The following is a 55,969-nucleotide window of genomic DNA, read 5'->3' as shown; positions in this document are numbered from 1 at the left end:
GGACCACCGTCGCGCTGCTGCTGACCGGCCCGGTGTACGGCCTGAGTGCCCGCGCGGCCGGCCTGCTCGCCCTCGTGAACGCGGTGACGATGCTGTGCACCCCCGTCGCGGGACGGCTGGTGGACCGGCGCGGCCCGGATCCGGTCAACCTCGTGTGCTTCCTGATCGTCCTGGCCTCGTCGGCGGCGCTGGCCTGCGGCGCCCGGGGCGGCGCGGCCGGCCTGGCGGCCCTGGTCGCGGGCACGCTGCTGCTGGACGTCGGGATGCAGTCGGGCATGGTCGCCAACCAGGTGCGGTTCTACGCCCTGCGCGCCGAGGTCCGCAGCCGGCTGACCACCGCGTACATGACGTGCGCGTATCTCGGCGGCAGCGCGGGCTCGTGGCTGGGCACGCGCGCGTACGCCGGCTCCGGCTGGCCGGGGGTGTGCGCGCTGACGGCCGTGCTGACCGGCGCGGCGCTGGTCCGCCACCTCGCCCTCCGGCGCGGGCACGGGCGGGCGGTGAGCGGCACCGGTCCCCGCCGAAGGACACCGAGCCGCCGGTAGGCGCCCCGGCCACGGCGACCCGGACGGTGACCCGGCCGCGGCGACCCGGCCACGGTGACCCGGCCGCGGCGACCCGGCCACGGCGGGGTGGCCGTTGCGGGGCGGCCGTTGCGGGGCGGCTGTGACGGGCCCGGGGCGGGTGCCACGGGGACGTCCGTGGTGATCGCCGCGATGGCCGCCGGGGCCGGTGCCGGGCTGGTGATCGCCGCGATGGCCGCCGGGGCCGGTGCCGGGCTTTCGCCGGTGCCCGCTAGGGTCGGTGCGACAACCGACGGCTGGGACGCGGGGGGCGCGGAGCGGGTATGCAGGAGACACACGAGCGGGTCGAGGAGGCGGGGGCGGAAGCGGTGGCCGCCGCGCCCGCCGATGACGCGCCGGGGCGGGAGCGGGCGCGGTCGTGGCTGCTGGTGGCGCTGGCGGCGGTGGTCCTGCTCGACCTGGCGCTGTTCGTGGGCCGGGGATGGCTGGAGGAACCGGCCGTGCGGGCGTGGCGGACGGTGTGCCTGGCCGTCACCGTGCAGGCGATGCCGTTCCTGCTGCTGGGCACGGCCCTGTCCGGAGCGATCAACGCGTTCGTGCCGACCCGGGTGTTCCAGCGGCTGCTGCCGAGGCGGGCGGTGCTCGCGGTGCCGGTCGCGGGGGTCGCCGGGGTGGTGCTGCCGGGATGCGAGTGCGCGTCGGTGCCGGTCGCGAACAGCCTGATCGCCCGGGGCGTCACCCCGGCCGCCGCGTTCGCGTTCCTGCTGTCGGCGCCCGCCGTCAACCCGGTCGTGCTCACCGCCACGGCCGTCGCCTTCCCCGGCAGCCCGGCGATGGTGGCCGCCCGGCTGCTGGCCTCGCTCGCCACCGCGGCCGTCATGGGCTGGCTGTGGCTGTGGCTCGGGCGCCCGCAGTGGCTGCGGCCGGCCGTACGGCACACCGGGCACCGGCCCGGGCACAGCCGCCTGCGGGAGTTCCGGGACGGCTTCCAGCACGACTTCCTGCACGCCGGGGGCTTCCTGGTGGTGGGCGCCATGGCGGCGGCCACCTTCAACGTGGCCGTGCCGCAGAGCGTGCTGGAGACGTTCTCCGGCTCGCCGTGGCTGTCGGTGCTCTTCCTCGCCGCGCTGGCCGTCGTGCTCGCGGTGTGCTCGGAGGCCGACGCGTTCGTCGCGGCCTCGCTGTCCGGTTTCTCGCCCGTGGCGCGGCTGGCGTTCCTGGTCGTGGGACCCATGGTCGACGTGAAGCTGATCGCGCTGCAGGCGGGCACCTTCGGCCGGGCCTTCGCGGTACGGTTCAGCGCGGCGACGGCGGTCGTGGCGGTGGTGTGCAGCGTGCTGATCGGAGGGGTGCTGCTGTGAGACGACCGGCGCAGGCGATCCTGCTCCTCCTGGCCGGCCTCGGGCTGCTGCACGCCTCCCTGTGGACGGACCTGTGCCTGCGGTACGTCAAGGAGGGGATGCGGCCGCTGCTCGTCGCCTCCGGCGCGCTGCTGCTCCTGCTGGGCGCGGCGGAGGCGTGGTCGTCGTTTCGCCGGCGGACGCCGGAGGGGCGCGACGGCCAGGACCACGGGGACGAGCACGGGCACGAGCACGGACATGACCACGGGCACGAGCACGGACATGACCACGGGCACGGACATGATCATGCGGGGGTGCCCCGGGTGGCGTGGCTGCTGTTGCTGCCCGTGCTGAGCCTGCTGCTGTACGCCCCGCCGGCCCTCGGCTCCTACACCGCCTCCCGCGCCGCGCCCGAGACCGTCTCGCGGCAGGAGCACTTCGATCCGCTGCCTTCGACCTCGCCGCTGCCCCTCACCCTCACCGACTTCACCCGCCGCGTGCAGCAGGACCGCGGGCAGGCCATCAGGGGCCGCACCGTGCGGATGACCGGCTTCGTCACGCCCGTCCGGCGGGGCGGCGGGGCCGGCTGGTACCTGACCCGCATCGTCATCTCCTGCTGCGCGGCCGACGCCCGGTCCGTCCGGGTGCGCGTGTACGGTGCCGCGGCCCCGCCCGCCGACACCTGGGTGACCGTCACCGGCACCTGGCATCCCGGCGGGCGGCTGGGCACGTCCTCCGCGCCGGTCGCGGTCGACGCGCACAGCGTGGTGAAGGCGCCGCGCCCGGTGAACGCGTACACGGACGCGCTGCCCCTGCCGACGACGAGGTGACCGCGGGCGGCGAACCGGGCCCGGCGCAGGCAGGCGCCCGTCGCGACGGCCAGGGCGGCCGTGCCGTAGGCCCACGCCCGGCGGCGATGCAGGCGATGCACTGGTCGGTGGCCCGGATCGTGCTCCGCAACGGCCTGGCCGACGTCGCCGACATCACCGGCGAGCACGTCGCCGAGGCCGCCGTGGACAACACCGATCGCACATACGCACCCCTGGTGCTGCCCCAAAGTCACGTGACCGCCTTTCAGGCCGAGGCCGGCGCCTATTCCTCGCCCCCTCAGTGGCCGTCTTCAACGAGCAGGTAAACGACGTACTCGCCCGTCTGAACGACAAAGGCTGGAGACCTGGCAACGAGGCCGCGAGTCGACTGTCTTTCCTGGAGTTCCTCGTAATCGGCCGGATCGCAGCCCGCAACCCGGCCGATTACGCCCCTTGTGGATTCAGATGAACACGGACACCACTTTGGCGATGGCCGTTCCGGCCGCCACGAGCTTGACTATGTCATCGAGGAATACAGAAAAGTCTGCATTGACTCGAGCTTCCCAGTGGTAGTTCCAATGGGTCCACAAGGCGGGCCACCCCTCGGCCAGAGCCGGCAGGATTTCCGACTTGCCCCAGTCGTCGTCCCGGGATCCGGGTTCGAATGTACCGTGAACTCGGCCGGTGTGGGCGAAGGTGTACACGACGGCCGGGACATTCGAATCCCGCACGGCCCACACGAAAGATGTGTCGTAGCTGATGGCTCCGGACACATGGAAATGCCCACTGCAGTTGTAGGCTCCGTTGGAGTACAGCACGAGATTCGAGTATCCGCCCACCGCGACACCGGAAGGGAAACCGAAGTAGCCTGTGTCCCAAGGACCAAGCTGCTGGGCGGCGGCTGTCTCCACCGGGTAGGTCGCAGGCGTCTGCACGGCATCTGCGAAACGGTTCGCGAGACTTGGGCGGCCGTCCGCGAAGGACTCCGGGCTTTCGACGCTGAGGCCCACCGCAGCACGGGTATGCGTGGCGGCTTCGTAGTCTTCGAGCATCTTCGCCACTCTGGTCGTCTCCGTTGAGCTCAGCCCTGGCATCTGAGCCGCAGCGCGAGCATTCTTGGCGGCTTCGTGGTCTTCGAGCGTCTTCGCCGCTCTGGTGGTCTCCGTTGAACTCTCGACTGACATCTGAGCCTCCTCCCTCCTTCGACTCTCACTCTCTATCACTCTCCATCAAAACGCTTCCGATAGATCAAGTAAACCCCGGGATTTAGTGGAATCATGAATCAACCCTCTTGCCTACTGCAACTTCGTTGCGTTTGACGGAGACACCAGAAGGCAAAATGTTGAACGAGACAACGTAACCCTTGAGGGCCGACGATCGGCGAAGACAGTCGATCAAGCTCAGGAGTCCCATTGCGGGAAAAGTCTGTCATCACTCGGACGTTCGAGGCCGCCGGGGGTGTACACCAATCCCACACGACGGGAAACCGGCACAGGTGATCGTGTTGCAGGCGTCATACATGTGTGGGTCACTGGCGTAGAAAGCAACCAAACACCCCTTGCGGGAAGCTTGCGGGAAGGATTTGACATGGTTGACTCTTCTACGGTGCAGGGCTCCGCAGTCGCCGTGTGGTCGGAATTCTGCGCCGTCGCCCCCAGTCCGGAGCTGCGCGGCAGAATGCTGCAGGAACTGGAGCGGCTCCGCACCGCATCGGACCTGACGCAGGCCTTCCAGCCTGGTGGCACCCCCCGCTTGCCCGGTCTCGACGACGGCACCATCATCCCGGCCTCCGAGTACCCGCCGGGCACCCCGCACGAGGCCATCCGTACTGCGGCCGCCGCCCGCGCCCCGCTGACCGGCACGGTCCGGGTCGCCGTCGTCCTGGCGGACTTCCCGGACAAGCCGATGACCGCGGACAAGGAACACTTCGAGAAGCTGTTCTTCTCCCTCGGCGAGCTCCCGCACGGCAGCGTCCGGGATTACTACCGCGAAGTGACGCACGGTCTGGTGGACATCGTCGGCGAGGTCATCGGCCCGGTCCGGCTGCCGCAGAAGCTCTCCTGGTACGCCAACGGCAACTTCGGCATCGGCCGCCCGACGGGGAAGCCGCGCGCGCAGATCATGGCCCGGGACGCCGCCGTCAGCGCCGACCCGCTCATCAACTACGCGCCGTACGACAACGACGGCAACGGCTTTGTCGACGCCTTCATCGTTCTGCACTCCGGCCCGGGGGGCGAAGCCACCGGCAACCCGGAAGACATCTGGTCGCACAAGTGGGTCCTGCCGAACGCGTACAACGCCGACGGCGCCCGGATCTACGGTTACCTCACGGTTCCCGAGGACGCCAAGATCGGTGTCTGTGCCCACGAGCTGGGGCACCTGCTGTTCGGCTTCCCCGACCTGTACGACGTCGACGGATCGTCGGAAGGGGTCGGCGACTGGTGCCTGATGGGCGGCGGTTCATGGGGCGGCGACGGTGACATCCCGACGCATCCGTCGGCGTGGTGCAAGATCCAGCAGGGCTGGGCCAAGCCCATCAACGTCACGAGCGACGGGATGCTGTCCATCCCCGACGTCAAGAGCAGCTTCGAGGTGCATCGGCTGTGGACGGACGGCCTGCCGGGGAACGAGTACTTCCTGGTGGAGAACCGCCAGCAGACCGGGTACGACAGCTCCTTGCCCGGCCCGGGCCTGCTGATCTGGCACATCGACGAGGGCCAGTCGGACAACACGAACGAGAACCACTACATGGTGGGCCTGGTCCAGGCGGACAACCAGCGCGACCTGGAAGGGGCGGTGAACCGTGGTGACGACGGCGACGTCTACCCCGGGAGCACCGGCAACAGCTCGTTCAGCCCCTCGAGCAAACCCAGCTCCCAGTCGTACGCCGGGGCTGCGACCGGTGTCTCCCTCACGGACATCTCGGCGCCCGGCGCCACGATGACCGCCACGGTGTCGGTCTCGGCGGCCGGTGCCGTGCGCGCGCCTGCCGCTGCCGCTGCCGTGGCCAGGCGCGAGGCGGAGGACGTACCCGGGCTGGTCAAGATGATCCACGATCTCCAGGACCGGCTCGCCACTCTGGAGCAGGCCGTGGCGCCCTGGGCCGGCGCCGAGGCGTTCCTTGAACAGAGCCTGCGGTCCGAGCTCAGAGGTGCGGCGGGCGGCTCGCTGCCTCTGGCCAAGGCAGGCGACGCGCACGGCATGCCCCGGTACGAAGGCCCGTCCCGCCGATGACCGCCGGCCATGGTGCAGGCAGTCGACAACCGCACTGATCTGACCACGCGGCTGGTCAGGGCAGAACCCCATCCGCGGCTCGCGGGCTGGGACCAGGCGGAAGTGGACGTACTCGACGCCGAGCCGGTGGCCGGCTACGCCGACCTGCTGTCGAGGAACGTCGGGCAGCGCCTGCTGCTCGCCGTGCCCAGCGGGCTCCTGGCGGAGGCGGTGCCCGGGTCCACCATCCGTGCGAGGGCCAGACTGGCCGCCTCTGGTGAGGCGATGGCCGAGAAGAGGCCCGCTCCGGGCACCTTCACCGTCGAACCGCCGAGGTGAGCCGGATGGGCGAACGAGGGGGCCGACCCTTGGGCCGGCCCCCTCACTCCTGCGGCGTCGCCGGGTCACCAGTGCGCGGCGGCGGCCGGCACCTTCCGCAGCGCGGTCCATGACAGGCCCGAGCAGGTGTCACTGGCCGCGATGCTCGCCGGGACGCCGCTGGTGTCCTGGGCGATGCTGCTGTCCGACCACGACCTGTGGGTCGTCCTGTGGGTCGTCACGATGTGTGCTCCGGTGTACTCCATGGCGGCGGTCGTCTCGCTCGCCGTGGCGCCGTCTCGCTCGCCGTGGCGCTCCTCCTGGGGCGCGCGGTGGTGCGGGGCGGCCGGGCCCCGGCCGAGGCCACCCGCGCCCTCGCCGAGGACGGCCGCTTCACCCGGCCCGCCACCGCACCCACCGCCGAACTGGCCTAACTCAGCCGCGAGTTGGCCGCCACCAGCGCCAGGTTCGCCGTGGAGCCGGTGCCGGTCGAGGCCGACGGCCGCGAGATGTCCCGCGTGCCGGCCAACCTGCTGGTCAACGCCATCCGCCGGAACCCGGCCTCGGCCCTGTCGGCATCCGCCCGGATCAGTCCTGTCGGTGTCCGCCCCGGTTCAGCTCTGCCGGCGCCGGAACACCAGCCACGCCAGGACGAGCGCGCCCGCCGCGGACAGCAGCGCGGTGCGGTTGTCCCGGGCCAGCCGCGCTCCCCGGGCGGTCTTCTCACGGACCGGCTCGGGCGCCTTCTCCTCCCACAGCCGCCCGGCCTGCGCCGCCTTGGCGCGGGCCTGCCCGGCGGCCCGGGCGGCCTTGTCCCGGACCGGATCGGGCAGTTTCTCCTGCACCCGGGAGGCGGTTCCGGCGGCCCTGGCCCGGAACTCTCCGGCCTTGGCCACCGCCTGTTCCCTCACCACTCCGGCCTTGGCCACCGCCTGCTGCTTCACTTCTCCGGCCTTCACCATCGCCTGCTGCCTGACCTCGCCCGTCTTCACCACCGTCTGCTCCTTCACCTCTCCCGCCTTGGCCATCGCCTGCCGCCTGACCTCGGCTGCCTTCTCCCGGGCGCGGGCCTTGACGTCGGCCCTGGCGGCGAGCGCGTCGACGGTCTCCCCGAGTTCGGCCCGGGTGCGCTCGACCTGCTCGCGCAGTTCCTCCGGGCTCGCGGCGATCGCCCGGCCGTTGATCGGTTCGCTCATCGGTGCGCGCTCTCCTTGATCTCGGCCACGTCGGCCTTGACGTTCTCGATGGTCCGCTCGGGTGCCGGGGGCGCGGCCCGGCTCACCTGCTTCCTGCCGCCGAGGGCCATCACCGCGGCGATCACGCCCAGCACCGCGGTGACGATCAGTGCCGCCGCCCACACCGGCAGCGGTACCGCCAGGGCCGCGATCGCGGTGGCGACCAGCGCCTGCAGCATCAGGAAGCCGACGATGCCGGCCCCGCCGAACAGTCCGCCGCCCTTGCCGTAGCGCTTGCCCTTCTCCTTCATCTCCGCCTGCGCCAGGCGGAGTTCGCCTCGTACCAGCTCCGTCAGCTGTTGCGAGGCCCGCCGCACCAGCTCACTCACCGGCTCCTGCCCGGACCCGGTGCCCGGGCCGGAGGCGGTGGTGTGCGGTTGCGTGCTCGACACGGCGCTCACCTCTCGTCGATCGTGGGTCTCTTACGGGGTCTCCGCGCATGCGGTCCGGCCGCCCCGGTGTGCGCGAGTACCCCGGTCGCCACAGTTCAGGACCGCCGTCGCGGCCGCGCGGCGGGATCACGCGACGGGCGCCACCGGCAGGTTCGACGCGGACGCGAACCGCAGCGGATGCAGCCGGCTCCAGTACTGCCGCAGGACCTCCTCCGGCGTGCCGGCGGGCGGGACCGTCCGGTCACGGAAGGCGAAGTGCAGCTCATCGACCCGGTCCGGTCCCGCTGCACGCGGCCGGAGGTGCGGTTCCGGGTCGCGGCGCGCGCGTCGGCGTGCGACGGCCAGCACGCCCGTGGCGGCGACGACGGCTCCCGTGGCCGCCGCGGCGGCGATGGCGAGCGCGTCGCGCGGTGTGGTCGGCTGCATGGCAGTCCCCCAGCATGAGCGAACCCCTGTGGTCTGCCCCCCGTGTCTCCCGTCCGGCGGACTTCATGCCCGCCGGACGGGAGACATCGCCCGGACGGGACGCACCACCCGGCCAAGACGCACCACCCGGATGAGACGCACCGCTCGGAGCAAGACGCACCACCCGGATGAGACGCACCGCTCGGACGGGGCGCACCGTCCGGGCGGAGTCAGGGACCCGGCTTCAGCCGGCGCCGCAGCACCAGCCGCGGCAGGCGTCTCGCCAGCCACGCGCCGGCCAGGCCGACGACCGCGCCGCCGGCGACGTCGCTCGGGTAGTGGGCGCCGGACTGCACCCGCTCGACGGCCACCATGGCGGCCGGAACCGCGCAGACGGCGCCGACCGCGGGCCACACCGGGGCGACGGCGGCGGTGAAGGCGACCGCGGCCGCGGTGTGCCCGGACGGGAAGGAGGGGGAGTCGGGACGGTCCTCGACCTCGTCGTGCGGCACCCACTCCTTGGGCGGCCGCGGCCGGCGGGCGAGCTGCTTGCACAGGCCGTTGCCCAGGAGCTGCGCCACCGCCAGCGCCGCCAGGCCTGCGGCGGCGGCCCGGCGCCCGCGCCACCCGCCGAACGCGGCCAGCGCCGCGGCGGTTCCGCACCACAGCTTGCTGCCCTCCGCGGCCTCCTCCACCGCCGACAGCACCCGGCCGACGTCCGGCGGCACCCGGGATCCCGCCCGCTGTGTCAGCACCCGGTCGACTTCTCTTACTCCTGCCTGCACTTTCATGCATCGCAGGTATCCGGCATCCGGCGGCGCACACCGACCGGGCGGGTTCCCGGGTGGTGGTGGTCAGCTCTCCCCGCCCAGCCGGCGCAGGTCGTCCTCGTCCCACTTCCTGGTGTCGCGGGGCCGGGTGTAGGGCTCGGCCCCGGGCGGGTAGCCGCCGGCGACGGCCCGCTGGCGGATGGTCTCGGCGTCGAACTCCAGGCCCAGCAGGATCGCCAGGTTGCTGATCCACAGCCACACCAGGAAGACGATGACGCCGGCCATCGTGCCGTAGGTCTTGTTGTACGACGCGAAGTTGGCCACGTAGAACGCGAACCCGGCCGAGGCGATCAGCCAGATCACCAGCGCCAGGAAACTGCCCGGGGTGATCCACCGAAAGCCCCGCACCCGGGCGTTGGGGCTGGCCCAGTACAAAATCGCGATCATCATCGTGACCAGCACCACCAGCACCGGCCACTTGGCGATCGACCACACCGTCAGCGCGCTGTCCCCGATCCCCAGCGCCCGCCCGGCCTGCCGGGCGATGCCGCCGGTGAACACCACGATGAGCGAACTGACCACCGCCAGCACCATCAGCACGACCGTCAGCCCGATCCGCACCGGCAGCACCTTCCACGCCGGCCGGCCCTCCGGCACGTCGTAGACGGCGTTGGCGGTGCGGATGAACGCGGCCACATAGCCGGAGGCCGACCACACCGCCAGCACGATGCCCACCACCGCCATCACCGAGCCGGTGCCGGCGTTGCCCTGCAGCTGCTGCACCGCCCGGGTGATGATGGTGCGCGCCGAACCGGGCGTGAGCCGTTGGAGAGTGTCCAGCACCTCGCTGGTGGCCGACTTCCCGGCGATGCCCAGCAGGCTCACCAGCACCAGCAGCGCCGGGAACAGCGACAGCACCCCGTAGTACGTCAGCGCCGCCGCCCGGTCGGTCAGCTCGTCGTCCTTGAACTCGCGCAGACTGCCCTTCAGCACCGCACGCCACGCGTCCTTGGGCAGCTTCGTCGGCGCCCCCGGCGCCCGCCGCTCCACCTCCGGACCGGGCCCGACCTCCTCCGGCCCCGGCACCTGCCGTTCCCGGTCTTCGTCCCGTTCCCGGTCTTCGTCCCGTCCCCGGTCCTCGTCCCGTCCCCGGTCCTCGTCGTCTCTGCGGGCGGTCTCGGTCCCCGGGGGAGGATCGGACCGGCGCCCCGGGAGATGCGGAAGCTGCGGAAGATGAAGTCTGGCCATGCTCCCCGAGTAACCGTCGGCCATGCGGCTACTCCCCCGGGTGCGCGGGGAGCCGCGGGGTGCCGGGTCAGGTGTCGAGGGCCTGCCGCAGGGTGGGGTAGCAGTCGATGACGGCGTCCACGCCGACGATGCGCAGGGTGCGCAGCACGGAATCGGTGGGGGCGGCCAGACGCAGCCAGCCGTGCGCGTCGCGGGCGGCGTTGTGCGCGGCGACGAGGATGTTGATGCCGCTGGAGTCCATGAACGTCACCCCGCTGAGGTCCACCACGATCCGCGGGGCGGGACCGCCGCCGGGCAGGGCGAGGGCCGTACGCAGGGGGTCGCCGGTGTGGTGGTCGATCTCGCCGCGCACGGTGACGACGCCGACGCCGTCGACAGAGGCACGGGTGATCGTCAGCCGGTCCGGTCCTGCTGCTCCGCGATTGTCTGCCACACTTCCCTCAGCAAGCTCGTGTACTCCAGCCGGTGGATTCGCCGGGGGCCTGACCGGATACTACGGGGACGCGGTTCGCATGGCTCCGCCAACCGGGGGCACACAGGGCGTGCACGGGGCGCTTGCGGGCAGGCGCGGGCGCGTGAGCGGGGCAGTGAAGGCGGTGCGGATGGAACCAGTCCCTCTGGGGGAGGGCCCCATAGCGCCGAACCCCGAGCGCTTCCAGGTGTCCGCGGCGCTGGACGGCGGCGGGGCGTGCATCGCCCGCGCCCGGCACCTCGCGGCGGAGTTCCTCACCCGGCTGAGGGACGAGCACGGTGTCCCGGTCTCGGCGCGCGCTCTGGACCTCACGCAACTGGTGGTCAGTGAACTGGTCACCAACGCCCGCAAGTACGCCCCCGGCCCGGTCCTGCTCGACCTGCGTGTCGTCGGCACGGCGGTGGAGGTGGCGGTCTGGGACAGCGATCCGGTGCTGCCGGTGGCCCGGACGGCCGATCCCAAGCGGGTGGGCCAGCACGGGCTGGAGATCGTGATGGCCGTCGCCGAGGGCTTCGAGGCCCGCCGGGAGCCGGTCGGCAAGCGCATCACCGCCCGCATCGCGCTGCGGGACGGGAAGGGCGGCGAGGGATAGACGGGACGGGGCAGCGGACTCCCACTCCCCCGGGACCGGTCCGCCCGCCCCACTCACCTCGCCCGTCCCCGCCCGGCCCGGGTTCGTTCCCGCCCGTCCCTGCCGTCCCCCATTCACCCCTGCCCCGCCCCCGGTCCGCCGCGTCGGCTCCGCGGGCCTCACACGCGCAGCGCCGCCGCCGCGCACTCCGCCATGCCGTCGCGTTGTGGTACCGCAGCGCCGCCACCCGGCCTCCGGTCGCCCGCGCCCACGCGGCGGCGAGATGCTCCTGGGCGAGCTTGGTGGCCGCGTACACGGTGCGCGGGTCGGTCGGCGTGTCCTCGTCGACCGGGCCGGGGACGACGGGACCGCCGGGGACGACCGGAGCGGCGGAGCGGCGGAGCGGCCGACGACAACCGGGGCAGCCAGGGCACTGGCGACCGGAACGGTGAGGCGGCCAGAGACGGCGAGGCGGCCGGGGACGGCCGGGCGCGCGGCAACCGGGGCACCGGGGACCTTCGGGCCCGAGCCGGGACGGGCGGCCCCTGCCCCGGTGCCGTGCCCGCCGCGATGCTTGTGGTGCTCCTCGTACGGGTCGTGCGAGTCGTACGGGTCGTACGGGACCGGACCGGATCACCCGGCCGGCCGCATCCGCCGACGGTCGGGCATCAGTGCCGCCGACGCCGGTACTCGCCCGGTGCACGGCCCTTCCGCACCCGCACGCACGACTCGCACGCACCCCCCGTACGCACACCCGCACGCACACCCCGTACGCACCGCGCAGTCACCCGACACGACGACCCACGGAGTCCTCCATGCCCCAGGCGGAACACCGCGACCGCACCACCGTCCTGACCGACGAAGAGGTACGCGTCCTGGACGCCCACTGGCGGGCCGCCACCTACCTGGCGGCCGGGCAGATCTACCTGCTGGCCAACCCGCTGCTGACCGAGCCGCTCAGGCCGGAGCACATCAAGCCGCGGCTGCTGGGCCACTGGGGCACCTCCCCGGGACTGAACCTCGTGTACACCCACCTCAACCGGGTGATCAGGGCGCGCGGAATCGACGCGCTGTGCATCTGGGGCCCGGGCCACGGCGGGCCGTCGGTGCTGGCCAACTCCTGGCTGGAGGGCAGCTACAGCGAGACGTACCCGGACGTGACGCGTGACGCGGCGGGCATGGAGCGGCTGTTCCGGCAGTTCTCCTTCCCCGGCGGGGTGCCCAGCCACGTCGCGCCCGAGGTGCCCGGCTCCCTTCACGAGGGCGGTGAGCTGGGCTACTCCCTCGCGCACGCCTACGGCGCCGCCCTGGACAACCCGGAGCTGCTGGTGGCCTGCGTGATCGGCGACGGCGAGGCGGAGACCGGTCCGCTGGCCGCGTCCTGGCACGGCAACAAGTTCCTCGACCCGGTGCACGACGGCGCGGTCCTGCCGATCCTCCACCTCAACGGCTACAAGATCGCCAACCCGACGGTGCTGTCCCGCCTGCCCGAGGACGAACTCGACACGCTGCTGCGGGGCTACGGCCACGAGCCGCTGCACGTCACCGGCGACGACCCGGCGCAGGTGCACCGCGCGATGGCCGCGGCCCTCGACGAGGCGCTGGACCGCATCGCCGCCGCGCAGCACGCGGCCCGCGCCGAGGGTGTGACGGAGCGGGTGCACTGGCCGGTGATCGTGCTGCGCACCCCGAAGGGCTGGACGGGGCCGGCAGAGGTCGACGGCGTCCCGGTCGAGGGCACCTGGCGCGCCCACCAGGTGCCGCTGGCCGGGGTCCGCGACAACCCCGCGCACCTGCGGCAGCTGGAGGAGTGGCTGCGGTCGTACCGTCCGCAGGAACTCTTCGACGCCGACGGCCGGCCGGGTCCCGAGGTCCTGGCCTGCGTCCCGCAGGGGGCGCGGCGGCTGGGCGCCACCCCGCACGCCAACGGCGGGCTGCGCACCCGCGAGCTGCCGATCCCGCCGCTGGAGGACTTCGCCGTATCCGTCGACAAGCCGGGCACCACCCTGCACGAGCCGACGCGGATCCTCGGCGGCCTGCTGGAGAGGATCATGGCGGACACGGCGGACCGGCGGGACTTCCGCCTGGTCGGCCCGGACGAGACGGCCTCCAACCGGCTGCAGGACGTCTACGGCGCCACCGGCAAGGCCTGGCAGGAGACCACCCTCGACGTCGACGAGAACCTGGACCGGCACGGCCGGGTGATGGAGATCCTCTCCGAGCACGTCTGCCAGGGCTGGCTGGAGGGCTACCTGCTGACCGGGCGGCACGGGCTGTTCTCCTGCTACGAGGCGTTCGTGCACATCGTGGACTCGATGGTCAACCAGCACATCAAGTGGCTGAAGACCTCGCGGCGGCTGCCGTGGCGGGCCCCGATCCCGTCCCTGAACTACCTGCTCACCTCGCACGTGTGGCGGCAGGACCACAACGGCTTCTCCCACCAGGACCCCGGCTTCGTCGACCACGTGCTGAACAAGAGCCCGGAGGCCGTCCGCGTCTATCTGCCGCCGGACGCCAACACGCTGCTGGCGGTCGCCGACCACGTGCTGCGCAGCCGGGACTACGTCAACGTGGTCGTCGCCGGCAAGCAGCCCTGCTTCGACTGGCTGACCGTGGACCAGGCCCGCGTCCACTGCGCCCGCGGCGCCGGCGTGTGGGAGTGGGCCGGCACCGAGGACGGCACCCGCGAACCGGACGTGGTGCTGGCCTGCGCCGGCGACGTGCCCACCCTGGAGGTGCTGGCCGCCGCCCAGTTGCTGCGTCGCCACCTGCCCGAGCTGGCGGTGCGGGTGGTCAACGTCGTCGACATCGCCCGGCTGATGCCGAGCGGGGAACACCCGCACGGGATGAGCGACTTCGAGTACGACGGCCTGTTCACCGCCGACAAGCCGGTGATCTTCGCCTACCACGGCTACCCGTGGCTCATCCACCGCCTCGCCTACCGCCGCACCGGCCACCGGAACCTGCACGTGCGCGGCTACAAGGAGGCCGGGACCACGACCACGCCGTTCGACATGGTGGTCAGCAACGACCTCGACCGCTACCGCCTGGTCATGGACGTCGTCGACCGCGTCCCCGGTCTCGCGGTGCGCGCCGCGGGCGTGCGCCAGCGGATGGCCGACACCCGCACCCGCCACCACGCCTGGATCCGCGAGCACGGCGTCGACCTGCCCGAGGTTGCGGAGTGGAGCTGGGAGGGCTGACCTCCCATAGGAGTATCCGCGGTCCGTCCCGCCGTCCGCCGGGCGCGCCCCTCGCCCCGCCACCGGGGCCGGGTACGCCCCTCGCCCCGTCACCGGGCCGGGCGCGCCGCCCGTGCCGTCACCGGCCGGGCGCGTCGCCCGGCGGCGGCAGGGCGGGCAGTGCCAGGTGGGCGAGGTCGTCCGGGCGCGGGGTGGTCACCGGCCACAGCGGCGGCGGGGTGCCGTCGGCGACGGCCGCCGGGGCGTCGGTGAGGTTCATGCGCTCGCGCAGGCGGCCGTAGAAGTCCGTCGGACCCAGCCGGACGGCGCGCAGCCGGTGGGGCGCCGGGTAGACGCCGATCCAGTCGCCGGGGTCGAGGACGCCGCGCACCTGCCCGTCGACGCTGACCGCGGCCGGGCCGGAGCGTTCGAGCACCCTCAGGGCGACGGGCTCGTCGGGGGCGGCCACCACCGACCGGTCGAACGTCATGTGCGGGGCGACCGGCGTGAAGACCAGCGCCTCGGCGCGCGGGGAGACCACCGGGCCGCCGGCGGCGAAGCTGTAGGCGGTGGAGCCGGTCGGCGTGGCCACCAGCAGGGCGTCGGCGGAGTACGACGCCAGGAGCCGGCCGGCGACGTAGACGGCGGCCGACACCTGCCGGTCCCGCGCCAGCTTCTCCACGACGACGTCGTTGAGCGCCCTGACGTCCAGCGGCACGCCCCAGTCGTCGCAGGTCGGGCAGTCGGTGCGGACCTTCGGCGGCGGCAGCAGCGGCCCGCGGCCGTAGGCCATGAGCGCCGCCATGTCCGCGGGCACCCGGAGCCGGCGCGAGGCACGCACGGTGAGCAGCATGCGCCGCTCGACGGTGAGCCGGTCCTCCCGCACGGCGTCCAGTGCCCGGTGCACCGCGGCGAGCGGGACCTCGGTCAGGAAGCCCACCCGCCCGACGTCGACGCCGAGGACCAGGGCGTCGTTCTCCGCGGCCAGCCGGGCTCCGCGCAGGAAGGTGCCGTCGCCGCCCAGCGTGACGACCAGGTCGGGGTCGCCCGCGGCCTCGATCTCCTCCCGGGCGCCGCGGCGCCCGCCGTCCGCCCACACGTCGATGTCCGCGCACGGCACGGCGTGCTCGGCGCACCAGGCGCGCACCGTCCGGGCCGCCTCCGCCGCCCTGGCCCGTCCGCCGTGCACGACCAGGCCGATCCGACTCACCGCCATGTCCGCCTCCGGCGACTCACGCAGGGACGGCGGCGACCGCGGCCCGCGGACCCCGGTGCCGCCGTACGGCCCCGCCGCACGGGGCCGTCCGCGTCGGGTGCCCGGTTTCTTGCTCCTCCCTCCTGCTTCCTCCCTTCCTCTCTCCTGCCGCCTCCCTCCTGCCGCCTCCTTCCCGGCTTCCTTCCGGTCCCGTCCCGGTTTCCTCCGGCCTCCTCGCCGGACCGGCTCTCACCGGCCCGCCGGGCGCGGAGCCCCAGCGGGCGCAGAACGGAGGGTGGCCCTCTCGCCGACGGCCCGCCGCCCGGCCGCCGGGCCCGCGGGCACGGGCTCCCGGATGGACCCGGTCGGCGCATCCGCGGCGGGGCCGGGGCGGGAAGGGTGCTTCAGGACGGGAAGTGTGCTTCAGGAACGGTGAGCGAACAGTGCGGAACGGCGGCGGAGGGCCCGGGCGATGCGTGAGGACGACACGACGGACGGGCTGCACTGCCTGGTGACCGGTGCCACCGGGTACATCGGTGGCCGGCTGGTTCCCGAGCTGCTGGAGGCCGGGCACCGCGTGCGCTGCCTGGCGCGGTCGCCGGGGCGGCTGCGCGACCACCCCTGGGCGGGCCGCGTGGAGACGGTGCGCGGCGACGTCACGGACCCCGGGTCCGTCGCCGCGGCGATGCGGGGCGTCGACGTCGCCTACTACCTGGTGCACGCCCTCGGCACCGGCCGCGCCTTCGAGGAGACCGACCGGCGCGCCGCCCGGATCTTCGGCGAGGCGGCCCGCGCGGCCGGCGTGCGCCGCATCGTCTACCTGGGCGGGCTGACCCCGGCGGGCGTGTCGGAGACGGAGCTCTCGCCGCACCTGCGTTCGCGCGCCGAGGTGGGCCGGATCCTGCTCGCGTCGGGCGTGCCCACCGCCGTGCTGCGGGCCGCCGTCGTGCTCGGCTCCGGCTCGGCCTCCTTCGAGATGCTGCGCCACCTCACCGAGCGCCTGCCCGTCATGGTCGCCCCGAGCTGGGTGCGCACCCGTGTCCAGCCGATCGCCGTCCGGGACGTGCTGCGCTACCTGGCCGGCTGCGCCCGGCTGCCGCGGGAGGTGCACCGCACCTTCGACATCGGCGGCCCGGACGTGCTGACGTACCACGACATGATGCTGCGCTACGCGGCCGTGGCCGGCCTGCCGCGCCGCGTCATCCTGCCCGTGCCGGTGCTCACGCCGAACCTGTCCAGCCACTGGATCGGCCTGGTCACGCCGGTGCCGGCGGGCATCGCCCGGCCGCTGACGGAGTCGCTGCGGCACGAGGTGGTCTGCCACGAGCACGACATCGCCCGGTACGTGCCCGACCCGCCCGGGCACCCGATCGGCTTCGACGAGGCGGTGCGGCTGGCGCTGCGGCGGGTGCGCGAGGCGGAGGTGGCCACCCGCTGGTCGTCGGCGTCGGTGCCCGGCGCGCCCAGCGACCCGCTGCCCACCGACCCCCGCTGGGCCGGCGGCACCCTCTACACCGACTTCCGCGAACGGGACGTCGACGCCTCCCCGCGGGCGCTGTGGCGGGTCGTGGAGGGCATCGGCGGGGAGAACGGCTGGTACTCCTTCCCGCTGGCCTGGGCGGTCCGCGGCTGGCTGGACCGTCTCATCGGCGGGGTCGGGCTGCGCCGCGGGCGGCGGGACGCGCAGCGGCTGCGGGTGGGCGACTCGCTGGACTTCTGGCGGGTGGAGGAGATCGAGCCGGGCCGCCTGCTGCGGCTGCGCGCGGAGATGCGGCTGCCGGGCCTGGCCTGGCTGGAGATGCGCGTCGAGCCGCGGCCCGGCGGCCGCGCCCGCTACCGGCAGCGGGCGCTGTTCCATCCGCACGGGCTGCTGGGCCACGCCTACTGGTGGGGCGTCTCGCCCTTCCACGCCGTGGTGTTCGGCGGGATGGCCCGCAACATCGCCCGGGCCGCCGCCCGTACGGCGGACGCCCCCGCACCGGCCGTACGGGGCACCGGTCCGCCGCCGGGCCGCGGACCCGCCGTACACCCCTGACCGGCCCGCCGTACGCCCCTGACCGATCCGCCATATGTCCCCGGCCCGCCGTACGTCCCCGACCGATCCTCCGGCCACGGAGTCCGCGCCATGTCCGTCTCCCTCGTGTTGTTCACCGCCGACCTGCGCCTCACCGACCACCCGCCGCTGCGCGCGGCCCTGGACGGCGGCCGGGACGTGGTGCCGCTGTTCGTGCGCGACCCCGCCGTGGACGCGGCCGGGTTCGCCGCGCCGAACCGGCTGGCGTTCCTCGCCGACTGCCTGCACGCCCTCGACGCCGGCCTGCGCGGGCGCGGGGGGCGGCTCGTGCTGCGCTCCGGCGACGTCGTCGAGCAGGTGTGCGGGGTCGCCGCCGAGACCGACGCCGACGAGGTGCACCTGGCGGCCGACGTCAGCGGCTACGCCCACCGGCGCGAGCGGCGGCTGCGCCGTGCCCTGGAGGCGGAGGGCCGCCGGCTGCACGTCCACGACACCGTCACCACGGTGCGGCCGCCCGGCGCGGTGACCCCGGCCTCCTCCGACCACTTCGCCGTCTTCACCCCGTACTTCCGCCGGTGGTCCCAGGCCCCGCTGCGCGACGTCCTGGCCGCGCCCCGCGCCGTGCGGGTGCCGGACGGCGTCGGCTCCGAGGAACTGCCGGACCGCGGCCGCGTCGCGGGCGTGTCGCCGGGCCTGGCCCGGGGCGGGGAGGCGGAGGGCAGGCGGCGGCTCGCGGCCTGGCTGCGCGGCGGTCTCGACTCCTACGCCGACGACCACGACGACCTGGGCATCGACGCCACCTCCCGCCTCTCCCCCCACCTGCACTTCGGCACCCTCTCCCCCGTCGAGCTGGTGCACCGGGCCCGCGGGGCCGGCGGCGCGGGCGCGGAGGCGTTCGTACGGCAGCTCGCCTGGCGCGACTTCCACCGGCAACTGCTGGCGGTCCGGCCGCACGTCGCCGGTGCCGACTACCGCCCCCGGTACGACCGCTGGCGCTCCGGCGCGGCGGCCCGGGCCGACCTCGCGGCGTGGCAGGAGGGCCGCACCGGCTATCCGGTCATCGACGCGGCCATGCGCCAGCTGCGCCACGAGGGCTGGATGCACAACCGGGGCCGCCTGCTCGCGGCGAGCTTCCTCACCAAGACCCTGTACATCGACTGGCGCGCCGGCGCCCGGCACTTCCTCGGCCTCCTCGTCGACGGGGACCTCGCCAGCAACCAGCTCAACTGGCAGTGGGTGGCCGGCACCGGCACCGACACCCGGCCCAACCGGGTCCTCAACCCCGTCCGGCAGGGCCGCAGGTACGACCCGGACGGCACGTACGTGCGCCGCTGGGTGCCCGAACTCGCCCGTGTGCCGGGCCCGTCGGTGCACGAGCCGTGGACCTTGCGGGGCTCCGACCGTGCCGCGGCCGACGGCTACCCGGAGCCGATCGTGGACCTGGAGGAAGGACTGGCCCGGTTCCGGCGGGCGCGGACCGGGGGGTGAAAGGCCCCGGGTTCCGGAGTCGGCAGCCGGGTGTCCAGCGGACCGGGTTCCGAGGTCCAGCGGACCGGGGTCCGAAGTCCAGCGGACCGGCGCCCGGGGGCCGGGGGCCGGCAGCCCGTGGCCCGGCGCGCGGCGCCCGGCCGTGCCCGGTGCCGCTCCGTTCAGTGTCCGGCGGACGCCCCACCGCCCCCGTACACCCCGCCCAGCAGGTCCACCGCCTCCCGCAGCACCGCCGGCCGTGCCATGCCCGGCAGCACGCGGCCGCCCCAGCCGGGGCCGCCGAGGACGACGAGGGGTGCGCGGCGGGCGCCGCGCACGCCCCAGCGGCGGTCGGCCAGGTGCCGGGCCAGGGGCAGGCTGGCGGTGGAGCGGGTCTGGGCCCACAGGACGACGACGGCGGGGCCGAGGCGGTCGACCGCCGAGAGCAGGGCCTCGGCGGGGACGGCGGCGCCGAGCATGCGGGCGGGCAGACCCTGTTCGCCCAGGGCCGCGTTGAGCGCCTCCAGCGCCAGGACGTGCTGCTCGCCGGGCACACAGGCCAGCAGGACCGGACCCACCGAGCCGGTGCCGGACACCACCGGGTCCGGGGTGCGGCGGCGCAGGGCCGTGGAGACGTGCCAGGACAGCAGGTGCTCGACCTCGACGTACCGGTCGCCGGACGACGCCCACCTGCGTCCCACCGCGTGCAGGGCCGGCACCATCACCTCCTGCCAGGCCACCGCCAACCCGTGCCGCTCGACGGCCCCGTCCAGCAGGCCGGCCACGGCCGGGGCGTCCAGGCGTACGGCGGCGCGAGCCAGGCCGCGGCACTCCTGGCGCACGTCGCCCGGCGGCAGCGGGCCGGCGGCGCGGGAGGGGAGGGCGGCCGCGGCCCTCGGCACCGGGGGCGGAGACGGGGGCGGGGGCGCGCCGCCGGACCTCGCCGCGCGGGCCGCCTCCGCCGGGGGGACGCCGGAGGCGGTGAGCCGGCACATCGACTCCAGCACGGCCACGTCCTCGGGCGTCCACCTGCGGTGGCGGCCGCCGGTGCGCAGCCGGGGCCCGATGCCGTACCGGCGGTCCCAGGAACGCAGCGTGGTGGGCGACACGCCGAGCCGGCGGGCCAGCGCGCCGGTGGTCAGGGCGATCCCGGCGGTGGTCTCCCGCGCGGCCCGCTCCTCGCCGGCCGGTTCTCCGGCCGATTCACCGACTGGTTCGCCGACCGGCTCGTCCACCGGCTCTTCGACCGGTTCGCTCATGCGGCGACTATACGGTCCCGGCCCGCGATCCGACGCACCACCGATGCGTGTTGAAGTCCCCTTCCGCCCCGGGCAGGGTGGGCGGTTCCGCCCCGGGAGGGAGTCGGCGCTCTTCCGGGGCGGGTGGCCTGCCAGGGCGGGCGGTCCGCCGGGACGGAGCCCGGCGAGCGGGCGGCGCGGCGGAGGTGTTCGCCGCCGGCGGTGAGACGGGCCGGGACCTGGCGGCGGTGGACTGGGCGGCGACGCCTTCGCCGGCCTGCCGGCCCCGGGGGGGAGCTGCACCGTTCCCGTCATCCACCGCGACGGCCACCGGCTGTGGGTCAGCGCCGCCTTCGGCCACGTCCGGGACCCCGGCACCGGGCGCCGGATGATCGTGGGCACCTTCCGCGACGTCACCGACGAGCACCACGCCGGCCGGCGCGAGAGCGCCCTGGCCGCGCTCGGCATGCGCCTGACGGAGGCCGCCGGCCTGGAGGAGGCGCCGGCGGGCGCCCTGGCGGAGCTGAAGGAGCTGTGGCGGGCCCGGCGCGTGCTCGCCGTCGTCTTCACCGGCGAGCAGCCACGGCTGACCGGCACCGACTGCGGCCTCTCCTGGGACGCGCTGCCCGCCGGGCAGCGCGCCGCCCTGACCGAGCAGCGCGGGCGGCCACCGCTCACGCCCACGGCTGACCGCTCCGGCGCGGGCATCACCCTCGACCATCCGGACGGGCCCCTGGTGCTGTGGCCGGCCCTGGGCGAGCGGCGCTCGTTCACCGGGCACGACCGGCTGCTGAGCACGGATCCGCCCGCATCGTTGCCGCATCGTTTTCCGCGCACGGCCGTAACCGTCGGGGCGTACGGCTGCGCACCGCCGAGGCGTACGGCCGCGCATCGTCGGGGCGTACGGTCACGCACCGTCGGGACGCACAGCCGCGCACCGTCGAGGTGTACAGCCGCGCGCCATGGGGCCGTGCCCGGCCGCGCGCCGCTAGTCCTCCGGCCAGGTGCCCAGGTTCTCCCGCAGCCGGTGCAGTCCGCGGCGGGCGTGGCTCTTGACGGTGCCGAGGGGCCATCCGGTGCGTTCGGCGATCTGGGTCTGGGACAGGTCGTCGTAGTAGGCCAGGCGCAGCACCGTCTGCTGGGCAGGCGGCAGTTTGACCAGTTCCCGGCGGACGAGGAGGCGGTCGAGGACCGCCTCGGGGCAGGCTGCCGGGTCGCAGGGCCGGACGGCCGCCGCGGCTCCGGCCGCGGCGGTCAGCTCGGCCCGGCGGGTCCGGCCGGCCAGCGCGTCGGCGATCTTGCGGCGGGTGATGCCCACGAGCCAGCCGGCGAGCGGTCCGCGCTGCGGGCGGTAGCCGTGCCGGCCGTACCAGGCGGCCACGAACACCTGCTGGGTGACGTCCTCCGCGTCGCGCGCGTCGCCCAGGGACCGCCACGCCAGCGCCCGCACCAGCGGGGCCCAGGCGCGGTAGGCGGCGGCCAGCCCCGCCTCGTCCCCCCGCGCGAACGCCGCGGCGAGCCGCTCCTCCCGGGCGGAGGGCGCCTCGTCGGCGTACGCCTCCGCCGCGGCGTCGACCATGCCGCACGCGTTCATGCCGGCTCCTCGGGACGGGATCTCGCTTCCCTCTCAGCGTCGGCGGCCGACCGCACGGCGGACAACTTGCATCGAACGTGCGTCATATCCGCGGCGTCCGTGGACGCGCCCGCCTGCCGCCGTGCCGCTTCCCCGGGAACCCCGCGGACGTTACCGTTCGGTAGACACCGCGTTCGCGGTGCCGCCGACCCGCCGGGAGGTGTTCCGCATGGCGTACGAGCCCGCCGCCGGCCTCGCCGCCTCGGCGCGTGCCCTGGCCGCCGGGGAGGTGACCGCGCGGGCCCTGACCGAGGCGGCCCTGGCGCGGATCGCGGCGACGCAGAAGTCCGTGAACGCGTTCCGGATCGTACGGGCCGAGGCGGCGCTCGCGGAGGCCGACGCGGCCGACCGGCAACTGGCCACCGGAGTGCGCCGTCCGCTGCTCGGGGTGCCGGTGGCGGTGAAGGACGACATGGACATGGCGGGCGAGCCGACCGCGTTCGGCTGCCGGGGGGAGTTCCCGGCGGCCGCGGCGGACTGCGAGGCGGTGCGGCGGCTGCGCGCGGCCGGCGCGGTGATCGTCGGCAAGACCAACACCTGCGAGTTCGGGCAGTGGCCGTTCACCGAGGGCCCGGCGTTCGGCGCCACCCGCAACCCCTGGAACCCGGAGCACACGCCCGGCGGCTCCTCCGGCGGTTCGGCCGCCGCGGTGGCCGCGGGCGTCGTGCCGGCGGCGCTCGGCTCGGACGGCGCCGGGTCGGTGCGCATCCCCGCCGCCTGGACCCACCTGGTCGGCGTCAAGCCGCAGCGGGGCCGGATCTCCACCTGGCCGCGCGGCGAGTCGTTCCACGGCATCACCGTCAACGGCACCCTGGCCCGGACGGTGGAGGACGCGGCCCTGCTGCTGGACGCGGCGAGCGGCAACCATCCCCTCGACCCGCACCGGCCGGCGCCCGTCCGCGCCGTGGAGGCGACCCGCCGCGACCCCGGCCGGCTGCGCGTCGCCCTGTCGCTGCGGCCGCCCTTCACGGCCGTACCCGCCCGCCTCACGCCCGAGGTGCGCGGCCCGGTCCTGCAACTCGCCCAGCGGATCGCCGCGTTGGGGCACACCGTGGAGGAGGACGACCCGCCCTACGGCCTGATCGGCCTCACCTTCGTGCCCCGCGCCACCGCCGGGATCGCCGAGCGGGTCCGCGAGGTGGCCGAGCCGGCGCTGCTCGACCGGCGCACGCACGGCGCGGCCCGGCTGGGCCGGCTGCTGGGCGGACCCCCGCTGCGGGCCGCCCGCCGCGCCGAGGGGGTGCTGCGGCGGCGCGTCGGCGCGTTCTTCACGTCGTACGACGTGGTCCTCGCGCCCACCACGGCCGCTCCCCCGCCACGCATCGGTGTCCTGGACGGCCTCGGCGGGCTGGCCACCGACCGCGCCGTCATCGCCGCCTGCCCCTACGCCTGGCCGTGGAACGTCCTCGGCTGGCCCGGCGTCAACGTCCCCGCCGGGTTCACCCCCGACGGCCTGCCGGTCGGCGCCCAGCTCCTCGGCCCCGCCGGCAGCGAGCCGCTGCTGCTCTCCCTCGCCGCCCAGGTGGAGGCGGAGCTGCGCTGGCCCGAACGGTGGCCGCCGCGGTACGCGCCGGCGAGCGGCGGGCCGCCCGCCCGGCACACGTAGGCTGGGCGCATGGGCGACGCGTCGATGGTCGGGCTGCTGGGGCGGGTCACGGGGACGGTCGGACCGGGACTGGTCGGTGAGGTGATCGTCCAGGTCCGGGGCGGGGCGGAGCACTTCCTGGCCTACCCGGCCGCCGGCGGGGAGCGCATCGAGCCGGGCACGGTGGTGACGGTCGTGGAGTACCTGCCGCCGCGCACGGTGTACGTGTCGGCGGTCTACGGCAGTTGAGGCGGCTTCTCCGCTCTCTTCACGCTCTCTTCACGCTCTCTTCCGCGCTCTCTTCGCGCTCTCCGCCTTCTTCGTCCTCCCCCTGTTCGGTCTCGCGGGCGGGGCGGCTTCGTCGCGGATCGGCACCGTTCGTGCCAAGAGTGCGACAAAGATCCGCGGAACGCTGTACCGGGGGCGCGGGCAGGAGCACACTCCCCTCGTTCGGTGCCGAAAGGGCACCAGGCAGAGGGGGACTGTGCCGATGGTCGTCGGCGTCGTGGCGGGGGCGGCGGTCGCCGCCGTCCTCGTTCTGATCGGTCTGTTCAAGCTCATGTGGCGGGTCGCCGAGCCCAACGAGGCGCTCGTCATCTCCGGTTCCAAGCACCGCACCGAGGGCCTGGAGGAGGGCATGGGGTTCCGCATCGTCACCGGGCGCGGCACGCTGGTGCTGCCCGGCGTGCAGGCGGTGCGCCGGCTCTCGCTCGACCTGAACGAGACCGAACTGCGCGTGGACTGCGTCACCCACCAGGGCATTCCGCTGAAGGTGCGGGGCGTGGTCATCTTCAAGGTGGGCGACGACTACGTGTCGATCGCCAACGCCGCCCGCCGCTTCCTCGACCAGCAGAAGCTGATGGCGGAGCGGGTGCACAACGTCTTCGCCGGCCATCTGCGGTCCATCGTGGGCGGGTTGACGGTCGAGGACATGATCCGCGACCGGGAGAAGCTCACCGGGCAGACCCGGGCCGCCTGCGGCACCGAGATGGAGAAGCTCGGGCTGATCGTGGACTCCCTGCAGATCCACGAGATCGAGGACCCCACGGGTTACATCGCCAACCTGGCCATGCCGCACGCGGCGGCCGTGCAGCGCGACGCGCGCATCGCGCAGGCCGAGGCCAACCGGCTCGCCACCGAGGCCGAGCAGCAGGCGGCCGCCCGGATGGCCGAAGCCACCCGGGACAGCGAGATCCTGCAGGCCGGCTACCAGGCCGAGCGGGACAAGGCCGCCGCCAAGGCCCGGCAGGCGGGGCCGCTCGCCGACGCCGCGGCCCGGCAGGAGGTCGTCGTGCAGGAGACGCGGGTCGCCGAACTCGAGGCGCACCGGCGCGAGCAGCAGCTCCAGGCCGACGTGCGCAAGCCCGCCGACGCCCGGGCCTACGAGAAGCGCACGCTGGCCGAGGCCGAGCGCGACGCGCGGATCTCCGCGGCGCAGGCCAAGGCGCGGGAGACGGAGCTCGCGGCCGCCGCCGAGGCGACCCGGGTGAAGACGGCCGCGGCCGCCGAGGCCGAGGCGACCACGTCCCGCGGTGCCGCCACCGCGCAGGCCACGCGCGCCACCGGCGAGGCCGAGGCGGCGGCCGCGCAGGCCCGGGGCCTGGCGGAGGCCGAGGCCGCCCGGGCCCGGGGGCTCGCCGAGGCGGAGGCCATCAAGGCCCGCGCCGCCGCCCTCGCCGAGAACCAGGAGGCGGTCGTCGCCCAGCAACTCGCCGAGAACTGGCCGGAGATCGTCCGGGCGGGCGCGTCCGCGTTCGGCAGCGTCGATCACATGGTGCTGCTCAACGGCGCCGACGGCATGGCGGAGACGTTCACCAAGGCGCTCGCCATGGGCGGTACCGGTCTCGGTCTCGCCCGGCAGCTGCTCGCGCAGCTGAACGGCAACGACAACGGCAAAGGCGACGGCAACGGGCAGGCCCCGAACGGCACTTCACCGCACAGCGGTGCGGCCGCGCCCGCCGCGCAGCAGGTGGCGGTCGACCCGGACCGGAGCTGACGGCCGCCGTACGGCACGCCGGGCGTGCGGCCGGCCGACCGCACGCCCGGCGGCACCGCGTCCGGACGCAGGCTCTAAGGTGCCTGACGTGACAGCCTCCACCGAGATCACCGACGACAACGTCCCCGGCCGCCGCGGCCCCTTCGCGACCACCGAGGCCGACCCGCGCGAGGTCGGCCGGGTGCGTACCGAGTACGCGCCCGCCCACGACGGCGACCCCGACCCCGGGGAGATCGTGTGGACCTGGGTGCCGTACGAGGAGAACGACGGCCGCGGCAAGGACCGCCCGGTCCTGGTCGTCGCCCGCGAGGCCGCCGGCACCCTGCTCGCCGTCCAGCTCTCCAGCAAGCGGCACGACGGCGACCGCGACTGGGTCCCCATCGGCAGCGGCCCCTGGGACCGCACCGGGCGCGCCTCCTGGGTCGCGGTGGACCGTGTGCTGCGGGTGCACGAGAACGGCATGCGGCGCGAGGCCTGTGCGCTGGACCGCATGCGGTTCAACCTGGTCGTGCACCGGCTGCGGGAGCGCTACGGCTGGAGCTGACGCGCGGGTGCCGGCCCCCGGCCGCTCACCCGGGCGGGGGGCCGGCACACAGGCGCGCGGTGCGCCGGCGCGCACCGGGTGCGGCGGTCGTCCACTCCTTCCCGTTCCGGGCCGCGGGCTCCTTCCCGTTCCGGGCCATGGGTGGGGGTCAGTGGTCCTGGGCGGTGGTGGCGCCGGGCCGGGCCGGCGGTCCGCAGCCGGTGAGGACCAGTTCCTTCGCGCGCTGGAACTCCTCGTCCGAGATGTCGCCGCGGGCGCGGATCTCCGACAGCCTGGCGAGTTCATCGGCGCCGCTGGGCCGCCCGGTGCCCGCCGTCTCGCGGACGTAGCTGTCGAAGGCCTGCTGCTGCGCGCGGGCCTGGGCGATCTCGCGGCGGCCCATGTCCCTGCCCCGGGCGATGACGTAGACGAGCACGCCGAGGAAGGGCAGCAGGATGACGAACACCAGCCAGCCGGCCTTGCCCCAGCCGCTCAAGGTGTCGTCACGGAAGATGTCCATGACGATCCGGAAGAGCAGGACGAACCACATGATCCACAGGAAGAACACCAGCATGGTCCAGAACGCGCTCAGCAGCGGATAGTCGTACGCGAGGTACGTCGCGGTGCTCATGTCAGCCTCCCTGCCGGGCGCTCCGCCCGGCTGCCGTTCGGTGCTGTTCTCAGCGTGCGCACGGCAGGCCCGGGACGGCCTCACCCGGTGCGGGTGACCGTGCCGGGCGCCGGCGGCCGCTCCGGCAGCCGCCGCACCTCCCCCCACCCGCGGTCCCGCCCCACCCCGGGGAGGCGATCCGGGGCCTCCCCCGTCCCGGAGTGCCGCCCCGGAGTGCCGCCCCGGAGCGCCGGGCGCCGTCCGGGTGACCGCGGGTTCACCGTCCCGCCCTCCCGGCGACCCGCCCCGCCCTCCCGGCGACCCGCCGGCGGGCCGCGCCGCCCCCGCGGCGTGCCCGGTCCGCACCTCCTCCCCCGCGCCCCGTGATGCCGGTGACCGCCGTATGAGCGATGCTGGTCGCACGGTGCGAGGCGGTTCTCCCGGCCGGCGCACACCGCGCGAGGCGGACCTCACGAGCCCCGAACGCGCCGGTGTGCACCCTTGTGCACAGCGGCACGAGGGGTTTGGGTGGGACGGGTGACGCCGGGCCGCGCTTGCGCCGCGGTCCGGTGACATGCCGGCACCACAGGAGGATTCCGACATGTCCGATTCGATGGGTGGCTGTACGGAGCTCCGCGCGGCCGTCACCGAACCCGAGGTCGAGGCGCTGGTCCGGGGCATCTGTTTCAAGACGGGCCCGCCGCGCACCCTCGGTGTCGAACTGGAATGGCTCGTCCACGAGCTGCGCGCGCCGCAGCTCCCCGTCGCCCCGCGACGCCTGGAGGCGGTCTACGCCGCCCTGCGGACCGTACCGCTGAAATCGGCGCTCACCGTCGAACCCGGCGGGCAGCTGGAGCTCAGCTCGCCGCCCGCCGCCTCCCTGACGGAGTGCGTCGGCACGGTCTCCGCCGATCTCGCCGCCGTCCGCGCCGTCCTGCGCGAGGACGGCCTGGTCCTGGCCGGCATCGGCCACGATCCCTGGCAGCCGCCCCGCCGGTTCCTGCGCCGGCCGCGCTACGACGCCATGGAGAGCTGCCTGGACCGCACCGGGCCGGCCGGCCGCGCCATGATGTGCACCTCGGCCTCCGTGCAGGTGTGCCTGGACGCCGGGTACGAGGAGCCGGGGCCGCTCGGGCACGGGCGGCGCTGGTGGCTGGCCCACCTGCTGGGCGCGGTCCTGGTGGCCGCGTTCGCCAACTCCCCCATGGCGGAGGGGAGACCCACCGGCTGGCGCTCCACGCGGCAGTTGCGCTGGACGCAGATCGGCGCGGGCCGCGCGGGCGGGCCGACGCTGGACGCCGATCCGCGCGACGCCTGGGCCCGGCACGTGCTGGACGCGCCGGTGATGTGCGTCCGGCGGGAGCACGGGCCGTGGCACGTGCCGGACGGCATGACTTTCCGGGAGTGGACCCGGACGCGCTCGCCCCGGCCACCGACCAGGGACGACCTGGACTACCACCTGACGACCCTGTTCCCGCCGGTCCGGCCGCGCGGCCACCTGGAGCTGCGGATGATCGACGCGCAGCCCGGCGAGGACGGGTGGATCGTGCCGCTCGCGGTGACGGCGGCCCTCTTCGACGATCCGGAGGCCGCCGAGACCGCCTACCGGGCGGTGAAGCCCCTGGCCGAGCGCACGCGGGCGCTGCCCGCCCCGCACAACCCGCTGTGGCTCGACGCGGCCCGCCGGGGCCTGGCCGATCCCGAGCTGCACGAGGTCGCCGTCGCCTGCTTCACCGCGGCCCTCGCGGCGCTGCCCCGGCTCGGCGCCACCACCCAGGTGACCGACCTGGTCGCCGCCCACCTGGAGCGCTCCGTGCGCCCGGGGCGCTGCCCCGCCGACGACCTGCTGGAGCGGCTGTGCGGCCCCGGCCGCCGCCCGCACGGGAAGGAGCTTCGCCCATGACCGGCCCGACGACGGACCCCGAGACGTTGCGCGGGCGGGCGCTGGACGCGCTCACCGCCGCCCGCGACCGCACCACCCTGCTGACCACCTGTGTCGACGAGCCCGACCTGACCGCCCAGCACTCCCCGCTGATGTCCCCGCTGGTGTGGGACCTCGCCCACATCGGCAACCAGGAGGAGCAGTGGCTGCTGCGCGCGGTCGGCGGGCAGGAGGCGCTGCGGCCCGAGATCGACAGCCTCTACGACGCCTTCGAGCACCCGCGGGCCGAGCGGCCCGCACTGCCGCTGCTGCCGCCCCGCCAGGCCCGCGCGTACGCCGCCGAGGTGCGCGCCCGGGTCCTGGACGTGCTGGAGGGCACCGCGCTGCACGGCACCCGGCTGACCGAAGCGGGCTTCGCCTTCGGGATGATCGCGCAGCACGAGCAGCAGCACGACGAGACCATGCTGATCACCCATCAGCTCCGCAGGGGGCCGCAGGCCCTCATCGCCCCCGACCCCGGGCCGGCGCCGCTGTTCACCGGCCCGCGCGAAGTCCTCGTGCCCGGCGGCGCGTTCACCATGGGCACCAGCGAGGAGCCGTGGGCGCTGGACAACGAGCGCCCCGCGCACCGGCGCCACGTGCCGCCGTTCCTCATCGACACCACGCCGGTGACCAACGCCGAGTACCAGGCGTTCATCGACGACGGCGGCTACGACGAGCCGCGCTGGTGGGCGCCGGAGGGCTGGGCGCACATCCGCCGCCACGCGATCCGCGCGCCGCTGTTCTGGCGCCGCGACGGCGGGCAGTGGCTGCGGCGGCGCTTCGGCGTCACCGAGGCCGTCCCGCCCGACGAGCCGGTGCTGCACGTGTGCTGGTACGAGGCCGACGCCTACGCCCGCTGGGCCGGGCGCCGGCTGCCCACCGAGGCCGAGTGGGAGAAGGCGGCCCGCTTCGACCCGGCCACCGGCCGCTCGACGCGCTACCCGTGGGGCGACGCCGACCCGGCGCCCGAGCACGCCAACCTCGGCCAGCGCCACCTGCGCCCGGCCCCCGCCGGCAGCTACCCGGCGGGCGAGTCGCCGCTGGGCGTACGGCAGTTGATCGGTGACGTGTGGGAGTGGACGGCGAGCGACTTCCTGCCCTACCCCGGGTTCCGGGCGTTCCCCTACCGGGAGTACTCGGAGGTGTTCTTCGGCCCCGAGTACAAGGTGCTGCGCGGTGGTTCGTTCGCCGTGGACCCGGTGGCCTGCCGGGGCACGTTCCGCAACTGGGACTATCCGGTCCGGCGGCAGATCTTCTCCGGTTTCCGCACCGCGCGCTCCGCGGAGGACGCCTGATGTGCCGTCATGTCGCCTACGTGGGCGAGCAGGAGACGCTCGGCCGGTTCCTCGTCGAGCCCCCGCACGCGCTGTACCGCCAGTCGTGGGCGCCCCGCCGCCAGCGGTACGGCACGGTCAACGCCGACGGGTTCGGGGTGGGCTGGTACGCCGAGGGCGACCCGGTGCCGGCCCGTTACCGCCGGGCCGGGCCGATCTGGGCCGACCAGTCCTTCGCCGACCTCGCCCGGGTGGTGCGCACCCGGGCGCTGCTCGCCGCCGTGCGGGACGCGACGCTGGCGGGCGCGGACGCGGAGGCCGCGGCGGCGCCGTACGCCTCCGGGGGCCGGCTGTTCAGCCACAACGGCGCCGTGCGCGGCTGGCCGGGCTCGCTGGCCCCGCTGGTGCGCACGCTGCCGCCCGAGGACGTGCTGTCGCTGGAGGCCCGCAACGACTCGGCGTTCGTGTGGGCGCTGGTGCTGGCCCGGCTGCGCGCCGGCGACGAGCCCGGGCAGGCGCTGGCCGACACCGTGCTGGAGGTCGCCGCCGCGGCGCCCGGGTCGCGGCTGAACCTGCTGCTCACCGACGGCGGGACGATCACCGCGACCGCGTGGGGCGACACGCTGTGGTACCGCGCCGAGCCCGGCCGCGGCACGGTCGTGGCCTCCGAACCGTACGACGACGACCCGCACTGGCGTGAGGTCCCCGACCGCACGCTGCTCGCGGCGAGCCGCACCGACGTGCTGCTCACGCCGCTGAAGGACCCGGACGGCGATCCGGCCGAAGCACCCGCCCCCGCACCGCCGAAGGAGCCGAGCACGTGAGCCAGTCCCCCCGCGGCTTCCGCCTGACCCGCACCCTGCCCGCCGACGCCCGCGGCGCCGCGCTGCGCGCCGACGTCCGCCACGGCCTGACCGCCACCCCGAAGACGCTGCCGCCGAAGTGGTTCTACGACGCCCGGGGCAGCGAGCTGTTCGAGCGGATCACCGAGCTGCCCGAGTACTACCCGACGCGCGCCGAGCGGGAGATCCTCCTCGCCCGCGCCGACGGGATCGCCGCGGCCGCCGGCGCCCGCACCCTGATCGAACTGGGCTCCGGGTCGTCCGAGAAGACACGGCACCTGATCGACGCGCTCACCGGCCTGGACACCTACGTCCCGGTCGACGTCAGCGAAAGCGCGCTCCTGCAGGCGGGGCGGGCGCTCGCCGCCGAGCGGCCGGGCCTGGCCGTGCACGCGCTGGTCGCCGACTTCACCGGCCGTCTGGAGCTGCCGCGGACGCCGGGCCCGCGGCTGCTGGCGTTCCTCGGCGGCACGATCGGCAACCTGCTGCCGGACGAGCGCGCCGCGTTCCTGGCCCGGCTGCGCGCCCTGCTCTCCCCCGGCGACGCGCTGCTGCTCGGCACCGACCTGGTCAAGGACGAGCGGGTGCTGGTGCGGGCGTACGACGACGCGGCCGGGGTGACGGCCGCGTTCGACAAGAACGTGCTCGCGGTGATCAACCGGGAGCTGGGCGCCGACTTCGACCCGGACGCCTTCGACCACGTGGCCCGCTGGGACGCCGAGCGGGAGTGGATCGAGATGCGGTTGCGCTCCCGGCGCGCGCAGACGGTGAAGATCCGCGCCCTGGACCTCGCCGTGGACTTCGCGGCGGGCGAGGAGCTGCGCACCGAGGTGTCCGCGAAGTTCCGCCGGGAGGGCGTGCGGGCGGAGCTGGCCGCGGCCGGGCTGGAGCTGCGGCACTGGTGGACGGACGCGGAGGGGAGGTTCGCGCTGTCGCTGAGCACGGTGGGCTGAGCACGACGGGCTGAGCGCAGTGGGCTGAGCGCGACGGGCCGAGCCCGTCGTGCCGGCGCGACGGGCCGAACCGGGGCCCGGCGGGGCGGTCCGTGCCGGGGCCGGGAGCGCGGGCCCGGGACGCGTCCGCCTCGCACGCCGCGGCGGGATGCGGCACGGTGGAGTCACGCGTGACGTGACACAGCGGTCCCCGCGGAGAGGAGCACCCGCATGTCCGAGCACACCTACCGGGTCACCGAGATCGTCGGCAGCTCGCCCGAGGGCGTCGACGCGGCCGTCCGCAACGCCGTCGACCGCGCCTCGCGGACCCTGCGCCACCTGGACTGGTTCGAGGTGACGCAGATCAGGGGCGCGATCGCGGACGGACGGATCGCGCACTGGCAGGTCGGCCTGAAGGTGGGCTTCCGGATCGAGGACGTCGAGGACGCCCAGGCCACCGGGGGCACCGGGGGCACGGAGTGACCCGGACACTCCCGCACGGCGTCGGGAGGGACGCCCGGGTGCGCCCCTTCCGACGCGCCCGGGAACGTTCCTCCTGACGCGCTCAGGTGCGCCCCTCCTTCTCCTGCGCCGCCCGCAGCGACGCCGACGGCGCGGCCCAGCGGGCCCGTACCACGGGGAAGCCGGCCCGCTCGGCGTCCGCGCACACCAGCTCGCCGTCGTCCACCAGGACGCGGATCTCCCGGCGGCCGGCCGGCCGGCGCAGGACCTCCAGTTTGGTGCGCCGGGCGGGCCTGCGGTCGTCGTCGCGCCGCATGTGCACCCGGCCCTCGGGCAGGCCGTGGGCGGCGAGCCGGTCGAGCGTGGCGCGGCGGCAGCGCTCGGGCCGCCCGGTGAGGTAGACGATCTCGCACTCCCGTGCCCACCGGTGGAGCAGCGCGACGCCCCGTGCGAGCGGCGGGTCCTGCGGGGCGGCCGCGAAGAAGGCGTCCCAGTCCTTCGGCCGGCGCTCCAGGAACCGCTGCCGGTGCGCGGTGTCGGCGAGGGTGTGGTCCAGGTCGAACACGGCGAGCGGACGCGGGCTGCTGTCGGTCACCCGGCCACCCTGGACAACCTCCGCCCTCGCGGAGACACGACCGCCCGCGGCGACGGCTTCGGCAACCGGAACTTCCCCAACCTCATCGCTACATCAACACACAGGTTTCAAAAGGTGGTTGGGACATCTCCCCGGTGCACGGCACCGGCCCGGCCCCGCCCACCGGGCCCGCCGGGCCACGGACGAATGCGGACGTGCGGGACGTACCCCGGACGGGCGGGAAAGGTGTCCGTCACAACGGTTGATCCCGCGGAGAGCCCGCTGCCATACTCCGCTTCCGGCTCCGTCGCCACCCGGCGGGGCCGCAGGGCCGTCCACCCGAACCCGGGAACGTCCCGCACGGTCCGAACAGCGCGCATTCGGATGCTCCCCCCACCCGACCGAACGGCCCGCGCCGCACTGCGTGCCGGTCCGTCTCCGCCTGCCCGGAGCCGGCCCGGGGCTCCGGTGCGCCGTGCGGCAGCAGCGAAGAAGGTACGCCCGTGTCCGACTTCCCACCACGGCCCGACCTGGCCGCCCCGTACGCCGCGCCCGCGCCGCCGCCTCAACACCCCTCCGAGGAGCCGGAGTTCCACGCCCTGCGCCGCGCCCAGTACCGGTTCGGGTTCCGGGCGACGGTGCTGTCCGTGAGCAGCTTCCTGCTGTACGTGCTGCTGTCGGGTTTCGCGCCCGTGGTGATGAACCTGACCCTGGCCGGCCGCATGACGCTCGGACTCGCCCTCGGGCTGGCGCAGTTCGCGGTGATGGGCGTGACCGCGTGGCGCTACGTGCGGCACATGCGCACCCGGGTCGACCCCGCCGCCCGCGCACTCGCGCGCGGACGGCACACCCCGGCTGCGTCTCCCGGCGCGGGCGTGCCGCCGCGCGCGACCGGACCGGCCCCGGCCCGCGCTCCGGAGGGGGGCCGCACGTGGTGACGCTGTCCGCCGGTGTCGTCGACGCCGCCAGTCTGCGGCTGACGTTCGTCCTGTTCCTGTCGGTGGTCGTGATCACGCTGTTCACGGCCCTGCTGACCGCGCCCCAGCGCGACGAGATCGGCGAGTTCTACCTCGGCAACCGCTCCATGTCGCCGCTGCGCAACGGCCTGGCCATGTGCGGCGACTACGTGTCCGCCGCGACCCTGCTGGGCAGCACCGGGCTGGTCGCCCTGACCGGCTACGACGGGCTGATGTACCTGGTGGGCACCACCGTCGCCTGGATGGCGGTGCTGCTGCTGATCGCCGAACCCCTGCACCGCGCGGGCCGGTTCACCCTCGGTGACACGGTGGCGCTGCGCATGCCCCGGCAGCAGCGGCCGGTGCGGCTGGCGCTGGCCCTGTGCACCGTCGTCATCGCCGTCCTGTACCTGGTGGCCCAGCTCGTCGGCAGCGTCGCCCTGCTGACCCAGTTCACCGGCGAGCCCGGCGCCACCACCCGCACGCTGTGCGTGGTCGTCATCGGCACCATCGTCATCATGTACGCCTCCCTGGGCGGCATGCCGGGTGCCACCGTCATCCAGGTCATCAAGGCCGTGATGCTCGTCGTGGGCGTCACGGTCACCGCGGCCCTGGTGCTGCACCGCTACGGCTGGAACCCGAACGCCCTGCTCACCGCGGCCGCCGACCACAGCGGGGAGAGCACCCGGTTCCTGCAGCCCGGACTGCGCTACGGCGGCAGCGCCGCCAGCAAGCTGGACTTCTTCAGCCTCCAGCTGGCCATCGTGCTCGGCCTGGCGGCGCTCCCCCACGTCCTGATGCGGCTGCTCGCCCCGCGCAGCGTCGGCGTGCTGCGCTCGTCCGTGGTGTGGGCCGTCGGCCTGGTGGGCCTGATCTGCCTGGGCGCCGGCGTCCTCGGCCTGGGCGCGACCGCCGTCGTCGGCCGGGACACCATCGCCGGCACGGACCGCACCGGCAACGCCTCCGTCCTGCTGCTCGCCCACTCCCTGGGCGGCGGCCTGCTCACCGCCCTGCTGTCCTGCCTGGCCTTCGTCACCCTGCTCGCGGTCGCGGCCGGTCTCACCCTGGCGGCGGCGTCCTCCCTCGCCCACGACGTGTACGGCGAGCTCCGCCGGGGCCGGGTGAGCCAGGCCGAGGAGCTGACGGTGGCCCGGCTGGCCGCCGTCGTCATCGGTGTCCTGGGCATGCTGCTCGCCCTGGTCTCCTGGGGCGCCAACACCGCGACGCTGGCCTTCCTCGCCTTCGCCATCGCCGCGTCCGCGATTCTGCCGACGCTCGTGTACACCCTGTTCTGGCGCCGCTTCTCCGCGCGGGGCGCGCTGCTGAGCCTGGGCGGCGGCCTGCTCTGCTCCGTCCTGCTCGTGGTGTTCTCGCCCGTGGTGTCCTCCCGGCCGGACTCCTTCTACCCGCACGCCGACTTCGCCTGGTTCCCGCTGCAGAACCCCGGCCTGGTCTCCATCCCGGTGGGCTTCCTGCTGGGCTGGCTCGGCACGGTGCTGAACCCGCCGGAGCAGCAGGACCGCGCGGCGTACCAGGACTTCGAGGTGCGGATGCTGGTCGGCGCCGAGGAGTGAGCCGGGCGTCCGGGGAGGCGGCGGGAATCCTGCCGCCTCCCCGGCGTTGGAACCCGGTGTGAGTTCGCTGATCGCCTCGACACGTTTCTCCGTCCTGGACCGCTCCCGCATCCGCGAGGGCCACACCGCCGCGGAGGCGCTGCGCGACACCGTGCGGCTGGCACGCGAGGTGGAGGCGCTGGGCTACCACCGGTTCTGGGTCGCCGAGCACCACGGCGTGCCCGGGGTCGCCGGGTCCGCGCCGACCGTGCTGGCCGCCGCCGTCGCCGCGGCCACCCGCACCCTGCGGGTGGGCACCGGCGGGGTGATGCTGCCCAACCACCGGCCCCTGGTCGTCGCCGAGCAGTTCGGGGTGCTGGAGGCGCTGTACCCGGGCCGGATCGACATGGGCCTGGGCCGCTCGGTCGGCTTCACCGACGGGGTGCGCAGGGCGCTCGGCCACGACAAGGAGGACGCCGAGGACTTCGCCGCCCAGCTCCAGGAGCTGCTCGGCTGGTTCCGCGGCACCTCCCCGACCGGGGTGCACGCACGGCCCGCGGAGGGGATGCGGGTGCCGCCGTTCGTGCTGGCCATGGGCGAGGGCGCGGTGATCGCCGCCCGGGCCGGCCTGCCCCTGGTCATCGGGGACCTGCGGGACCGTGAGCGGATGCTGCGCGGCATCGACCGCTACCGCGCGCGGTTCCGCCCCTCCGACTGGGCGCGGGAGCCGTACGTGGTGATCTCCGGTACGGTCGCGGTCGCCGCCACCGCACAGCAGGCGCGCCGGCTGCTCGTCCCGGAGGCCTGGTCCATGGCCCACGCCCGCACCCGCGGCACCTTCCCGCCGCTGCCGCCGGCCGAGCGGGTGGCGGCCCTGCGGATGGGCGAAAAGGAGCGCGGCTTCTACGAGGCCGGGCTGCGCGGCCACATCGCCGGCACCGAGGAGCAGGTCGCCGACGAGCTGGAGACGGTGCTGAAGGAGACCGGCGCGCAGGAGGTGCTGGTCACCACCAGCACCTACGACCGGGCGGCGCTGCTGGACTCCTATCGCGGGCTCGCGCGGATCTTCACGCGGTAGGGCCCGCGGCCCCGCCCCGCGCACGGTCCCGCGGCACCGCCGCCGAAGTCCGGCGGCGGTGCGCCGCCGGCCGGGCGGCGGCCGGCTCGCGCGGAGCGACACCCGGCTCGTACGGGGTGGCACCCGGCTCGCGCGGAACGGCGACCGGCTCGCGCGGGGTGGCGACCGGCTCGCGCGGGGTGGCGGCCGGCGGTGCCGCGGCGGCCGCGGGGGTGTCGCGGTGCCGCGCGACCAGGGCGGCGTGCGCCCAGTCCGGTTCGCCGGTGCGGCCCGGCTGGGCGGCGCGGGCCAGCAGGCGGCGGTCGGGGCGGCTGCCGGGCGGGAGGACCGGCAGCACCTCGACCTCGGCGACCAGGCCGCGCGCGCAGGCCACCCGCCACACCGAGGCGAGGAAGGTGTCCTCGCCGACGAACGCCGGGGCCGTGGCGGGCGTGCCGTCGGCCAGCCGGTAGCGGATGCGCACCGGCTGCACGGCGGCGCCCGCGTCCAGGGCGGCCTGGAACACGGCCCGCCGGAACGGTCCCTGGGCACGGCCGCACCAGGTGCTGCCCTCGGGGAAGGCCGCGACGGCCGCGCCGGCGCGCAGCGCGTCCGCGATGCGGGCGACGGTCCCGGGCAGCGTGCGCAGCCGGTCCCGGTGCAGGAACAGGGTGCCGGCGCGGGCGGCGAGCCGGCCGGCGACGGGCCAGTCGCGGATCTCGGACTTGGCGAGCATGCGGGCGGGCCGGACGGCGGCGAGCAGCGGGACGTCCAGCCAGGAGATGTGGTTGGCGACCAGGAGCAGCCCGCCGGTGGACGCGGCGGCCCCGCTGACGCGGACCCGGACGCCCACGGCCCGCACCAGCGCCCGGCACCACCGCCGCACCGCCCCGGCGGGGATCCTCCCGCCGAGCGGTGCCAGCGCGATCCCCGCCAGCAGCACCAGGGCCACCGCGGTCAGGCGCAGCACGGCGCGCGGCACGGCCAGGGCGGACCTGGCCGGTGCCACGCAGGTGCCGGGGGTGCAGGGCGCGTTCGGCAGCCATCCGCTCATCGGGCCGCCGGCGCCAGGGAGAGGAAGTGCCGCAGGTAGCGGGGGTTGACCCGGCTCATCGGCAGCAGCACGTACAGGTCGGCGACCTGGAAGTCCGGGTCGTGGGCGGGCTCGCCGCACACCCAGGCGCCCAGGCGCAGGTAGCCGCGCAGCAGGGCGGGCGGTTCGGCGCCGGCGGCCGGGGGCGCGGACGCCGGGTCCCAGGGCAGCAGCGGCCGCACCCGGTACTCCCGCGGCGCCAGGTGCCGGGTCCGTACGCGCTCCCAGGCGGCGGCGGCCAGGGCGCCGCCGTCGGCGAGCGGGACGGAGCAGCAGCCGGCCAGCCACGCGTGGCCGCGGTCGGTCATGTAGCGGGCGATGCCCGCCCAGATGAGGCCGATGACCGTGCCGTCGCGGTGGTCGGGGTGGACGCAGGAGCGGCCGGCCTCGACCAGGTCCGGACGGATGTCCTCCAGCGCGCTCAGGTCGAACTCGCCCTGCGCGTACAGCCGTCCGGCGATCGCGGCCCGCTCGGGCGGCAGCAGCCGGTAGGTGCCGACGACCTGCCCGGTGAGCGTGTCGCGCACCAGGAGGTGGTCGCAGTACGCGTCGAAGGCGTCGGTGTCGTACCCGGGCTGCGGTGTAGGCAGCAGCGCGCCCATCTCCCCGGCGAAGACCTCGTGCCGCAGGCGCTGCGCGGCCCGTACGTCCTCCTCGTCACGGGCGAGGGCGACGGTGTAGCGGGTGGGGGTGGCCGGCTGCGGTGGCCGGTCGAGCGTGGTGACGCCGGTCATGGCTCATCTCCTGGTCGCGGGCCGGGTGCGGCGGGTGCCGGGCGGGCCGCGGTGCGCGACTCCGCCTCCCTTGTTGTCCCGGCGGCGGCTGACCTGTGCGTGACCGGCGCTGAGCAGGCTGGTGTGGGCTTGTTGAATGTGCGGGGTGCCTGGCGGGACCGGTGTCACGAGCACCACGACCGGTCCCGCCCGTCCGCACCCTGCCGGCGAACGTCTCCTGCCCGGGCGGCGCTACCGGCGGGCCGCCTTGCGGGTGGCGCGCAGCCACTCCTTGTTCATGTGCGTGATGGAGGTGAGCGGGATGCCCTTCGGGCAGGCGGTGGCGCACTCGCCGGTGAGGGTGCAGCCGCCGAAGCCCTCGGCGTCCATCTGCGCCACCATGTCCAGCACCCGGGTCTCCCGCTCGGGCGCGCCCTGCGGCAGCACGTTGAGGTGGTTGACCTTGGCGGAGGTGAACAGCATCGCCGCGCCGTTGGGGCAGGCGGCCACACAGGCGCCGCAGCCGATGCACTCGGCGTGCTCGAAGGCGTAGTCGGCGTCGGCCTTGGGCACCGGGGTGGCGTGCGCCTCGGGTGCGGAGCCGGTGGGGGCGGTGATGTAGCCGCCGGCCTGGATGATCCGGTCGAACGCGGAGCGGTCCACCACCAGGTCCTTGATCACCGGGAAGGCGGCGGCCCGCCACGGCTCGACGTCGATCACGTCGCCGTCCTCGAAGGACCGCATGTGCAGTTGGCAGGTGGTGGTGCGCTCGGGGCCGTGCGCCTCGCCGTTGATGACGAGGGAGCAGGCGCCGCAGATGCCCTCGCGGCAGTCGTGGTCGAAGGCGACCGGCTCCTCGCCCTGGAGGATGAGCCGCTCGTTGAGGGTGTCGAGCATCTCCAGGAACGACATGTCGGGCGAGATGCCGTCCACCTCGTAGGTGGACATGTGGCCTTCGGCGCCGGCGTTCTTCTGCCGCCAGACGCGCAGGGTGAGCTTCATGCGTAGCTCCGCTGGGTGGGGTGGACGTACTCGAAGACCAGGTCTTCCTTGTGCAGCACGGGCGCGCTGCCGGTGCCGGTGAACTCCCAGGCGGCGACGTAGGAGAACGCGTCGTCCTTGCGCGCGGCCTCGCCGTCGGGGGTCTGGGACTCCTCGCGGAAGTGGCCGCCGCAGGACTCGGTGCGGTGCAGCGCGTCCAGGCACATCAGCTCGGCGAGTTCGAGGTAGTCGACGATCCGGTTGGCCTTCTCCAGGGACTGGTTGAGCTCCTCGCCGGTGCCGGGCACCTTCACGCGCCGCCAGAACTCCTCGCGGATCTGCGGGATGCGCTCCAGGGCCTTGCGCAGCCCGGCCTCGTTGCGGGCCATGCCGCAGTACTCCCACATCAGTTCGCCGATCTCACGGTGGAAGGAGTCGGGGGTGCGGTCGCCGTCCACGGCCAGCAGCAGGTTGAGCCGGTCCTCGGTCTCGGCGACGACCTCCTGCACGACGGGGTGGTCGGGGCCGATCGCGTCGCTGTGCGGGTGGCGGGCGAGGTAGTCGTTGAGGGTGGCGGGCAGCACGAAGTAGCCGTCGGCCAGGCCCTGCATGAGGGCGGAGGCGCCGAGCCGGTTGGCACCGTGGTCGGAGAAGTTGGCCTCGCCGATCGCGAACAGGCCCGGGACGGTGGTCTGCAGGTCGTAGTCGACCCACAGGCCGCCCATCGTGTAGTGCACGGCCGGATAGATCCGCATCGGCACCTCGTAGGGGTTCTCCGCGGTGATCCGCTCGTACATCTCGAAGAGGTTGCCGTACTTCTCCTCGACCTTCTTCCGGCCCAGGCGCCGGATGGCGTCGGCGAAGTCGAGGTAGACGCCCTGCCCGCCGGGGCCGACGCCGCGGCCCTCGTCGCAGACGTTCTTGGCGGCGCGGGAGGCGATGTCGCGCGGGACGAGGTTGCCGAAGGAGGGGTAGAGGCGCTCCAGGTAGTAGTCGCGCTCCTGCTCGGGGATCTCGTTCGGCGGCCGGTGGTCGCCCTTGGCCTTCGGCACCCAGATGCGGCCGTCGTTGCGCAGCGACTCGCTCATCAGCGTCAGCTTGGACTGGTGGTCGCCGGTGCGCGGGATGCAGGTCGGGTGGATCTGGGTGAAGCAGGGGTTGCCGAAGTAGGCGCCGCGCCGGTGGGCCCGCCAGATGGCGGTGGCGTTGGAGTTCATGGCGTTCGTCGACAGGTAGAAGACGTTGCCGTAGCCGCCGGTGGCGAGGACGACGGCGTCCGCGACGTAGGTGTCGATCCGGCCGGTGACCAGGTCGCGGGCGACGATGCCGCGGGCGCGGCCGTCGACGACGATCAGGTCGAGCATCTCGGTGCGGGCGTGCATCTCGACGTTGCCCGCGGCGATCTGCCGGGACAGCGCCTGGTAGGCGCCGAGGAGGAGTTGCTGGCCGGTCTGCCCGCGGGCGTAGAACGTGCGGGAGACCTGCACGCCGCCGAAGGAGCGGGTGTCGAGCAGGCCGCCGTACTCGCGGGCGAAGGGCACGCCCTGCGCCACGCATTGGTCGATGATCTCGACGGAGATCTGGGCGAGGCGGTGGACGTTGGACTCGCGGGCGCGGAAGTCGCCGCCCTTGACGGTGTCGTAGAAGAGGCGCTGGATCGAGTCGCCGTCGTTGCGGTAGTTCTTCGCCGCGTTGATGCCGCCCTGCGCGGCGATGGAGTGGGCGCGGCGCGGGGAGTCCTGGTAGCAGAACTGGATGACCTTGTAGCCCTGTTCGGCGAGGGTGGCGCCGGCGGAGCCGCCGGCCAGGCCGGTGCCGACGACGATGACCGTGTGCCTGCGCCGGTTGGCGGGGTTGACCAGCTTCGCCTCGAAGCGGCGCCGGTCCCAGCGCTCGTGGACGGGGCCGGACGGGGCCTTGGTGTCGGCGATCGGCTCGCCGGTGGTGTAGGCGGCGTACCGTGAGGAATCCGAGAAGTTCGGGTGCACGGTCATGGATCAGCTCACCACTCCGGTCATGACGCCCACGGGGACGGCGACGAAGCCGGCCGTGAGCAGCAGCGCGAGGACGTTGGCGACGGTCTTCAGGGCGCGGTCGCGGGTGCGGCTGCCGGCGCCGAGGGTCTGGGCCGCGCTCCAGAAGCCGTGCCGGATGTGCAGGCCGAGCGCGAGCATCGCGGCGATGTAGACGACGTTGCTGTACCAGTGGGAGAAGTCGGAGACGACGTTCCGGTACGGGTGCCCGGGCCGGAAGGTGCCGGGATGCACGGTGCCGGCGGTCAGATCCAGCAGGTGCCAGACGAGGAACAGGCCGAGGATGACGCCGCCCCAGCGCATGGTGCGGGTGGCGTAACCGGCCCGCGGCCTTTTGTGCACGTACGTGCGCGGCCGGGCCCTGAGGTCGAGGCGGCTGAGCTGGTAGGCGGAGACGGCGTGCGCGACGACGGCCGCCGCGAGCACCACGCGGATGAGCCACAGCGTCCACTCGTAGTGCATGAACGGTTCGCCGACGGTGCGCAGCCAGTGGGCGTAGTGGTCGAACTCCCCGGCCCCGAAGAAGATCTTCAGGTTTCCGATCATGTGGGCGATCAGGTACAGCAGCATGATCAGGCCGCTGACCGCCATCACGGCCTTCTTGCCGACGGTCGAGTCCCACACGGTGCGTGCCATGGACGGCCGTCGGTCCGTCCGCGTTGCCAGAGCCATGGAACAGCACGCTAGGGCCGAAGGATCCCATCGGTCCAAGACATGGTGCGGCTCGTTTCGATAGCCACCGCCTATGGTGGGCGTATGCTGCGGGCGTGCAGTTCCAGCAGCTCCAGTACTTCGTCGCCGTCGCCGAGACGCGGCACTTCACGCGCGCCGCGGAGCGGGTGCACGTGGCCCAGCCGTCGCTGTCCCAGCAGATCCGGGCGCTGGAGCGGGAGCTGGGCGCCGACCTGTTCCTGCGGGCGCGGGGCAACATCACGCTGACCGACGCCGGCCAGGCGCTGCTGCCGCTGGCCCGCCGTATCCTCGCCGACGCGGACACCGCCCGCCAGGAGGTGCAGGAGCTGGTGCAGCTCCGCCGCGGCCGGGTGCGCCTGGGCGCCACCCCGAGCCTGTGCACCGGCCTGCTGCCGGACGTGCTGCGCGCCTTCCACGACCGCTACCCCGGCATCCGCCTGCTGATCGAGGAGGGCGGCTCCCACGACCTGGTGCGCGAGCTCGCCCGCGGCGCCCTGGACCTCGCCCTGGTCGTCCTGCCGCTGCCGACCCCGTCGCCCGCGCTGACCACGGTGGAGCTGCTGCGCGAAGACCTGGTCGTCGTGTCCTCCCCGGAGGCGCCGGCACCCGGCCGGGGCGCGCGCACGGTACGCGTCGCCGATCTGGCGAACGAGCGCCTGGTGATGTTCCGGCACGGCTACGACCTGCGCGAACTCACCGTCTCCGCATGCCGCGCCGAGGGCTTCGAACCCGACTTCGCCGTCGAGGGCGGCGAGATGGACGCGGTACTCGGCTTCGTCCGCGCGGGGCTGGGCGTGGCCGTCGTCCCCCGCATGGTCGCGGCCCGCTCCGGCCGCGGCCTGCGCGTCACCCCCCTGACCCGCCCCGCCCTGCACCGCACCATCGCCCTGGCCCACCGCAGCGACGTGGCCCCGCCCCGCGCGGCCCGGGAACTGCAGCGGATGCTGCTGGAGCGCTGATGCGGTGACCGGGCTCCGGCGAGTGGGCGCGGGGGTGCCCCGACGGCGACCGGTCGTGCCCGGACGGCGGCCGATCGTGCCGCGGCTGATCGTGCCGCGGCCGCCGGTGCCCGAGGGCCGCGGCGGCCCGGGGCGATGTCACCCCGTGGCGTCCACCAGCGTCAGTTCGTGCAGGCGCTCGGGCGGGCCCGGGCGGGCGTAGTACCAGCCCTGGGCCGTGTCGCAGCCCAGCAGGCGGAGCTGCTCGGCCTGGGCGCCGGTCTCGACGCCCTCCACGGTCACCGTCAGCTTCAGGCTGTGCGCGAGAGAAACGATCCCTTCGACGATCTTCAGGTCGACGGGGTCGGCCGGGAACTGCTGCATGCCCTGGGTGAAGGAGCGGTCCAGCTTCAGCACGCTCACCGGCAGGCGCCGCAGGTTGGCCAGGTTGGAGTAGCCGGTGCCGAAGTCGTCGAGGGCGATGTCGACGCCCATCTCCGCCAGCCGCCGCAGCGGTTTCAGCAGGTCGTCGTCGGCGCCGATGAGCGCCGACTCGGTGACCTCCAGGCACAGCGCGTCCGGCGCGACACCGGCGCGCTCCAGGATCTCGACGGTGTCCTGCACCAGCCCGGGGTGGGTGAGCTGGCACGGCGAGAGGTTGACGTTGATCCGCAGCGGATCCGCCGCCCGGCCGGCGCCGTTGCCGCCGTTCCGTTCCCGCCACTCCTTGGCCTGCCGCACGGACTGCTCCAGCACCCACCGCCCGAGCGGCACGATCAGCCCGGTGTGCTCGGCGAGCGGGATGAACCGGTCGGGTCCCAGCACCCCGTGCTGCGGGTGCAGCCAGCGCACCAGCGCCTCGGCGCCGCGCACGCTGCCGTCGCCGAGGTGCACCAGCGGCTGGTACTCGATGAAGAACTCGCCGTTCTCCAGCGCCGTCGGCAGCGCCGTGGTCAGCCCGTGCCGGGTGATGGCGCGGGCGTCGGCCTCCGGGTCGGCCACCTCGAACCGGTTGCCGCCCGCCGACTTGGCCCGGTACATGGTGATGTCGGCGCTGCGCAGCACCTCCGCCGCGCTGCGCTCGCCGCTCGCCGGGCCCTCGACAATGCCGATGCTGCCGCGCACGGTCAGCTCCCGGCCGTCGATGCGCACCGGGGTGCCGAGCGCGTTCATGATGCGCGCGGCGAGCTCGTCGACCTCGCTGCGCGCCCGGGGCCCGGTGGTCAGCGCCACGAACTCGTCGCCGCCGAGCCGGGCGACCATCTCACCGGGCGCGGTCGCGCACGCCTGCAGCCGGTCGGCGACCTCCACCAGCAGCCGGTCGCCGGCCGCGTGGCCGAGGCTGTCGTTGATGGTCTTGAAGCCGTCCAGGTCCAGGTAGCACAGCCCGAACGCCTGCCCCTCCCCGGCGTTGAGCGCCTTCTCCAGCCGCTCGAAGAACAGGGTGCGGTTGGGCAGCCCGGTCAGCGCGTCGTGCGTGGCCTCGTAGCGCAGCCGCAGGTTGAGCAGCCGCCGCTCGGTGGTGTCCTCCATGAGGGCGAGCTGGTACTGCGGGTTGCCGTCGGCGTCCCGCAGCAGGGACACCGTCAGGTTGGTCCACAGCACCGTCCCGTCGGGCCGGTAGAACGGCTTCTCCACGTGGTAGTGGTCGCGTTCGCCGCGCACCAGCTCCTCGTAGAGCCGCCACACCTGCGGCGCGTCCTCGGGGTGCGCCCAGTCCATGACCCGGCGGCCGCGCACGCCCTGCTCCGAGCCGCCGAACATGCGCACCAGCGCCCCGTTGACCTGCAGTATGTTGCCCTCCAGGTCGGCGATGCCGATCCCTATGGCGGCGCCCTCGAACACCGCGCGGAAGCGGGCCTCGCTGGCGTGCAGGGCCTGCGCCACCACGCCCTGCGCCTGCAGCGCGGCCTGCGCGATCGCCTCCTGCTCGCTCAGCGTCCGCTCGCGCAGCGCCCGCGCGTACCCGGCGGCCATGGCGTGCTGCAGCCGTGCCGAACGCGCCCGCAGGTCCTCCTGGGGCGCCACGTCACCGCCGCAGTACAGCACCAGGTAGGCGTCGACGCAGTCGAGGGTGCGGCTGAGCGCCTCGGGGTCGGTGCAGTGCGCGTCGACCAGCGCGGCGCCCACGGCCCGGCCCTCCTCGGCGTCGAAGACCCGCGCCCGCAGCGCCTCGCTCAGCCGCCGGGCGAGCGGCAGCAGCCGTTCCTCGAACTCGGGGCGGGTCAGCGGCGTGGAGGTGACCGGGAACACCGCCCGGCTCCAGATCGTCGCGAACCGGCGCAGTCTGTCCCGGTACCCGTCCTCTTCCGCCATCACGCCGTACGCCCCACGCCGGCGTAACCGGAGAAGGCATACGGATCCTCGCCCTCCGGCGCCGTCTCCGGGCGCCAGTACGGCATCGGCACCAGTCCGGGCTCCACCATCTCGTACCCCTCGAAGAACCGCGCGATCTGCTCGCGCGAGCGCATGATCAGCGGGTTGCGAATGTCCTTGTACACGTCGACCGCGCCCTCGGCCCGCTCCGGCGGCAGCGGGATCCCCTCGTACGAGGCGTGCGTGAGGATCAGCAGGCTGCCGGGGGCCAGCGCGTCGCGCAACTGCGCCACCGCGTCGTACGGTTCGTCGTCGTCCTCCACGAAATGCAGTATGGCAACGAGAAGGAGGGCAACCGGCCGGTTCAGGTCGAGCAGTCGCTCCACCGGCTCGGCGGCGAGGATCTCCTGCGGCTTGCGCAGGTCCGCGGCGACGACGTCGGCCCGGTCGTTTCCCTCCAGCACCGCCTGGCTGTGCGCGACGGCCACCGGGTCGTGGTCGACGTACACCACGCGGGCCTCGGGGCATGCCGCCTGGGCGACTTCGTGGACGTTGCCGAAGGTGGGGATGCCGGAGCCGATGTCCAGGAACTGGGTGACGCCCTCGCCGACCGCCCAGCGCACGGCGCGCCGCATGAAGGCACGGTTCGCCTGCATGATCTTCGGCAGGCCCGGCAGGTGCTCCAGTGCCCGGCGCGCGGCCTGCCGGTCGACCTCGAAGTTGTGCGAACCGCCCAGGTAGTAGTCGTAGATGCGCGCGACGCTCGGCACCGAGATGTCGATGCTCCGGGGTGCCCAGGCGGGACGCTCCATCTGTCTCTCCACGGCGGTAGGCGATCCGGTGTTCGAGCTGAGGCTACTGATCGCCCGCCAATGGGGCGAGCAGAAACGGAAATTGACCATCCGTTCCCGGTCACTACCTGCAGCTCGGTGCGCATGTGACGGCTGCGCCCGCTCTGCGGCGACTGTCCGGGAACTCCGGAGTGCGCCGGCGTGGTTCCGCCGCGCACGACGAAACCGCCGCGCACGACGAAACCGCCCCCGCACCACGAAACCGCCCCCGCACGACGGAGCCGCCCCCTCCGTGCGGCGCGGAGGGGGCGGCGGTCGAGGGCGGTGTCACGCCCGCCGTGCGGACCTCACTCGGCGGGGGCGCCGACCGGCTTGCCGTCGGGCGAGACCGCGTACCAGGTGCCGCCCACGCCCTGCCCGTTGAGGTCACCGGGCTGCTTGTCGCCGGAGAAGGTGTAGATCGGCCAGCAGTTGACCGTCATCTGCTTGACGCCGTCCGGCCGGGTGAAGCTCATCAGGCCCTTCTTCTTGACGCCCTTGGTCCCGGCGGGATCGACGGGCGCGACGGCCGGCCACTTCTCCAGGCAGGCGCCGGTGCAGGCGGACTTGGGGGTGGGCCAGGCCCGGTCCTTCATGAACCGGTAGACCGTCATGCCGTTCCTGTCGACGACGATGTCGCCGAGATCGGTCTTCTTCACGGAGAGACCCGGCAGGTCGGCCAGCGAGGCCTTCTTGCCGTCGGGAGCGAGGGCGAACCACTTGCCGCCCACGCCCTGCCCCTCCGTCTGGCCGGCCTCGGTGTCCTTGACGTAGCGGTAGACCGGCCAGCCGGCGACGGTGAGCTGCTTGGTGCCGTCGGAGCGGGTCACCTCGCCCAGCAGGGCCTTGGAGACGCCGGTGCCGGCCGTGGCGCCGTCGGCGGGGACGGGGGTCCAGGTCTTGGCGCAGGCGTCGTCGCAGGTGGACTTGGGCGGGTTCGCCGTGTCCTCGTCGAAGCGGTAGAGGGTGTGACCGGCGCTGTCCGTCAGCACCTTGCCGAGCTTCGCGTCGGCGGCGACGGCCAGCTCGCCCGCCTTCTGGGAGGCGGCGGCGGACGCGCCCGGGGTGCCGTTGGAGTCGGCGCCGTAGCCGTTGGAGCCGGAGCCGTCGCTGCCGTAGTCCCCGGCGGCGGCCGTGGCGCCCACGTTCTGGCTGCCCGCCGCCGGGGAGCCGCTTTCCTGACCGCACGCCGTCGTCAGCGCCAGCACGGCAGCGGCCGCTGCCGCGAGTGAGGCGCTCCGCCAGGAGGTCTTCATCGTCAACACTCCATCATCGCAAGGGTTTTGCAGCGCCCTGCCGCGCCGCCGCTCGGCCATGGGTACGCACGGGGGCGGCGGTTGCGTTCAACGGGGGCGGGTTTTTCTTTCCGCCGGCTGTGCGGCGGGAGCGGCCCGCGCCCTTCCGCCGGCTGTGCGGGGGGCGGCCCGCGCACCTGCGGGCCGCCCGGCCAAACCCCTTGCACCGCGCATCACTTCTTCGGGGCATCCCTGGCCGTGCCGGGTGTATCGGGCCCCGCGGAACCTCATGATCTCGGTCGTGGACGGACTTCGAGTGAACCGATCGGCCCTGGCCGCGAGGGCGTTGGCCGTGGCGGCACTGGCGTGGGCGGGAGCGGGCGGGGCGGTCGGCCCGGCCGCGGCCGACGCCTGCGCGTACGCCTCGACGGGCGACGGCACGGCACTGGTGGCGGTGGCGGGCGCCGGTTTCCAGCCCGCCCCCGGGCCCGTCGGGCAGGAGGTGCCCCTTCCCCCGCCGTGCCCGCCGCCCGAGCCGCCGCCCCCGCCCCCGCCCGGCCCGACGCGCACACCCGCTCCGGACCCGACCCCGGCGCCGCAGCCTCCCTCGCCGTCGAAAAAGCCGCGCCCTACCCCGCCGCCGGTGAAGCCGCGGCCCGCGCCCCGGCCGGAACCGCCGTCCGCGCCGCCCCGGCGGCCCGCGCCCGCGGCCCCGCCGCCCCGGCCGGCCCCGCGCACCCCCGAGCCGCCCGAACCGGCGCCGTCCAAACCGGCGCCGCCGCGGACGCCCGTCCCCGGGCCCCGCCCGTCGGTGACCCCGGTGACCTACCCGCGCCACCACCCCCGGCCGCACACCGGACCGCCGCACCACGGCCCGTCGCCGGTCACCTACGTCCTGCTGATCACGGCGCCCGCCGTGGTCGCCGTCGCCGCGCTCCGCCCGCGTTGATCCCTGGAGGCATCCGTTGCCGGAATGGCTTGTTCTCACCCTCGCGATGGCGGCGGCCTGTGCCGTGGTGGTCGCCATCACCTTCGTACGGCACCGCACGGCCGCCGAGGACGAGGATCCCGGCGACACCCCGGACGTCATCGAGTACATGACCATGTGGATCGGCGTGGTGTACGCCATCGTCCTGGGCCTGGCCATCGCCGGGGTCTGGGAGGGCCGTGTGGCCGCGCAGGACCACGTCCGGGCGGAGGCCCAGGCGCTGCACGAGATCTCGGAACGGGTCCGGGTGTACCCGGCCGAGGTGCGGGACCGCATCCGGGACGATGTCAACGCCTATGTCGGACACGTCGTGACCACCGAGTGGCGGGCGATGGCCGACCACGGCCGGGTGACCCGACGCGGCGACCGGCTGCTCGACCAGGTCCGCGCGGACGTCACCGACCACCGGCCGGCGTCGGACTTCGAGGCCCAGGCCTACCAGCCGCTGGTGGACCAGATCACCGCCGCCGACCAGGCCCGCTCCGCGCGCGCCGACTCCACCGGGGCGACCATGCCCGGCGTGGTGTGGTTCGGGCTGATCGCCGGGGCCGTGGTGACCGTCGGCATGGTCTTCGCGCTGCAGATCCGTCGCACGCCGAGGGAGTTGGTGCTCGCCGGGCTGTTCTCGGCGCTGATCGCGTTCCTGCTGTTCCTCATCTGGGACTTCGACGCGCCCTACAGCCGCGGCCTGTCCGCCTCGGCCGAACCGTTCCTGACACTGTTCCCGCACGTCAAGGGCTGAGCGCGGGCCTGTCGCACAGAGCTGCGCGAGCCCGTCGTACAGGGTTGCGTCCCGGATCCGCGGCGGATCCGGGACGCAGCCCTGCCGGCGTGCGGCGCCGAGGCGTTTCGCGGCTCGGGACCACGGCCCGGCTCAGATCCGCTTCTCGGCGCGGCGGCGCACCCAGAACACACCGCCGCCGACGACGGCCGCCGCCACCAGCCCGCCGCCGATGGCCACGTCGGTCGACGTGGCACCGGTGGAGCTGCCGCCCCCGAGACCGCCCTGGACCCCGCCGATGACGGTGAAGGCGGCCGGCCGGGTCAGGCTCCGGTCGTTGCACCGGACGGTGATGTCGTACGAGCCGGGGCGGGCGTTCTCGCGGATCGTCGCGATACCCCGCGCCGTCTGGCGCGCGCCGCCGATCGGGGTGAGCGGCGTGGTCGGGAACGCGCCGGAGGTCATGGTGCCGCCGCCCGGGCAGCCGTCGACCGTGACGGTGAGCTGGCCGCCGCGGGCGATGACGCTGGGCGTGACGACGATGTTCCTGAGGCCGGTGTTACGGTCCCTGCCGCCATCGCCGCCTCGGCCTCCGCCGCCGTTGCCCCCGCCATCGCCGCCCCGGCCTCCGCCACCGCCCCCGTTACCGTTGCCACCGCCCCCACCCCCGTTACCGCCGTCCCCGCCCCTGTTACCACCGCCGTTGCCGCCGTCCCCGCCCCCGCCGTTGCCGCCGCCTCTGCCGTTGCCGCCATTGCCGTTGTTGCCGTTGCCGTTTCCGTTGCTGCCGTTGTTCCAGGCACTGCTGCCGTTGCTGCCGTTGCTGCCGTTGTTCCAGGCACCGTTGCCACCGTTGCCGCCACCGCCGCCGTTGCCACCGCCGTTGCCGTTGCCGTTGTTCCAGCCGCCGTTGGCGCCGCCACCGTTGTTGCCGCCGTCGCCGCCGTTCCCGCCGTTGTCGTCGTCCCGGGCGGCGACGCTGCCGGTGCTGTCGTTGTCCCAGGCGGTGGCCGCGGGGGCGGCGAGCGCGAGGGCGGCGAGCGCGGCGGCCGAGACCGCCAGGGCACGTGTTGTACGCATGTGCTCCTCCGCGGAAGGCGCCCCGGGACCCGTCCCCGGTCGATCGGCGAGAAAGCGCCTCCCGTTGAACGACCCTCAGATGTGCCGCCGCACCCCGCATGTCGACGCTGGTCCGTACCGGTGAGGCAACACGCCGGAGGAATTCCGTGGAGTGGATATCCCCGCAGGTCACACCGCGTGGGAAATTTTGCGCGCACGGCAACTCGGATGGCTCACCGCGGCTTTCGAAGGCCACCCGTTCGCCTCGGCCCCGTCGCCGGTTTCCGGACCGGGATTTAGCTTGGGGCGTACGCGCGAAGCGACGCGGCGACGGCCGGGTCGAGAGGGGATGGCGAATGTCTGCGTCCGAGGCGGCGGAAATCGCCGAAGAGGAGGAGCGGCGGCAAAGGCGCGCCCCTTGGGGAGTGATAGCGCTGGTGCTGCTCACCGGGCTCGCACTCATCCGGAACGGCTCGGGGGAATTCGACGTGGGCCCCCCGCAGCCGGCCCGGGCGGCGGCCGCCGACAGCCGCAGCCCGGCCCCCGCGGTCCCGGCCGACGTCCGGCCGCTGCCGTTCTCCGTCCCCGGCCGGGTCCGGATCCCCGCGATCCGGGTCGACGCGCCGATGACGCCGGTGGGCCTGGACTCCGACGGGTGGGTCGCCGCGCCGCCGCCGGAGAACCCCAACCTGGCGGGCTGGTTCACCGGGGCCGTCTCACCCGGCGAAAAGGGCACCGCGGTCGTCGTGGGGCACGTCGACAACAAGCAGGGGCCGGCCGTCTTCTACGGTCTGGGGGCGCTGAAGAAGGGGAACCGCGTCGAAGTCCTGCGGGGGGACGGAAAGACGGCGGTGTTCGAGATCTACGGCATCGAGGTGTTCGCGAAGAACGACTTTCCCGGTGACCGGGTCTACCGCTCCAAGGGGGTCCCGGAATTGCGGGTCATCACCTGCGGGGGCGGGTTTTCCCAACAGCACGGATACGACGGCAACGTCGTCGTCTTCGCCCGCTTGACCGAAATCCGCTGACCACGCCTCCCGGTCGTCGGGCGGGCCGGTCAGGCCGGGGGCCGGCGCGGCACGGTGAGGTGGTAGCCGGAGTCCAGCAGCCACGGCAGGTAGCTGCGCAGCGCGCGTACGCTCTGCGAGCGGTCGCCCCCGGCGTCGTGGGAGAGCACCACGACGCCGGGGGCGGCGCCGTTCTCGACGCGGTCGACGATGGCCCGGGTGCCGGGGGCGGCCCAGTCCCCGGTGTCGACGGTCCAGGCGAGCGGTTCCATGCCCAGTTCGGCGCCGAGTTGGAAGACGGTGCGGTTCCAGGCGCCGTAGGGCGCGCGGAACCACTGCGGGCGCTCGCCGCAGGCCTCCTCGACGACGTCGCTGGTGCGTTCCATCTCGCTGCGGACGCCGGACCGGCTGAGGCCGGTCAGCAGCGGGTGGGACCAGGTGTGGTTGCCGACGACGTGTCCCTCGTCGGCCATCCGGGCCAGCAGGTCCCGGTTCCAGTCGGCCATCTCCCCGCAGACGAAGAACGTCGCCCGCACGTCGTAGCGGGCCAGGGTGTCCAGGATGTGCGGGGTGCAGCGGGGGTCGGGGCCGTCGTCGAAGGTCAGCAGCATGGTGCGGCCGCGGCCGGCCATCCGCAGCAGCGGGGCGCGCCGGACCGGGACCGGGGGCGGCACGGCGCGCGGCGGGACGTCTCCGGTGAGGGGCCGGAGGCGGTAGGCGGAGGGCTTGAGGGCCCGGCGCGCCGCCGCGCCGGCGGCCGGGCCGGTGGACCGGGCCGGCGGATCGGGCGATCCGGTGGAGGCGAGCAGCCCGGCGGTGCCGGCCGCTCCCGCCGCGAGCGCGGCGGCGCCCGCGAGCAACGCCCGGCGCCGGGTGAGCAACTGATCCTTCTGCATGACTCATCACTCGCCCGGTGACGGACCGGCGCACCACCGGGACACCGGTGCGGCGGCAGGATTCCACCCGCCCGGACCAGCACCGGGCCGACGACGCGCCCTCCACCGGGTGATGACGGCGCGTCGGACGGCCAGGCCGGGCGCGACCGGGCGCGACCGAGTGCGGCCGAGTGCGACCGGGTGCCCGCCCGGTGGTCCCGCGCGCGGTCTCCGTTAGCCTCACCGCGTGACGGAACAGCACTCGCACCAGTTCGAACTGGGTACCGACGGGCCGAAGGTGATCGTGGTCGGGGTGGACGGCTCCGAGTCCTCGATGCGCGCGGCGGCCTACGCGGCCGGCCTGGCGCGCCGGCAGAACGCGTTGCTGGCCGTCGTCTACGTGCAGCCGGTGATGGCGGCGGGGGCGGCCCTGGGGGTGCCGGTGGACGACACCACCGAGCAGATCGCCGAGAACATCGTCGCGCAGATCCGGGAGGCGGCCGAGCGGGTCAAGGGCGTCTTCGAGGTCCGCTGGGAGTTCCACACCCTCCGCGGCGACCCCTACGCCGGACTGGTGCGGGCCGCCAAGGACCTCAGGGCGGACGCGGTCGTCGTCGGCGCCTCCGAACAGGCCGGCCACCGCATCGTCGGCTCCGTCGCCGTCCGCCTGGTCAAGGCGGGCCACTGGCCGGTGACCGTGGTGCCGTAGCGGGCGCGCCTTCCGGGTCCCGGCCGGTGGACGGCGGCAGCGGGGGCGGTCACCATGGGCGTGTGACGGATGATCCGTTCGACGTGGGCTCCTTCCCGCGCCTTCCCGCGCCTTCCGCGCCTTCCCGCGGCGCCCGCCGACCGCGCGGCCGGGCCGGGCGCGGTGTCTTCCGCGGCGGCGCCGGAGGTGCTGTCATGATCTGCCGTCACCGTCAGCCGTTTCCGTCGGCGAGGAGGTGGGGCGCATGGCCGGGCTCCGGATGGGCGAGGGTGTCCTGCGCCGCAAACCCATCGAGCGCATCGAGGAGACGGAGGTCGGCGTGGGCACCCGGCTGGAGCGGTCGCTCGGCCTGTGGCAGCTCACCGCGATCGGGGTCGGCGGCATCATCGGCGCGGGCATCTTCACGCTGGCCGGGACGGTGGCCAACGGCACCGCGGGCCCGGCGGTGCTGGTGTCGTTCCTCGTGGCGGGTGTCGCGAGCGCGGCGGCGGCGCTGTCGTACGCCGAGTTCGCCGGGCTGATCCCGAAGGCCGGCTCCGCCTACACCTACGGCTACGCGGTACTCGGCGAGATCGCGGGCTGGTTCATCGGCTGGGACCTGCTGCTGGAGTACACGGCGATCGTCGCGGTGGTCGCCATCGGCATCTCCGGCTACTTCGGCTTCCTGGTCGGCGAGATGGGCGCGGACCTGCCGGCCTGGATGCTGGGCGCGCCGGGCACCGGGCACGGGCACCGGGTGGACCTGTTCGCGGTACTGCTGTGCCTGTTCGTCGCATACCTGCTGAACCTGGGCATCCGCAACGCGGCCCGCGTCGAGACCTCCGTGGTGGTCCTGAAGGTGCTGGTGGTGCTGCTGGTGATCGGGGTGGGGGTGTTCCACATCGACTCCGGCAACTACCAACCGTTCTTCCCCTACGGGCTGGGCGGCGCGTTCACGGGCGCGGCGACGGTGTTCTTCGCGGTGTTCGGCTACGACGCGATGTCCACGGCGGCGGAGGAGTCCCGGGACGCGCAGCGGCACATGCCGAGGGCGATCATCTACTCGCTGGTGATCTCGATGGTGCTGTACGCGGCGGCCTGTCTGGTGCTGACCGGCATGCAGGACTACCGGCACATCGACAAGGAGAGCGGCTTCTCCTCGGCGTTCAAGTCGGTGGGGCTGAGCGGGCTGGCGGACGTGATCGCGGTGGGGGCGATCATCGGCATCATCACGGTCATGTTCACGTTCATGCTCGGCGTGACCCGGGTGTGGTTCGCGATGTCCCGGGACGGGCTGCTGCCGCCCTGGTTCGCCAGGACCCACCCGACGCGGCACGTGCCGACGCGGGTGACGTGGATCGTCGGGGCGGCGTCGGCCGCCATCGCCGGGTTCGTCCCGATCGGCGAGGCGGCCGAGCTGACCAACATCGGCATCCTGCTGGCGTTCGTGGTGGTGTGCACGGCGGTGATCGTGCTGCGCTACCGGCAGCCGGAGCTGCCGCGCTCCTTCCGCACGCCATGGATGCCGTTCGTACCGGCGCTGGGCGTGGTCTTCTCCCTCTGGCTGATCACGTTCCTGCACTGGCAGACCTGGGTGCGGTTCGCCGTGTGGTTCGTCCTGGGCCTGGTGGTCTACTTCGGCTACTCCTACCGGCGCTCGGCGCTGGCGGGCCGTTAGGGCCCACCGTCCGGACCGCGTGCGGGGACCGCGCCGCGGACACGGGAGCGGGCCCGGCGGGCGTCACGGGGGGCGTGGGGACGCCGGCGCCCGCGGCCGACGTCCACCGGCGCCGGCCCCTCCCCTGCCGGCGTCTCCTCTACCGGCCCATCACCAGCCCGTCCCCGCCCGCTCCCCGGCTGAGCACCACGTCGCGGATGCGGTCGCGGACGCCGCGCACGTCGGCGCCGTGGGCGAGGGCCGCGTCGAGGTCGACCACGCGGCCGGCGTCGACGTCGAAGAGCTGCGGGACGAACTCGGCCCGGGTGACCTCCCAGCGTCCGCCGGGCCGGGCGGGCGGGGCGAAGGTGAAGCGGGCGAGGGTGCTCTGGTTGCCGCGCGGGTCCGGCACGCCCCGGTCGCCGGTCATCTCGCCGGCCACCTGGTCGCCCAGGCCGTAGACCACCCAGGTGCCGTTGACCTTCTCGTACGCCTGCGGGACGTGGGTGTGGGTGCCGAGGATCAGGTCGATGTCGGGGCGGCCGCCGGTGCGGGCGGCGGTCAGGCGGCGGGCGAGGGAGAGCTGCCAGGCGTCGGGGGCGTCCTGCCACTCGGTGCCCCAGTGCAGCGAGACCACGACCACGTCGGCGCCGGCCTGCCGGGCGGCGCGGGCGTCGGCCAGGATCCGGTCCTCGTCGATGAGGTTGACGGCCCAGGGCTGCCCCGGCGGAAGGGTGCCGTCGGTGCCGTAGGTGTAGGCGAGGTGGGCGACCCGGGCCGGGCCGGCCTGCAGCAGGTCGACGGCGCGGGCCTCCTGCTCGGTGCGGGCCGATCCGGCGTGCCGTACGCCGGCGCGGTCGAGGGCGTCCAGGGTGCGGTGGATGCCGTCGGCGCCGTCGTCCAGGGAGTGGCTGGAGGCGGTGGAGCAGCCGTCGTAGCCGGTGGCGGCGAGCGCCTGGGCGATCTGCGGCGGCGACCTGAAGAGCGGCGGGCCGCTGTAGGCACCGTCCGCGCCGTAGACGGTCTCCAGGTGGCACAGGGCGAGGTCGGCGCCGGCGACCGCGGGGGCGTCGTCGGCGAGCATCGGGCGGAAGTCGTAGCCCGTGCCCCTGGCGTCGAACTGGGCCCGCTCGATGATCGAGGCGTGCGGCAGGACGCCGCCGGTGGCGACGAGGGTGAAGCCGCGGGGGCCGGCGGCGGCGGGCGCGGGCGCCGGATGGCCCGGATGCGCCGCGGACGGCTGCCGGTACTGCGCCTGGCAGGCCGCCGCCGCGGTGAGCAGGCCGGCCAGCACCACCGCCAGCCGGCGCCGGTGCGCCACCAACGCGCCACCCCACTGCGGCCGGTGCATCGCCTCACCCCACTGCGGTCGTACGGACGGACAAACGGGCTACCGGACAAAACGGCAATACGCACAGATAGGTATGAATCCCCTCGGAGTGCAACCAGCCCGGCGCCGCCCCGCCGCGGGTTCACCCGTCCGGGGTGCCCGGGGCGGCGCCGGAACCGTTCGTCGCACCGTTCACCGACGCGATCGACCGTCCGTCGCAGACCCGCGCGCGCCCCCTGGCCCGGCGCGGCGCCCTGCGCTGCGATACGGCCATGACCGCCGCAACCACCCTGACCCGCACCACGACCTGCGCCGAGGACGAGCTCGCCGCGCTCCAACGCGAGCACGGGCGGTGGCTGTTCGCGCTGCTGCTCCGGCTCTGCGACGGCGACCGGCAGCGCGCCGAGGACCTCGTGCAGGAGACCCTGGTCCGCGCCTGGCAGCACCCCGAGGCACTGCGCGCCGACGACTTCGACTCCGTACGGCCCTGGCTGCTGA

General features: G+C 74.5%; 54 protein-coding genes and 1 pseudogene (2 of these 55 only partly in view). 30 read left to right on the top strand and 25 right to left on the bottom strand.

The features are described from left to right. The 4 genes from IE225_RS10925 to IE225_RS10910 form a co-directional block, all read left to right on the top strand. Positions 1-545, top strand: partial view of an MFS transporter gene (locus IE225_RS10925; protein WP_190057222.1) — the final stretch only. It extends 715 nt beyond the left edge of the window; only the last 545 of its 1,260 coding nucleotides appear in the window; its start codon lies off the left edge, out of view; the stop codon is at positions 543-545. Between the two features lie 302 nt (positions 546-847). Beyond that, the gene (locus IE225_RS10920; protein ID WP_190057221.1) at positions 848-1,885 is read left to right on the top strand and encodes a permease; all 1,038 of its coding nucleotides are present in this window, start codon (positions 848-850) and stop codon (positions 1,883-1,885) included. After that, entirely contained in the window at positions 1,882-2,694 is an 813-nt protein-coding gene (locus IE225_RS10915) for a TIGR03943 family putative permease subunit (protein WP_190057220.1), read from the top strand. Before IE225_RS10920 ends, IE225_RS10915 begins: the two co-directional genes overlap by 4 nt. 86 nt (positions 2,695-2,780) lie before the next feature. Continuing rightward, positions 2,781-2,999: a hypothetical protein gene (locus IE225_RS10910; protein ID WP_190057219.1), complete on the top strand. Its 219-nt coding sequence runs from the start codon at positions 2,781-2,783 to the stop codon at positions 2,997-2,999. Positions 3,000-3,134: 135 nt separating this feature from the next. On the opposite strand, the gene IE225_RS10905 is transcribed toward IE225_RS10910, so the two are convergent. Continuing rightward, positions 3,135-3,857 carry a hypothetical protein gene (locus IE225_RS10905; RefSeq protein WP_190057218.1) on the bottom strand — a complete coding sequence of 241 codons (723 nt, stop codon included), beginning with the start codon at positions 3,855-3,857 and terminating at the stop codon, positions 3,135-3,137. 403 nt (positions 3,858-4,260) lie between these two features. On the opposite strand from IE225_RS10905, the gene IE225_RS10900 reads away from it, so the two are divergent. Both IE225_RS10900 and IE225_RS10895 read left to right on the top strand, forming a co-directional pair. After that, the gene (locus tag IE225_RS10900; RefSeq protein ID WP_229879420.1) at positions 4,261-5,907 is read left to right on the top strand and encodes a M6 family metalloprotease domain-containing protein; all 1,647 of its coding nucleotides are present in this window, start codon (positions 4,261-4,263) and stop codon (positions 5,905-5,907) included. Between the two features lie 9 nt (positions 5,908-5,916). Further along, positions 5,917-6,225, top strand: coding sequence for a hypothetical protein (locus tag IE225_RS10895; protein ID WP_190057217.1), 309 nt, complete (start codon positions 5,917-5,919; stop codon positions 6,223-6,225). A gap of 65 nt (positions 6,226-6,290) precedes the next feature. On the opposite strand, the gene IE225_RS33985 is transcribed toward IE225_RS10895, so the two are convergent. Then, on the bottom strand, positions 6,291-6,446 hold the full coding sequence (locus tag IE225_RS33985; protein WP_190057216.1) for a hypothetical protein: 156 nt from the start codon (positions 6,444-6,446) through the stop codon (positions 6,291-6,293). A gap of 66 nt (positions 6,447-6,512) precedes the next feature. Between IE225_RS33985 and IE225_RS33980 the strand changes: the two genes are divergently transcribed. After that, entirely contained in the window at positions 6,513-6,638 is a 126-nt protein-coding gene (locus IE225_RS33980; protein ID WP_373303163.1) for a hypothetical protein, read from the top strand. Between the two features lie 180 nt (positions 6,639-6,818). Here IE225_RS33980 and IE225_RS10885 read toward each other — a convergent pair whose 3' ends face one another. The 6 genes from IE225_RS10885 to IE225_RS10860 all read right to left on the bottom strand — a co-directional run bounded on the left by IE225_RS10885 (position 6,819) and on the right by IE225_RS10860 (position 10,687). After that, positions 6,819-7,400: a DUF3618 domain-containing protein gene (locus tag IE225_RS10885; protein ID WP_190057215.1), complete on the bottom strand. Its 582-nt coding sequence runs from the start codon at positions 7,398-7,400 to the stop codon at positions 6,819-6,821. Then, positions 7,397-7,768 carry a phage holin family protein gene (locus tag IE225_RS10880; RefSeq protein WP_190057359.1) on the bottom strand — a complete coding sequence of 124 codons (372 nt, stop codon included), beginning with the start codon at positions 7,766-7,768 and terminating at the stop codon, positions 7,397-7,399. Before IE225_RS10880 ends, IE225_RS10885 begins: the two co-directional genes overlap by 4 nt. A 189-nt stretch (positions 7,769-7,957) precedes the next feature. After that, entirely contained in the window at positions 7,958-8,257 is a 300-nt protein-coding gene (locus IE225_RS10875; protein ID WP_190057214.1) for a hypothetical protein, read from the bottom strand. Positions 8,258-8,466: 209 nt separating this feature from the next. After that, positions 8,467-9,027, bottom strand: a complete 561-nt coding sequence (locus tag IE225_RS10870) for a phosphatase PAP2 family protein (RefSeq protein WP_190057213.1) — start codon at positions 9,025-9,027, stop codon at positions 8,467-8,469. 63 nt (positions 9,028-9,090) lie between these two features. After that, positions 9,091-10,092: a YihY/virulence factor BrkB family protein gene (locus tag IE225_RS10865; protein WP_229879419.1), complete on the bottom strand. Its 1,002-nt coding sequence runs from the start codon at positions 10,090-10,092 to the stop codon at positions 9,091-9,093. Positions 10,093-10,321: 229 nt separating this feature from the next. Next, complete coding sequence (locus IE225_RS10860) at positions 10,322-10,687, bottom strand: STAS domain-containing protein (protein ID WP_190057211.1); 366 nt, start codon at positions 10,685-10,687, stop codon at positions 10,322-10,324. Between the two features lie 169 nt (positions 10,688-10,856). Between IE225_RS10860 and IE225_RS10855 the strand changes: the two genes are divergently transcribed. Then, positions 10,857-11,318 carry an ATP-binding protein gene (locus IE225_RS10855; protein WP_190057210.1) on the top strand — a complete coding sequence of 154 codons (462 nt, stop codon included), beginning with the start codon at positions 10,857-10,859 and terminating at the stop codon, positions 11,316-11,318. A 202-nt stretch (positions 11,319-11,520) separates the two neighbouring features. Here the strand turns inward: IE225_RS10855 and IE225_RS33975 are convergent. After that, a pseudogene (locus IE225_RS33975) lies at positions 11,521-11,796 on the bottom strand (NAD-dependent epimerase/dehydratase family protein); the annotation flags it as partial. A 316-nt stretch (positions 11,797-12,112) separates the two neighbouring features. On the opposite strand from IE225_RS33975, the gene IE225_RS10845 reads away from it, so the two are divergent. Further along, positions 12,113-14,500 (top strand): phosphoketolase family protein, encoded by a 2,388-nt coding sequence (locus IE225_RS10845; protein WP_190057209.1) that lies wholly within the window; start codon positions 12,113-12,115, stop codon positions 14,498-14,500. Positions 14,501-14,618: 118 nt separating this feature from the next. On the opposite strand, the gene IE225_RS10840 is transcribed toward IE225_RS10845, so the two are convergent. Beyond that, a complete protein-coding gene (locus tag IE225_RS10840; RefSeq protein ID WP_190057208.1) occupies positions 14,619-15,695 on the bottom strand; it encodes an NAD(+)/NADH kinase in 1,077 nt (358 codons plus the stop codon). A 451-nt stretch (positions 15,696-16,146) separates the two neighbouring features. Between IE225_RS10840 and IE225_RS10835 the strand changes: the two genes are divergently transcribed. Together IE225_RS10835 and IE225_RS10830 are read left to right on the top strand one after the other, a co-directional pair. Next, positions 16,147-17,709 carry an SDR family oxidoreductase gene (locus IE225_RS10835; protein ID WP_190057207.1) on the top strand — a complete coding sequence of 521 codons (1,563 nt, stop codon included), beginning with the start codon at positions 16,147-16,149 and terminating at the stop codon, positions 17,707-17,709. Between the two features lie 90 nt (positions 17,710-17,799). Next, entirely contained in the window at positions 17,800-19,176 is a 1,377-nt protein-coding gene (locus IE225_RS10830; protein ID WP_190057206.1) for a cryptochrome/photolyase family protein, read from the top strand. 161 nt (positions 19,177-19,337) lie between these two features. On the opposite strand, the gene IE225_RS10825 is transcribed toward IE225_RS10830, so the two are convergent. Both IE225_RS10825 and IE225_RS10820 read right to left on the bottom strand, forming a co-directional pair. Next, positions 19,338-20,414, bottom strand: coding sequence for a MerR family transcriptional regulator (locus IE225_RS10825; RefSeq protein ID WP_190057205.1), 1,077 nt, complete (start codon positions 20,412-20,414; stop codon positions 19,338-19,340). A 967-nt stretch (positions 20,415-21,381) separates the two neighbouring features. Further along, the gene (locus tag IE225_RS10820) at positions 21,382-21,987 is read right to left on the bottom strand and encodes an RNA polymerase sigma factor (protein ID WP_373303162.1); all 606 of its coding nucleotides are present in this window, start codon (positions 21,985-21,987) and stop codon (positions 21,382-21,384) included. Between the two features lie 208 nt (positions 21,988-22,195). Here IE225_RS10820 and IE225_RS10815 point away from each other — a divergent pair, with 208 nt between their 5' ends. The 4 genes from IE225_RS10815 (at position 22,196) to IE225_RS10800 (ending at position 26,151) form a co-directional block, all read left to right on the top strand. Beyond that, entirely contained in the window at positions 22,196-23,632 is a 1,437-nt protein-coding gene (locus IE225_RS10815; protein ID WP_190057204.1) for an amidase, read from the top strand. Between the two features lie 9 nt (positions 23,633-23,641). Next, positions 23,642-23,860: an NfeD C-terminal domain-containing protein gene (locus tag IE225_RS10810; RefSeq protein WP_190057203.1), complete on the top strand. Its 219-nt coding sequence runs from the start codon at positions 23,642-23,644 to the stop codon at positions 23,858-23,860. A 235-nt stretch (positions 23,861-24,095) separates the two neighbouring features. Beyond that, complete coding sequence (locus IE225_RS10805) at positions 24,096-25,607, top strand: flotillin family protein (protein WP_190057202.1); 1,512 nt, start codon at positions 24,096-24,098, stop codon at positions 25,605-25,607. An 88-nt stretch (positions 25,608-25,695) separates the two neighbouring features. Next, positions 25,696-26,151 (top strand): type II toxin-antitoxin system PemK/MazF family toxin, encoded by a 456-nt coding sequence (locus IE225_RS10800; protein ID WP_190057201.1) that lies wholly within the window; start codon positions 25,696-25,698, stop codon positions 26,149-26,151. Between the two features lie 148 nt (positions 26,152-26,299). Here the strand turns inward: IE225_RS10800 and IE225_RS10795 are convergent, their stop codons facing one another. Further along, positions 26,300-26,761, bottom strand: coding sequence for an SHOCT domain-containing protein (locus IE225_RS10795; protein WP_190057200.1), 462 nt, complete (start codon positions 26,759-26,761; stop codon positions 26,300-26,302). A 580-nt stretch (positions 26,762-27,341) separates the two neighbouring features. Here IE225_RS10795 and egtA point away from each other — a divergent pair. The 5 genes from egtA to IE225_RS10770 all read left to right on the top strand — a co-directional run bounded on the left by egtA (position 27,342) and on the right by IE225_RS10770 (position 32,195). Continuing rightward, positions 27,342-28,643, top strand: a complete 1,302-nt coding sequence (egtA, locus tag IE225_RS10790) for an ergothioneine biosynthesis glutamate--cysteine ligase EgtA (RefSeq protein ID WP_190057199.1) — start codon at positions 27,342-27,344, stop codon at positions 28,641-28,643. Next, positions 28,640-29,959 carry an ergothioneine biosynthesis protein EgtB gene (gene egtB, locus IE225_RS10785; RefSeq protein ID WP_190057198.1) on the top strand — a complete coding sequence of 440 codons (1,320 nt, stop codon included), beginning with the start codon at positions 28,640-28,642 and terminating at the stop codon, positions 29,957-29,959. The genes egtA and egtB overlap by 4 nt, the downstream gene beginning before the upstream one ends. Then, positions 29,959-30,762, top strand: coding sequence for an ergothioneine biosynthesis protein EgtC (egtC, locus tag IE225_RS10780; RefSeq protein WP_190057197.1), 804 nt, complete (start codon positions 29,959-29,961; stop codon positions 30,760-30,762). The genes egtB and egtC overlap by 1 nt, the downstream gene beginning before the upstream one ends. After that, positions 30,759-31,733, top strand: a complete 975-nt coding sequence (gene egtD / locus IE225_RS10775) for an L-histidine N(alpha)-methyltransferase (protein ID WP_190057196.1) — start codon at positions 30,759-30,761, stop codon at positions 31,731-31,733. The genes egtC and egtD overlap by 4 nt, the downstream gene beginning before the upstream one ends. Positions 31,734-31,943: 210 nt before the next feature. Next, entirely contained in the window at positions 31,944-32,195 is a 252-nt protein-coding gene (locus IE225_RS10770; RefSeq protein WP_190057195.1) for a dodecin, read from the top strand. Positions 32,196-32,277: 82 nt separating this feature from the next. Here IE225_RS10770 and IE225_RS10765 read toward each other — a convergent pair whose 3' ends face one another. Then, on the bottom strand, positions 32,278-32,769 hold the full coding sequence (locus tag IE225_RS10765) for a phosphatase domain-containing protein (protein ID WP_190057194.1): 492 nt from the start codon (positions 32,767-32,769) through the stop codon (positions 32,278-32,280). Positions 32,770-33,251: 482 nt separating this feature from the next. On the opposite strand from IE225_RS10765, the gene IE225_RS10760 reads away from it, so the two are divergent. The 3 genes from IE225_RS10760 to IE225_RS10750 are packed head-to-tail and all read left to right on the top strand — an operon-like array spanning position 33,252 to position 36,335. Beyond that, positions 33,252-33,686 (top strand): DUF485 domain-containing protein, encoded by a 435-nt coding sequence (locus IE225_RS10760; protein ID WP_190057193.1) that lies wholly within the window; start codon positions 33,252-33,254, stop codon positions 33,684-33,686. Then, a complete protein-coding gene (locus IE225_RS10755) occupies positions 33,680-35,278 on the top strand; it encodes a solute symporter family protein (RefSeq protein WP_190057192.1) in 1,599 nt (532 codons plus the stop codon). Before IE225_RS10760 ends, IE225_RS10755 begins: the two co-directional genes overlap by 7 nt. A gap of 58 nt (positions 35,279-35,336) precedes the next feature. Further along, on the top strand, positions 35,337-36,335 hold the full coding sequence (locus IE225_RS10750; protein ID WP_190057191.1) for an LLM class flavin-dependent oxidoreductase: 999 nt from the start codon (positions 35,337-35,339) through the stop codon (positions 36,333-36,335). Here the strand turns inward: IE225_RS10750 and IE225_RS10745 are convergent. From IE225_RS10745 to IE225_RS10725, 5 genes are all read right to left on the bottom strand, one after another. Beyond that, positions 36,325-37,368 (bottom strand): lysophospholipid acyltransferase family protein, encoded by a 1,044-nt coding sequence (locus IE225_RS10745; RefSeq protein WP_190057190.1) that lies wholly within the window; start codon positions 37,366-37,368, stop codon positions 36,325-36,327. The two genes, IE225_RS10750 and IE225_RS10745, sit on opposite strands and share 11 nt — an antisense overlap. Beyond that, positions 37,365-38,141: a GNAT family N-acetyltransferase gene (locus tag IE225_RS10740; protein ID WP_190057189.1), complete on the bottom strand. Its 777-nt coding sequence runs from the start codon at positions 38,139-38,141 to the stop codon at positions 37,365-37,367. The genes IE225_RS10745 and IE225_RS10740 overlap by 4 nt, the downstream gene beginning before the upstream one ends. 231 nt (positions 38,142-38,372) lie before the next feature. Then, complete coding sequence (locus tag IE225_RS10735; protein ID WP_190057188.1) at positions 38,373-39,122, bottom strand: succinate dehydrogenase/fumarate reductase iron-sulfur subunit; 750 nt, start codon at positions 39,120-39,122, stop codon at positions 38,373-38,375. Beyond that, entirely contained in the window at positions 39,119-41,095 is a 1,977-nt protein-coding gene (locus IE225_RS10730; RefSeq protein WP_190057187.1) for a fumarate reductase/succinate dehydrogenase flavoprotein subunit, read from the bottom strand. Before IE225_RS10730 ends, IE225_RS10735 begins: the two co-directional genes overlap by 4 nt. A 3-nt stretch (positions 41,096-41,098) precedes the next feature. Further along, entirely contained in the window at positions 41,099-41,770 is a 672-nt protein-coding gene (locus IE225_RS10725; protein ID WP_190057186.1) for a succinate dehydrogenase, read from the bottom strand. Between the two features lie 131 nt (positions 41,771-41,901). Here IE225_RS10725 and IE225_RS10720 point away from each other — a divergent pair, with 131 nt between their 5' ends. Then, a complete protein-coding gene (locus IE225_RS10720) occupies positions 41,902-42,786 on the top strand; it encodes a LysR family transcriptional regulator (RefSeq protein ID WP_190057185.1) in 885 nt (294 codons plus the stop codon). A 138-nt stretch (positions 42,787-42,924) separates the two neighbouring features. On the opposite strand, the gene IE225_RS10715 is transcribed toward IE225_RS10720, so the two are convergent. The 3 genes from IE225_RS10715 to IE225_RS10705 form a co-directional block, all read right to left on the bottom strand. Further along, positions 42,925-45,084, bottom strand: coding sequence for a putative bifunctional diguanylate cyclase/phosphodiesterase (locus IE225_RS10715; RefSeq protein WP_190057184.1), 2,160 nt, complete (start codon positions 45,082-45,084; stop codon positions 42,925-42,927). After that, the gene (locus tag IE225_RS10710) at positions 45,081-45,893 is read right to left on the bottom strand and encodes an SAM-dependent methyltransferase (protein WP_190057183.1); all 813 of its coding nucleotides are present in this window, start codon (positions 45,891-45,893) and stop codon (positions 45,081-45,083) included. The genes IE225_RS10715 and IE225_RS10710 overlap by 4 nt, the downstream gene beginning before the upstream one ends. Before the next feature lie 326 nt (positions 45,894-46,219). Further along, entirely contained in the window at positions 46,220-47,167 is a 948-nt protein-coding gene (locus IE225_RS10705; protein ID WP_190057357.1) for an SCO0930 family lipoprotein, read from the bottom strand. A 799-nt stretch (positions 47,168-47,966) separates the two neighbouring features. Between IE225_RS10705 and IE225_RS33735 the strand changes: the two genes are divergently transcribed. Beyond that, the gene (locus IE225_RS33735; protein WP_268249996.1) at positions 47,967-48,095 is read left to right on the top strand and encodes a hypothetical protein; all 129 of its coding nucleotides are present in this window, start codon (positions 47,967-47,969) and stop codon (positions 48,093-48,095) included. Positions 48,096-48,111: 16 nt separating this feature from the next. Then, positions 48,112-48,876 carry a bestrophin-like domain gene (locus IE225_RS10695; RefSeq protein ID WP_190057181.1) on the top strand — a complete coding sequence of 255 codons (765 nt, stop codon included), beginning with the start codon at positions 48,112-48,114 and terminating at the stop codon, positions 48,874-48,876. 132 nt (positions 48,877-49,008) lie between these two features. Here IE225_RS10695 and IE225_RS10690 read toward each other — a convergent pair whose 3' ends face one another. After that, positions 49,009-49,935, bottom strand: a complete 927-nt coding sequence (locus IE225_RS10690; protein WP_190057180.1) for a hypothetical protein — start codon at positions 49,933-49,935, stop codon at positions 49,009-49,011. A 335-nt stretch (positions 49,936-50,270) separates the two neighbouring features. On the opposite strand from IE225_RS10690, the gene IE225_RS10685 reads away from it, so the two are divergent. Continuing rightward, positions 50,271-50,942 carry a class F sortase gene (locus tag IE225_RS10685; protein ID WP_190057179.1) on the top strand — a complete coding sequence of 224 codons (672 nt, stop codon included), beginning with the start codon at positions 50,271-50,273 and terminating at the stop codon, positions 50,940-50,942. 29 nt (positions 50,943-50,971) lie between these two features. Here the strand turns inward: IE225_RS10685 and IE225_RS10680 are convergent, their stop codons facing one another. Beyond that, positions 50,972-51,817, bottom strand: coding sequence for a polysaccharide deacetylase family protein (locus tag IE225_RS10680; RefSeq protein WP_190057178.1), 846 nt, complete (start codon positions 51,815-51,817; stop codon positions 50,972-50,974). A 226-nt stretch (positions 51,818-52,043) separates the two neighbouring features. Here IE225_RS10680 and IE225_RS10675 point away from each other — a divergent pair, with 226 nt between their 5' ends. Together IE225_RS10675 and IE225_RS10670 are read left to right on the top strand one after the other, a co-directional pair. Next, positions 52,044-52,505: a universal stress protein gene (locus tag IE225_RS10675; protein WP_190057177.1), complete on the top strand. Its 462-nt coding sequence runs from the start codon at positions 52,044-52,046 to the stop codon at positions 52,503-52,505. 244 nt (positions 52,506-52,749) lie between these two features. Then, positions 52,750-54,162, top strand: a complete 1,413-nt coding sequence (locus IE225_RS10670; protein ID WP_190057176.1) for an amino acid permease — start codon at positions 52,750-52,752, stop codon at positions 54,160-54,162. Between the two features lie 139 nt (positions 54,163-54,301). Here the strand turns inward: IE225_RS10670 and IE225_RS10665 are convergent, their stop codons facing one another. After that, the gene (locus tag IE225_RS10665; protein ID WP_373303160.1) at positions 54,302-55,492 is read right to left on the bottom strand and encodes a CapA family protein; all 1,191 of its coding nucleotides are present in this window, start codon (positions 55,490-55,492) and stop codon (positions 54,302-54,304) included. 251 nt (positions 55,493-55,743) lie between these two features. Between IE225_RS10665 and IE225_RS10660 the strand changes: the two genes are divergently transcribed. Continuing rightward, on the top strand, positions 55,744-55,969 hold the beginning of the coding sequence (locus IE225_RS10660) for a sigma-70 family RNA polymerase sigma factor (protein WP_190057175.1). It continues 323 nt past the right edge of the window; the window shows 226 of its 549 coding nt (coding positions 1-226); it begins with the start codon at positions 55,744-55,746; its stop codon lies beyond the right edge, outside the window.

The organism is Streptomyces echinoruber (assembly GCF_014651135.1).
Classification (GTDB): domain Bacteria; phylum Actinomycetota; class Actinomycetes; order Streptomycetales; family Streptomycetaceae; genus Streptomyces; species Streptomyces echinoruber.
The sequence above is the reverse complement of the archived record's forward strand: the minus strand, read 5'-3'. Positions and strand labels throughout refer to the sequence as shown.

Excerpts from the sequence above, each read along its gene's own strand:
- IE225_RS10710 (WP_190057183.1), bottom strand. The coding sequence starts at position 45,893 with ATGGAGCGTCCCGCCTGGGCACCCCGGAGCATCGACATCTCGGTGCCG.
- IE225_RS10895 (WP_190057217.1), top strand. The coding sequence starts at position 5,917 with ATGGTGCAGGCAGTCGACAACCGCACTGATCTGACCACGCGGCTGGTC.
- IE225_RS10665 (WP_373303160.1), bottom strand. The coding sequence starts at position 55,492 with ATGCACCGGCCGCAGTGGGGTGGCGCGTTGGTGGCGCACCGGCGCCGG.
- IE225_RS10855 (WP_190057210.1), top strand. The coding sequence starts at position 10,857 with ATGGAACCAGTCCCTCTGGGGGAGGGCCCCATAGCGCCGAACCCCGAG.
- IE225_RS10680 (WP_190057178.1), bottom strand. The coding sequence starts at position 51,817 with ATGCAGAAGGATCAGTTGCTCACCCGGCGCCGGGCGTTGCTCGCGGGC.
- IE225_RS10910 (WP_190057219.1), top strand. The coding sequence starts at position 2,781 with ATGCAGGCGATGCACTGGTCGGTGGCCCGGATCGTGCTCCGCAACGGC.
- IE225_RS10905 (WP_190057218.1), bottom strand. The coding sequence starts at position 3,857 with ATGTCAGTCGAGAGTTCAACGGAGACCACCAGAGCGGCGAAGACGCTC.
- IE225_RS10795 (WP_190057200.1), bottom strand. The coding sequence starts at position 26,761 with ATGAGCACCGCGACGTACCTCGCGTACGACTATCCGCTGCTGAGCGCG.
- IE225_RS10770 (WP_190057195.1), top strand. The coding sequence starts at position 31,944 with ATGTCCGAGCACACCTACCGGGTCACCGAGATCGTCGGCAGCTCGCCC.
- IE225_RS10690 (WP_190057180.1), bottom strand. The coding sequence starts at position 49,935 with ATGCGTACAACACGTGCCCTGGCGGTCTCGGCCGCCGCGCTCGCCGCC.
- IE225_RS10725 (WP_190057186.1), bottom strand. The coding sequence starts at position 41,770 with ATGGCACGCACCGTGTGGGACTCGACCGTCGGCAAGAAGGCCGTGATG.
- IE225_RS10840 (WP_190057208.1), bottom strand. The coding sequence starts at position 15,695 with ATGGCGGTGAGTCGGATCGGCCTGGTCGTGCACGGCGGACGGGCCAGG.
- IE225_RS10730 (WP_190057187.1), bottom strand. The coding sequence starts at position 41,095 with ATGACCGTGCACCCGAACTTCTCGGATTCCTCACGGTACGCCGCCTAC.
- IE225_RS10745 (WP_190057190.1), bottom strand. The coding sequence starts at position 37,368 with ATGAGCGGATGGCTGCCGAACGCGCCCTGCACCCCCGGCACCTGCGTG.
- IE225_RS10815 (WP_190057204.1), top strand. The coding sequence starts at position 22,196 with ATGGCGTACGAGCCCGCCGCCGGCCTCGCCGCCTCGGCGCGTGCCCTG.
- IE225_RS10920 (WP_190057221.1), top strand. The coding sequence starts at position 848 with ATGCAGGAGACACACGAGCGGGTCGAGGAGGCGGGGGCGGAAGCGGTG.
- IE225_RS10810 (WP_190057203.1), top strand. The coding sequence starts at position 23,642 with ATGGGCGACGCGTCGATGGTCGGGCTGCTGGGGCGGGTCACGGGGACG.
- egtB (WP_190057198.1), top strand. The coding sequence starts at position 28,640 with ATGACCGGCCCGACGACGGACCCCGAGACGTTGCGCGGGCGGGCGCTG.
- IE225_RS10885 (WP_190057215.1), bottom strand. The coding sequence starts at position 7,400 with ATGAGCGAACCGATCAACGGCCGGGCGATCGCCGCGAGCCCGGAGGAA.
- IE225_RS10740 (WP_190057189.1), bottom strand. The coding sequence starts at position 38,141 with ATGACCGGCGTCACCACGCTCGACCGGCCACCGCAGCCGGCCACCCCC.
- IE225_RS10845 (WP_190057209.1), top strand. The coding sequence starts at position 12,113 with ATGCCCCAGGCGGAACACCGCGACCGCACCACCGTCCTGACCGACGAA.
- IE225_RS10670 (WP_190057176.1), top strand. The coding sequence starts at position 52,750 with ATGGCCGGGCTCCGGATGGGCGAGGGTGTCCTGCGCCGCAAACCCATC.
- egtC (WP_190057197.1), top strand. The coding sequence starts at position 29,959 with ATGTGCCGTCATGTCGCCTACGTGGGCGAGCAGGAGACGCTCGGCCGG.
- IE225_RS10705 (WP_190057357.1), bottom strand. The coding sequence starts at position 47,167 with ATGAAGACCTCCTGGCGGAGCGCCTCACTCGCGGCAGCGGCCGCTGCC.
- IE225_RS10900 (WP_229879420.1), top strand. The coding sequence starts at position 4,261 with ATGGTTGACTCTTCTACGGTGCAGGGCTCCGCAGTCGCCGTGTGGTCG.
- egtA (WP_190057199.1), top strand. The coding sequence starts at position 27,342 with ATGTCCGATTCGATGGGTGGCTGTACGGAGCTCCGCGCGGCCGTCACC.
- IE225_RS10825 (WP_190057205.1), bottom strand. The coding sequence starts at position 20,414 with ATGAGCGAACCGGTCGAAGAGCCGGTGGACGAGCCGGTCGGCGAACCA.
- IE225_RS10835 (WP_190057207.1), top strand. The coding sequence starts at position 16,147 with ATGCGTGAGGACGACACGACGGACGGGCTGCACTGCCTGGTGACCGGT.
- IE225_RS10735 (WP_190057188.1), bottom strand. The coding sequence starts at position 39,122 with ATGAAGCTCACCCTGCGCGTCTGGCGGCAGAAGAACGCCGGCGCCGAA.
- IE225_RS10820 (WP_373303162.1), bottom strand. The coding sequence starts at position 21,987 with ATGAACGCGTGCGGCATGGTCGACGCCGCGGCGGAGGCGTACGCCGAC.
- IE225_RS10875 (WP_190057214.1), bottom strand. The coding sequence starts at position 8,257 with ATGCAGCCGACCACACCGCGCGACGCGCTCGCCATCGCCGCCGCGGCG.
- IE225_RS10870 (WP_190057213.1), bottom strand. The coding sequence starts at position 9,027 with ATGAAAGTGCAGGCAGGAGTAAGAGAAGTCGACCGGGTGCTGACACAG.
- IE225_RS10830 (WP_190057206.1), top strand. The coding sequence starts at position 17,800 with ATGTCCGTCTCCCTCGTGTTGTTCACCGCCGACCTGCGCCTCACCGAC.
- IE225_RS10685 (WP_190057179.1), top strand. The coding sequence starts at position 50,271 with ATGTCTGCGTCCGAGGCGGCGGAAATCGCCGAAGAGGAGGAGCGGCGG.